Annotated in this window: 57 protein-coding genes (1 of these 57 running past the window's edge); 26 read left to right on the top strand and 31 right to left on the bottom strand. The window is 68.4% G+C overall.

All coding sequences use genetic code 11. The annotated features are described in order from the left end of the window. On the bottom strand, positions 1-3684 hold the 5' portion of the coding sequence (locus PSV00_RS02825; protein ID WP_300444603.1) for an NAD-glutamate dehydrogenase. It extends 1185 nt beyond the left edge of the window; only the first 3684 of its 4869 coding nucleotides appear in the window; it begins with the start codon at positions 3682-3684; the stop codon falls past the left edge of the window. 381 nt (positions 3685-4065) lie between these two features. Beyond that, positions 4066-5199, bottom strand: a complete 1134-nt coding sequence (locus PSV00_RS02820; protein WP_300444601.1) for an AI-2E family transporter — start codon at positions 5197-5199, stop codon at positions 4066-4068. Positions 5200-5296: 97 nt separating this feature from the next. On the opposite strand from PSV00_RS02820, the gene PSV00_RS02815 reads away from it, so the two are divergent. Then, positions 5297-6853 carry a helicase HerA-like domain-containing protein gene (locus PSV00_RS02815; RefSeq protein WP_300444599.1) on the top strand — a complete coding sequence of 519 codons (1557 nt, stop codon included), beginning with the start codon at positions 5297-5299 and terminating at the stop codon, positions 6851-6853. A 24-nt stretch (positions 6854-6877) separates the two neighbouring features. On the opposite strand, the gene PSV00_RS02810 is transcribed toward PSV00_RS02815, so the two are convergent. Beyond that, the gene (locus PSV00_RS02810) at positions 6878-8059 is read right to left on the bottom strand and encodes an MltA domain-containing protein (protein WP_300444596.1); all 1182 of its coding nucleotides are present in this window, start codon (positions 8057-8059) and stop codon (positions 6878-6880) included. 11 nt (positions 8060-8070) lie between these two features. Continuing rightward, complete coding sequence (timA, locus tag PSV00_RS02805; RefSeq protein WP_300444593.1) at positions 8071-8706, bottom strand: TIM44-related membrane protein TimA; 636 nt, start codon at positions 8704-8706, stop codon at positions 8071-8073. A gap of 246 nt (positions 8707-8952) precedes the next feature. Here timA and secB point away from each other — a divergent pair, with 246 nt between their 5' ends. Then, complete coding sequence (gene secB / locus PSV00_RS02800; RefSeq protein WP_300444588.1) at positions 8953-9477, top strand: protein-export chaperone SecB; 525 nt, start codon at positions 8953-8955, stop codon at positions 9475-9477. Between the two features lie 34 nt (positions 9478-9511). Here secB and dnaQ read toward each other — a convergent pair whose 3' ends face one another. From dnaQ to PSV00_RS02775, 5 genes are read right to left on the bottom strand one after another with little or no spacing between them, the layout of a single operon-like run. Continuing rightward, the gene (gene dnaQ / locus PSV00_RS02795) at positions 9512-10240 is read right to left on the bottom strand and encodes a DNA polymerase III subunit epsilon (protein WP_300444585.1); all 729 of its coding nucleotides are present in this window, start codon (positions 10238-10240) and stop codon (positions 9512-9514) included. Between the two features lie 5 nt (positions 10241-10245). Then, positions 10246-10887, bottom strand: a complete 642-nt coding sequence (coaE, locus tag PSV00_RS02790; protein ID WP_300444582.1) for a dephospho-CoA kinase — start codon at positions 10885-10887, stop codon at positions 10246-10248. Then, a complete protein-coding gene (locus PSV00_RS02785) occupies positions 10884-11696 on the bottom strand; it encodes a shikimate dehydrogenase (protein ID WP_300444579.1) in 813 nt (270 codons plus the stop codon). The genes coaE and PSV00_RS02785 overlap by 4 nt, the downstream gene beginning before the upstream one ends. A gap of 8 nt (positions 11697-11704) precedes the next feature. Next, the gene (locus PSV00_RS02780) at positions 11705-12310 is read right to left on the bottom strand and encodes a nucleoside triphosphate pyrophosphatase (protein WP_300444576.1); all 606 of its coding nucleotides are present in this window, start codon (positions 12308-12310) and stop codon (positions 11705-11707) included. Further along, entirely contained in the window at positions 12307-13164 is an 858-nt protein-coding gene (locus tag PSV00_RS02775) for a pyruvate, water dikinase regulatory protein (protein ID WP_300444573.1), read from the bottom strand. Before PSV00_RS02775 ends, PSV00_RS02780 begins: the two co-directional genes overlap by 4 nt. 504 nt (positions 13165-13668) lie before the next feature. On the opposite strand from PSV00_RS02775, the gene hemE reads away from it, so the two are divergent. The 11 genes from hemE to PSV00_RS02720 all read left to right on the top strand — a co-directional run bounded on the left by hemE (position 13669) and on the right by PSV00_RS02720 (position 24113). Beyond that, positions 13669-14703 carry a uroporphyrinogen decarboxylase gene (gene hemE / locus PSV00_RS02770; RefSeq protein WP_300444570.1) on the top strand — a complete coding sequence of 345 codons (1035 nt, stop codon included), beginning with the start codon at positions 13669-13671 and terminating at the stop codon, positions 14701-14703. Continuing rightward, entirely contained in the window at positions 14700-15758 is a 1059-nt protein-coding gene (gene hemH, locus PSV00_RS02765) for a ferrochelatase (protein WP_300444567.1), read from the top strand. The genes hemE and hemH overlap by 4 nt, the downstream gene beginning before the upstream one ends. Further along, positions 15755-16234: a CopD family protein gene (locus PSV00_RS02760; RefSeq protein ID WP_300444564.1), complete on the top strand. Its 480-nt coding sequence runs from the start codon at positions 15755-15757 to the stop codon at positions 16232-16234. Before hemH ends, PSV00_RS02760 begins: the two co-directional genes overlap by 4 nt. Positions 16235-16449: 215 nt before the next feature. After that, a complete protein-coding gene (rho, locus tag PSV00_RS02755; protein ID WP_300444561.1) occupies positions 16450-17883 on the top strand; it encodes a transcription termination factor Rho in 1434 nt (477 codons plus the stop codon). A gap of 48 nt (positions 17884-17931) precedes the next feature. Beyond that, entirely contained in the window at positions 17932-18168 is a 237-nt protein-coding gene (locus PSV00_RS02750; RefSeq protein ID WP_300444558.1) for a DUF6489 family protein, read from the top strand. A gap of 148 nt (positions 18169-18316) precedes the next feature. After that, positions 18317-19621 (top strand): tRNA uridine-5-carboxymethylaminomethyl(34) synthesis GTPase MnmE, encoded by a 1305-nt coding sequence (mnmE, locus tag PSV00_RS02745; protein WP_300445158.1) that lies wholly within the window; start codon positions 18317-18319, stop codon positions 19619-19621. 60 nt (positions 19622-19681) lie between these two features. After that, a complete protein-coding gene (gene mnmG, locus PSV00_RS02740) occupies positions 19682-21541 on the top strand; it encodes a tRNA uridine-5-carboxymethylaminomethyl(34) synthesis enzyme MnmG (RefSeq protein WP_300444555.1) in 1860 nt (619 codons plus the stop codon). Continuing rightward, entirely contained in the window at positions 21541-22173 is a 633-nt protein-coding gene (rsmG, locus tag PSV00_RS02735; RefSeq protein ID WP_300444553.1) for a 16S rRNA (guanine(527)-N(7))-methyltransferase RsmG, read from the top strand. Before mnmG ends, rsmG begins: the two co-directional genes overlap by 1 nt. Continuing rightward, a complete protein-coding gene (locus PSV00_RS02730; RefSeq protein ID WP_300444551.1) occupies positions 22163-22987 on the top strand; it encodes a ParA family protein in 825 nt (274 codons plus the stop codon). The genes rsmG and PSV00_RS02730 overlap by 11 nt, the downstream gene beginning before the upstream one ends. A gap of 28 nt (positions 22988-23015) precedes the next feature. Continuing rightward, positions 23016-23903: a ParB/RepB/Spo0J family partition protein gene (locus PSV00_RS02725; RefSeq protein WP_300444548.1), complete on the top strand. Its 888-nt coding sequence runs from the start codon at positions 23016-23018 to the stop codon at positions 23901-23903. A gap of 24 nt (positions 23904-23927) precedes the next feature. Continuing rightward, on the top strand, positions 23928-24113 hold the full coding sequence (locus tag PSV00_RS02720; protein ID WP_300444545.1) for a hypothetical protein: 186 nt from the start codon (positions 23928-23930) through the stop codon (positions 24111-24113). Between the two features lie 5 nt (positions 24114-24118). On the opposite strand, the gene holA is transcribed toward PSV00_RS02720, so the two are convergent. The 4 genes from holA to PSV00_RS02700 form a co-directional block, all read right to left on the bottom strand. Next, on the bottom strand, positions 24119-25171 hold the full coding sequence (gene holA, locus PSV00_RS02715; protein WP_300444542.1) for a DNA polymerase III subunit delta: 1053 nt from the start codon (positions 25169-25171) through the stop codon (positions 24119-24121). Then, positions 25168-25668: an LPS assembly lipoprotein LptE gene (lptE, locus tag PSV00_RS02710; protein ID WP_300444539.1), complete on the bottom strand. Its 501-nt coding sequence runs from the start codon at positions 25666-25668 to the stop codon at positions 25168-25170. Before lptE ends, holA begins: the two co-directional genes overlap by 4 nt. After that, entirely contained in the window at positions 25668-28232 is a 2565-nt protein-coding gene (gene leuS, locus PSV00_RS02705; RefSeq protein ID WP_300444536.1) for a leucine--tRNA ligase, read from the bottom strand. The genes lptE and leuS overlap by 1 nt, the downstream gene beginning before the upstream one ends. Before the next feature lie 63 nt (positions 28233-28295). Further along, positions 28296-28739: a DUF3576 domain-containing protein gene (locus PSV00_RS02700; RefSeq protein ID WP_300444533.1), complete on the bottom strand. Its 444-nt coding sequence runs from the start codon at positions 28737-28739 to the stop codon at positions 28296-28298. A 416-nt stretch (positions 28740-29155) separates the two neighbouring features. On the opposite strand from PSV00_RS02700, the gene PSV00_RS02695 reads away from it, so the two are divergent. Further along, on the top strand, positions 29156-29548 hold the full coding sequence (locus tag PSV00_RS02695; RefSeq protein ID WP_300444531.1) for an NtrZ family periplasmic regulatory protein: 393 nt from the start codon (positions 29156-29158) through the stop codon (positions 29546-29548). Here the strand turns inward: PSV00_RS02695 and PSV00_RS02690 are convergent. Continuing rightward, the gene (locus tag PSV00_RS02690; RefSeq protein WP_300444529.1) at positions 29538-30188 is read right to left on the bottom strand and encodes a thiamine phosphate synthase; all 651 of its coding nucleotides are present in this window, start codon (positions 30186-30188) and stop codon (positions 29538-29540) included. The genes PSV00_RS02695 and PSV00_RS02690 overlap by 11 nt on opposite strands. Between PSV00_RS02690 and PSV00_RS02685 the strand changes: the two genes are divergently transcribed. From PSV00_RS02685 to PSV00_RS02675, 3 genes are all read left to right on the top strand, one after another. Next, positions 30187-30882 carry a YggS family pyridoxal phosphate-dependent enzyme gene (locus PSV00_RS02685; protein ID WP_300444527.1) on the top strand — a complete coding sequence of 232 codons (696 nt, stop codon included), beginning with the start codon at positions 30187-30189 and terminating at the stop codon, positions 30880-30882. The two genes, PSV00_RS02690 and PSV00_RS02685, sit on opposite strands and share 2 nt — an antisense overlap. Before the next feature lie 80 nt (positions 30883-30962). Next, on the top strand, positions 30963-31649 hold the full coding sequence (locus tag PSV00_RS02680; protein WP_300444525.1) for a response regulator transcription factor: 687 nt from the start codon (positions 30963-30965) through the stop codon (positions 31647-31649). Beyond that, a complete protein-coding gene (locus PSV00_RS02675; protein ID WP_300444523.1) occupies positions 31646-32017 on the top strand; it encodes a hypothetical protein in 372 nt (123 codons plus the stop codon). Before PSV00_RS02680 ends, PSV00_RS02675 begins: the two co-directional genes overlap by 4 nt. On the opposite strand, the gene PSV00_RS02670 is transcribed toward PSV00_RS02675, so the two are convergent. Both PSV00_RS02670 and PSV00_RS02665 read right to left on the bottom strand, forming a co-directional pair. Next, a complete protein-coding gene (locus PSV00_RS02670; RefSeq protein ID WP_300444521.1) occupies positions 32014-32808 on the bottom strand; it encodes an exodeoxyribonuclease III in 795 nt (264 codons plus the stop codon). The two genes, PSV00_RS02675 and PSV00_RS02670, sit on opposite strands and share 4 nt — an antisense overlap. Positions 32809-33049: 241 nt before the next feature. After that, positions 33050-33700, bottom strand: coding sequence for an outer membrane lipoprotein carrier protein LolA (locus PSV00_RS02665; RefSeq protein ID WP_300444519.1), 651 nt, complete (start codon positions 33698-33700; stop codon positions 33050-33052). Between the two features lie 193 nt (positions 33701-33893). Between PSV00_RS02665 and PSV00_RS02660 the strand changes: the two genes are divergently transcribed. Then, positions 33894-35495: a M14 family zinc carboxypeptidase gene (locus PSV00_RS02660; protein WP_300444517.1), complete on the top strand. Its 1602-nt coding sequence runs from the start codon at positions 33894-33896 to the stop codon at positions 35493-35495. A 27-nt stretch (positions 35496-35522) separates the two neighbouring features. On the opposite strand, the gene PSV00_RS02655 is transcribed toward PSV00_RS02660, so the two are convergent. The 3 genes from PSV00_RS02655 to PSV00_RS02645 form a co-directional block, all read right to left on the bottom strand. Then, a complete protein-coding gene (locus tag PSV00_RS02655) occupies positions 35523-36494 on the bottom strand; it encodes a GNAT family N-acetyltransferase (protein WP_300444514.1) in 972 nt (323 codons plus the stop codon). A gap of 42 nt (positions 36495-36536) precedes the next feature. Continuing rightward, complete coding sequence (locus PSV00_RS02650; protein WP_300444512.1) at positions 36537-37505, bottom strand: polysaccharide deacetylase family protein; 969 nt, start codon at positions 37503-37505, stop codon at positions 36537-36539. A 122-nt stretch (positions 37506-37627) separates the two neighbouring features. After that, a complete protein-coding gene (locus PSV00_RS02645; RefSeq protein WP_300444509.1) occupies positions 37628-39973 on the bottom strand; it encodes a DNA translocase FtsK 4TM domain-containing protein in 2346 nt (781 codons plus the stop codon). Between the two features lie 170 nt (positions 39974-40143). On the opposite strand from PSV00_RS02645, the gene PSV00_RS02640 reads away from it, so the two are divergent. Together PSV00_RS02640 and PSV00_RS02635 are read left to right on the top strand one after the other, a co-directional pair. Further along, the gene (locus tag PSV00_RS02640) at positions 40144-41397 is read left to right on the top strand and encodes a UbiH/UbiF/VisC/COQ6 family ubiquinone biosynthesis hydroxylase (protein ID WP_300444506.1); all 1254 of its coding nucleotides are present in this window, start codon (positions 40144-40146) and stop codon (positions 41395-41397) included. Further along, on the top strand, positions 41397-41723 hold the full coding sequence (locus PSV00_RS02635) for a hypothetical protein (RefSeq protein ID WP_300444503.1): 327 nt from the start codon (positions 41397-41399) through the stop codon (positions 41721-41723). Before PSV00_RS02640 ends, PSV00_RS02635 begins: the two co-directional genes overlap by 1 nt. A gap of 109 nt (positions 41724-41832) precedes the next feature. On the opposite strand, the gene PSV00_RS02630 is transcribed toward PSV00_RS02635, so the two are convergent. The 4 genes from PSV00_RS02630 to PSV00_RS02615 all read right to left on the bottom strand — a co-directional run bounded on the left by PSV00_RS02630 (position 41833) and on the right by PSV00_RS02615 (position 44307). After that, the gene (locus PSV00_RS02630) at positions 41833-42027 is read right to left on the bottom strand and encodes a Trm112 family protein (protein ID WP_300444500.1); all 195 of its coding nucleotides are present in this window, start codon (positions 42025-42027) and stop codon (positions 41833-41835) included. A 131-nt stretch (positions 42028-42158) separates the two neighbouring features. Continuing rightward, the gene (locus PSV00_RS02625; protein WP_300444497.1) at positions 42159-42818 is read right to left on the bottom strand and encodes an LON peptidase substrate-binding domain-containing protein; all 660 of its coding nucleotides are present in this window, start codon (positions 42816-42818) and stop codon (positions 42159-42161) included. A 10-nt stretch (positions 42819-42828) separates the two neighbouring features. After that, a complete protein-coding gene (locus PSV00_RS02620) occupies positions 42829-43725 on the bottom strand; it encodes a co-chaperone YbbN (RefSeq protein WP_300444495.1) in 897 nt (298 codons plus the stop codon). A gap of 63 nt (positions 43726-43788) precedes the next feature. Continuing rightward, the gene (locus PSV00_RS02615) at positions 43789-44307 is read right to left on the bottom strand and encodes a prolyl-tRNA synthetase associated domain-containing protein (RefSeq protein ID WP_300444492.1); all 519 of its coding nucleotides are present in this window, start codon (positions 44305-44307) and stop codon (positions 43789-43791) included. 51 nt (positions 44308-44358) lie between these two features. Here PSV00_RS02615 and PSV00_RS02610 point away from each other — a divergent pair, with 51 nt between their 5' ends. Further along, a complete protein-coding gene (locus tag PSV00_RS02610) occupies positions 44359-45099 on the top strand; it encodes a DUF6065 family protein (protein ID WP_300444490.1) in 741 nt (246 codons plus the stop codon). 37 nt (positions 45100-45136) lie between these two features. Here PSV00_RS02610 and PSV00_RS02605 read toward each other — a convergent pair whose 3' ends face one another. From PSV00_RS02605 to PSV00_RS02585, 5 genes are all read right to left on the bottom strand, one after another. Next, a complete protein-coding gene (locus PSV00_RS02605) occupies positions 45137-45685 on the bottom strand; it encodes a hypothetical protein (RefSeq protein WP_300444487.1) in 549 nt (182 codons plus the stop codon). A gap of 80 nt (positions 45686-45765) precedes the next feature. Then, positions 45766-46395, bottom strand: coding sequence for a LysE family translocator (locus PSV00_RS02600; protein ID WP_300444484.1), 630 nt, complete (start codon positions 46393-46395; stop codon positions 45766-45768). A 44-nt stretch (positions 46396-46439) separates the two neighbouring features. Next, positions 46440-46991 carry a hypothetical protein gene (locus tag PSV00_RS02595; protein WP_300444481.1) on the bottom strand — a complete coding sequence of 184 codons (552 nt, stop codon included), beginning with the start codon at positions 46989-46991 and terminating at the stop codon, positions 46440-46442. 110 nt (positions 46992-47101) lie between these two features. Continuing rightward, positions 47102-47545 (bottom strand): hypothetical protein, encoded by a 444-nt coding sequence (locus PSV00_RS02590; RefSeq protein WP_300444478.1) that lies wholly within the window; start codon positions 47543-47545, stop codon positions 47102-47104. Between the two features lie 81 nt (positions 47546-47626). Next, positions 47627-48865: an argininosuccinate synthase gene (locus PSV00_RS02585; protein ID WP_300444475.1), complete on the bottom strand. Its 1239-nt coding sequence runs from the start codon at positions 48863-48865 to the stop codon at positions 47627-47629. A gap of 166 nt (positions 48866-49031) precedes the next feature. Here PSV00_RS02585 and PSV00_RS02580 point away from each other — a divergent pair, with 166 nt between their 5' ends. Together PSV00_RS02580 and PSV00_RS02575 are read left to right on the top strand one after the other, a co-directional pair. Further along, positions 49032-49271, top strand: a complete 240-nt coding sequence (locus tag PSV00_RS02580; protein WP_300444472.1) for a DUF1674 domain-containing protein — start codon at positions 49032-49034, stop codon at positions 49269-49271. A 138-nt stretch (positions 49272-49409) separates the two neighbouring features. After that, a complete protein-coding gene (locus tag PSV00_RS02575) occupies positions 49410-50213 on the top strand; it encodes a hypothetical protein (RefSeq protein WP_300444469.1) in 804 nt (267 codons plus the stop codon). Here PSV00_RS02575 and pyrF read toward each other — a convergent pair. Beyond that, positions 50210-50929, bottom strand: coding sequence for an orotidine-5'-phosphate decarboxylase (pyrF, locus tag PSV00_RS02570; protein WP_300445157.1), 720 nt, complete (start codon positions 50927-50929; stop codon positions 50210-50212). The two genes, PSV00_RS02575 and pyrF, sit on opposite strands and share 4 nt — an antisense overlap. A gap of 98 nt (positions 50930-51027) precedes the next feature. Between pyrF and PSV00_RS02565 the strand changes: the two genes are divergently transcribed. After that, complete coding sequence (locus PSV00_RS02565) at positions 51028-51726, top strand: MarC family protein (protein WP_300444467.1); 699 nt, start codon at positions 51028-51030, stop codon at positions 51724-51726. Between the two features lie 19 nt (positions 51727-51745). Here the strand turns inward: PSV00_RS02565 and PSV00_RS02560 are convergent, their stop codons facing one another. Both PSV00_RS02560 and PSV00_RS02555 read right to left on the bottom strand, forming a co-directional pair. Further along, positions 51746-52552: an SDR family NAD(P)-dependent oxidoreductase gene (locus PSV00_RS02560; protein WP_300444464.1), complete on the bottom strand. Its 807-nt coding sequence runs from the start codon at positions 52550-52552 to the stop codon at positions 51746-51748. Further along, a complete protein-coding gene (locus PSV00_RS02555) occupies positions 52549-53019 on the bottom strand; it encodes an Rrf2 family transcriptional regulator (protein WP_300444462.1) in 471 nt (156 codons plus the stop codon). The genes PSV00_RS02560 and PSV00_RS02555 overlap by 4 nt, the downstream gene beginning before the upstream one ends. 147 nt (positions 53020-53166) lie before the next feature. Between PSV00_RS02555 and PSV00_RS02550 the strand changes: the two genes are divergently transcribed. Together PSV00_RS02550 and PSV00_RS02545 are read left to right on the top strand one after the other, a co-directional pair. After that, complete coding sequence (locus tag PSV00_RS02550; protein ID WP_300444460.1) at positions 53167-55152, top strand: potassium transporter Kup; 1986 nt, start codon at positions 53167-53169, stop codon at positions 55150-55152. Continuing rightward, positions 55149-55886, top strand: a 738-nt coding sequence (locus PSV00_RS02545; RefSeq protein WP_300444457.1) for a transcription antitermination factor NusB, incomplete at its 3' end; no start/stop codon positions are given. The genes PSV00_RS02550 and PSV00_RS02545, both read left to right, overlap by 4 nt.

The raw sequence follows: 55886 nt of genomic DNA, 5'->3' as shown, positions 1-55886 counted from the left end.
CTGCAGGGTGATGGCCAGGGTCTGGTCGTAGTTGTGCGCCAGCACCTTGAGGCCGACCTCATCGGTCATCGAGGCCAGCAGGGCATTGCGATCCCCGGCCTTCAGGGTTCCCGAGGCGATCGCCGCCCCGGTCAGAATCTTGATATTGACCTCATGGTCGGAGGAGTCGACGCCGGCGGAGTTGTCGATCGCGTCGGTATTGATCCGCCCACCGTCGCGAGCGAAGGCGATCCGCCCCGCCTGGGTCAGGCCGAGATTGGCACCCTCGCCGACCACCTTGACCCGAAGGTCGCCGGCGTCGACGCGGATGGCGTCATTGGCCTTGTCGCCGACCTGGACGTCGGTCTCGTTCGGGGCCTTCACATAGGTGCCGATGCCGCCGAGATAGAGCAGTTCGGCCGGGGCCCGGAGGATGGCCTTCATCAGCGAGGCCGGATCCATCACCGTCTCCTCGATATCGAGGGCGGCCCGGATTTCCGGTGACAGTTCGATCGATTTGGCCGCGCGCGAGAAGACGCCGCCGCCGGCCGAAATCTTCGTCCGGTCGTAGTCCTGCCAGGACGAACGCGGCAGTTTGAACATCCGCTTGCGTTCGACCCAGGAGCTGGCCGGGTCGGGATTGGGGTCGATGAAGATGTCGCGATGGTCGAAGGCCGCCAGAATCCGGGTGGCCTTCGACAGCAGCATGCCGTTGCCGAACACGTCGCCGGACATGTCGCCGACCCCGACCACGGTGAAGGGTTCGGTCTGGATGTCCTTGCCCATCTCGCGGAAGTGACGCTTGACCGCCTCCCAGGCCCCCCGGGCCGTAATGCCCATGACCTTGTGGTCGTAGCCGACCGAGCCGCCACTGGCGAAGGCGTCGTCCAGCCAGAAGCCGTAGGATGCGGAAATGCCGTTGGCGATGTCGGAGAAGGTCGCCGTGCCCTTGTCGGCGGCGACGACCAGATAGGGATCGTCCCCCTCCCAGGCGACGGTATCGGCCGGATGGATCACCGAACCGTCGGCCGCGATATTGTCGGTGATGTCCAGAAGGCCCGACAGGAAGGTCGTATAGGCCCGGATGGCCTCGGCCTGGACGGCGTCACGGTCGCCGCCCTTGGGCAGGAATTTGGGATAGAAGCCGCCCTTGGATCCGACCGGAACGATGACCGCGTTCTTGACCTGCTGGGCCTTGACCAGGCCGAGGACCTCGGTGCGGAAATCGTCGCGGCGGTCTGACCAGCGCAGGCCGCCACGGGCCACGGGGCCAAAGCGAAGGTGCACGCCCTCGACGTTCGGGGCCCAGACGAAAATCTCGCGGAAGGGCTTGGGCTTGGGCAGGTTCTCAAGTTCGCGCGAGGCGATCTTGATCGAGATATGGGCTGCCGGTTTTCCGTCGGGACCGGTCTGGAAATAGTTGGTCCGCTTGATGGCCTCGACCAGCAGGGCGATCCGGCGAAGGGCCCGGTCATCGTCGAGGCTGCGGACCTCCTGAAGCAGGTGTCCGATCTTGGTGACCAAAGCGGTCACGGCGGGCTCGCGGCTGGCGACATCGCCATAGGCGGGATCGAATTTCGCCTTGAACAGGGACAGGATGGCGCGGGCCACTTCCGGATATTCGCGCAGCGCCTCTTCCTGGACCGCCTGGCTGGGATCAAGGCCGGTCTGCTGACGATAGCGGGCCAGGGTGCGCATCAGGGCGGCCTCGCGCCAGTCGACCCCCAGTTCCAGCACCAGACGGTTGAAACCGTCACTCTCGGTACGCCCGGACCAGACCGCCGAAAACGCCTGTTCAAACGGCACCCGAACGTCATCGAAGGTCAGGCTGTCGCCACGCGGGTCCTCGAGCAGGAATTCGTGGATATGGATCGGATCATCGCCGGCCGGACGGATGGCGTTGCCCCATTCCTCAAGCGCCTTCAGCCCCATGTCGGCGAGGATGGGCAGAACGTCGGACAGGGGCACGGCCGAACCGCGCCGGTAGAGTTTGAACCGGAAATGCAGGGAGCTGTCAGTCGGGGTTCGGAAGGCGCGGACGGCCACCGGTTCACCGCCGTCGACCAGGCCGGAGCCATTCAGGCAATCAAAGGCCTGCAGGTCCTCGACCGCCTCGGCGGCATTGTAGCGATCGCGATAGCCGGCCCCGAAGGCATCGGCCCATTTGGCACTGACGGGTCCGACCGAGACCTCCTCGAAGCCGGCGATGCGCACGGCCCGCTCGAACTGGTCGATCCAGCTCCGACCGGCCTCGGCGACGGCGATTTCCAGCGCCTCAAGGTCCGGACTCGGGTGGTTACCCGCCGTGACGCCGATGATGTAGTGGATCCGCACCAGCGGCTGGTCCGACAGTTGCGGATACCAGGCGGACAGACGGCCACCCCAGGCGTCGGCGAGGATCCGGCCGATCCGCTCGCGGACCCCGGCATCGAAACGCTCACGCGGAATGAAGGCCAGGACCGAGACAAAACGGTCGAACGGGTCGTTGCGGGTGAAGATCTTGATCCGCGGGCGGTCGTAGAGGTGGAGAATGCCGTTGGCGATCTGCAGCAGTTCGTCCTCACGGATCTGGAACAGCTCATCCCGGGGATAGTTTTCGAGGATGTTGCGCAGGCGCTTCTCATTATGGCTGCCCGGGGCCTTGCCGGCGCGGGCAAGGGCATTGGTCACCTTGCGGCGCACGAGGGGAACCCGCGAGGCGGTGCGATCATAGGCCTCGGCCGTGAACAGGCCGACGAACCGGGTCTCGCCGGACGGCCGACCGTCCGCGCCGTACCGTTTGACCCCGACGTAATCCATATAGGCCCGGCGGTGGACCCGGGAGCGGATGTTGGCCTTGGCCACCGTGACCGGCTCGGACAGGTCCAGTTGACGCTTCATCTGTTTGGTCAGGACGGCCGGTTCATTGGCGCGTCGCAGCACGGTGCGCTCGGGATCGCTGAGCACGCCCAGCCCCGCGACGGACTGGCCCAGGGGAGCCTCGGCCTCATAACCACCGCTGGCGGTGCGCGGATAGTCGTAGTCCCGCGCGCCCAGGAAGACGAAATGGTCGTCGTTCAGCCAGCTCAGAAAGGCGAGATTCTCCTCGACCACAGCCGGGTCCACCCCCGGGGGGCAGGCTTCCAGATGGGCGATCGAGCGCGCCATCAGGGCATTCATTGCGCCGTGATCGACGACCGCGGCCCGCACATCAGCGAGCGACTGGGCCAGGCCGTCACCCAGGGCGTCGCGACGCTCCTGCGGCAGCGGATCGATCACGACGATGATCATCGATTCGCGGGCCGGCCTGTCGCCCTCACGGGCCATCTCGACCACGGGATGGAACAGGCCCCGGACGGTCACCCCGACCTCGGCGAGCTCACCCATCACACTGTCGACCAGGAAGGGCCGGTCGTCCTGAATGATCTGGACCACATCACAGCCGGTGGCCCGTCCGTCGGCACCGGCGAACAGACCGATGGTGATCTGGGCCGGGTCTCCGGCCTTGCGGTTCAAGGCCGATTGCCAGGCCGAGGCGAGCAGGACCGCGAGGTCATCCCCGGCGATTTCCGGTGTTTCGTCAGCGGCATAGTCGTCGAATGCCTGCTGCAGATAGGACTGTTCGACCGTGTCCAGGGTCCGCCGGCCGAGGGCCTTTGCGAAGCTCTTTGCCAACGCCTCCAGCGTGATCGCTTGGGAAGACGCGGTAGGGGCTTCGCCGGACATGGGCAGGGTCTCTTTCAGCGCAGCGCAGGGGCCGCTCTTGGAACGTTCAGGGCGACACTAGAGTGGTTTCGGGCCCGGAGGAAACTCCTCCGTGCGCGCCACGCCAGCACTGCTGCTGACTAGGCGAATGGCGGCGCGCGCGAAAGACCAAAAGCACTATCGGCGCGACCGTGGCGGAACCGCAACGCTCCCTGTCACGGCCCGACCGGGACGAGAGGGGGGGTCCATGAACAAGGCCGCCGGACTTGCGTCCGGCGGCCTGCTCTGGATCGACGCCAGGAGGGGAAGAGCGCCGACCACCGGGCACCGCGGCTTGGGGGGAGGGGGAGGCCGCGGCGTCCATTCAGAAATGGGATGGCCTTGCGCGGCTGCAAGGGTGATTCAGTCCGGTTCGGCGGTCGGGGGCCGCGGCGTCTTGACGCGGGTCGACCGGGCCTGCGCGGTCCCGGGCTTGTCGACATAGGGCTCACCATCCCCCGACAGCAGGATGGCCATCCAGCGGGAGCCCTTGAACTCGGCGAGGACGGCCATGGCCATCACCGCCAGCGGAGTCGACAGGAACATGCCGACCACGCCCCACAGCTGGCCCCACAGGGCCAGGGACAGCAACACCACGACCGGGTCGATGTTCTGGTTGTCCCCCTGCATGCGCGGCTGGATCATGTTGCCGACCACGAACAGGATCATCTGCAGCCCCACCAGCAGGATCAGGGCCGGCCAGTAGGTCGGAAACTGCACCAGGGCGAAGATCGGCGGGGCCAGGCCGGCTATGGCCCCGCCCAGGACCGGAATAAAGCCGACGATGAAGATGACGAAGGTCCAGAACTCGGCATTGTCCAGCCCCACCACCCGCATCAGCAGCCAGGCTACCGCACAGATCATTACGCCGGTCACCGTCTGGACCCACAGATAGCCCTCGACCCCGGACCGGACCCGCTGGAAGACGGCGACGGCCTCGGACCGGGCCTCGCGGCCGGGAAACATCGTGACCAGCTTGGTCCGGAAGCCGGCCTGGGACGCCAGCAGGAAGCCCAGATAGACGAGGACGAAGAAGGCCCCGGACGCCGCCCCCTGCACCTGGAGCGCCAGCCGGGTCAGATAGGGGCCGATATCGAAACCGGCGATCAGGTCATGGGCGGTCGGGGCGGTGGAGACGCCAAACAGGTGGGAAACATCGGCCAGGATCTGGTCGAGGCGCGGGCCGATGCCCGAGGACACCCCCGTTGCGTCGGTGAAGAAGCTCGCCGCCCCGTTCACGATGATGGCGATGGAGGCGAAAAAGCCCAGAATGACCACGACCAAAGCCGCGACTCCGGCCCAGCGGGTATCGAGGGGCGTGCGTTCCTCGATGGCGCGCTTCACCCCGTCGATCATGATCATCAGGAAGATGGCCAGGGCCAGCGGGGTCAATATATCCCGCAGCCAGTAGAGGGCGGCACCGGCGGCGACCGCCGCCAGCAGGACGAGGGCGTTGCGCGAGACCGCGGAAGCAGGAACGGCGTGGGCGGTTTTCATGGTCTTCCTTGTCGAAGCGTCGGCTGCCCACGTCAATCGGGATTGTCCGGATCAAACGGATCACTAAGCTGGTCCGATCCCAGATACGGAGACTCCCATGGCCGAACCCGGCACTGCTGGCCTGTTCCTCGGCCAATCGACCGAACGCGAGGAACTGCTGTTCAACCGCGTCAATCGTCACGGCGTGGTGGCCGGGGCCACGGGCACGGGCAAGACCGTAACCCTGCAGATCATGGCCCAGGGCTTTTCCGACGCCGGCATCCCCGTATTCTGCGCTGATGTGAAAGGCGACCTGTCTGGTATCTGCCAGCCCGGCACGCCGAACGAGAAGCTGCTGGCGCGGGCAGCGGGCATGGACCTGACCCTGAAGCCGGCGGCGGCCCCGACGGTGTTCTGGGACCTGTACGGCGAGAAGGGCCATCCGGTCCGGGCCACGGTCAGTGAGATCGGCCCCCTGCTTCTGGCCCGGATGCTGGACCTGAACGACGTCCAGGAAGGGGTTCTGGCCGTGGTCTTCCACGTCGCCGACAAGGAGGGGCTGCTGCTGCTGGACCTCGATGATCTGCGCAGCCTGCTGACCTATGTCGCGGAAAACGCCCAGACCATCGGCCGCGAAGTCGGCAATGTGGCCCCGGCCTCGATCGCCGCGATCCAGCGCAGCCTGCTGCAGCTGGAGCAACAGGGTGGCAAGGCCTTCTTCGGCGAGCCGGCCCTGCGGCTGGAGGACATGATCCGCACCGGACTGGACGGGCGCGGCCAGGTCAATGTGCTGGCCGCCGACCGGCTGATGTCCAGCCCCCGCCTGTATGCCGCCTTCCTGCTGTGGCTGATGTCCGAGCTGTTCGAACAGCTGCCGGAGATCGGCGACCCCGAAAAACCCCGCCTCGTCTTCTTCTTCGACGAGGCTCATCTGCTGTTCAACGACGCGCCCCGGGCCCTGCAGGAGAAGGTCGAACAGGTCGTGCGCCTGATCCGCTCCAAGGGGGTCGGGGTCTATTTCGTCACCCAGAACCCGGCTGACATCCCCGACAGTGTGCTGGGCCAGTTGGGCAACCGCATCCAGCATGCATTGCGGGCCTATACGCCGGCCGATCAGCGCGGGCTGAAGGCCGCCTCCCAGAGTTTCCGGCCCAATCCGGCCTTCGACACGGCCGAGGCCATCCAGAGCCTGGGCGTCGGCGAGGCCCTGGTCTCGACCCTGAACGAAAAAGGGGCCCCCAGGGTGGTGGCGCGCACCCTGATCCGGCCGCCGGATTCGCGTCTGGGCCCGGCGACGGAGACCGAACGGGCCGCCGTCATGGCCCAGAGTCCGGTGCGCGGCGTCTATGAGCAGGTGATCGACCGCGAATCGGCCGAGGAAATCCTGGTCGCGCGCCACGCGGCCAGTGACAGGGTCGCGGCCGAGGCGGCCGCCGCGGAGGCCGAGGCCCGGGCTGAGGATGCCGCCGAAAAGGCCGCTGACAAGGCCGGGGCCGCCGCAGAAAAGGCGGAACGGGCCCGGGCGCGCTCTGCGCCGCACGCCGCCCCCAAGGCCCGGCGCTCGACCCGGCAGACGCCGATGGAGGCCCTGACCAAATCAGTGCTGCGCACGGCCGGATCGACCCTGACCCGGGAACTGCTGCGCGGGGTTCTGGGTGGCCTCAGGCGGCGCTAGGCCCGGGGGGCGGGAGACCCGGGGTTAGCGACCGCCGGGTCCCACATCATCGCCAGAGACCCGGGGGACCAGCCGCCACATCAACAGCGGGTGTCTGACGGCCCCGGCCTCGGCCCCGGCGGGCTCGCCGCGGCCCATATAGAGGTCGGCGCGGACCGGACCGCGGATGGCCGAGCCGGTGTCGAGGGCCATCACCGCCCCCTGGTAGCTGCCGCGGGCCCCGCGCAGATTGCCACCGTCGGCACTGAGCCAGACCAGATCACCGTAGCGCCAGTGGGCGGGGTCGACGGCGATGGCCCGACGGGCGGGCAGGGGGATGCCGGCGGCTCCGGCCGGATCGCCGCCGTCGTCCGCGTCGATCCGGAAGAAGATGTAGCGGGGGTTCAGGGCCATGACCGCGCGGGCCTCGGACCCGCGGTGCGCGGCCAGCCAGCCGCGGATGGCGTCGCCCGAGGTGCCGTTGGGCGGCAGCAGACCGTCACGGGCCATCGGCCGGGCGATGCCGACGAACGGGGCCCCGTTATCCGCGGCATAGGCCAGCCGGGCCCGGCCGCCGTCGGCGAAAGTCAGATAGCCCGATCCCTGGATCTGCAGAAAGAACAGGTCCTCGGCCCGCATCCAGGCCAGGGGTGCAGCGGGCATCGCCGCTTCGATCACCGCCCGGGTGGGATAGGGACCGGTCGAGCCGTCGGCCCGACGCTGCAGGGCCTGGCCGTCGCGGCGCACCAGATCGGCGGGTACGGCCAGGACGGGGGCGTCGAATTCGGCATCAGCCTCGCGCCGGGCGACATATTCCGGAGCGAAATAGGCGGTCATCAGACCCGGCCCGCCATCCTCGGTCCGGGCCGGAATGGCGACGAAGCCGGCCTCCAGGAAGGTGCGGGCGTCCGACGGGGAGACGGGGGCCATGGACCGGGCTCGGGCGCACAGGGCAGCGGCGGCCGCTTCGCGGGCGACACCACAGCCGGTACGCCAGGCGTTGAAGGCGGCCAGATGATCCTCATGATCCCAGCCCGGCAGGCTGGTCAGGGACTGGCCGGTGACGGCGACCGGAGTCTCAGGGCGAGGGGGCGGCACCACCGGCACCACCGGCGACGGCACCGTCCCGGTCGGGACCGGCGCGTCGACGGGCGTGGTCGCACAGGCGGACAGGGTCAGAACGGCGGCCAGGATCGCGACCGTCGCCGTGGACCCCCGCGCGATCATGCCGCCGCCGATCACGCGCTGGCGGGTTCGACCCGGGCCAGGACCCAGTTCGGATCCTCGGCCCCGAGCGCACGCTCGAAGGTCCAGTGTTCGGCGGTGCGCCGTTCCTCGACCTGTTCCTCGCCACCGTCGGGTGTGACGCGATTGCGCAATTCGGCGAGGAAACGGACCTTGGCCACGGCCCGGTCACCCTCGACCGTGGCCAGTTCCAGATCGGCACGCGGCGGATGGATGAATTCGGCCTGTTCGACCTCACCGCGCGCCTCACGGGCGGCGATTCCACTCTCGAACGACTGCATCACAGCCTCGGTCAGCAACGGCTTCAGGGTTTCCCGATCACCGGCGGCATAGGCGCGCACGATCGATTCATGCGCCTGACGGGCCCCTTCAAGGAACCGCGACGGATCGAAACCGGGTTCGCGGGCCTTCAGGCCCGAAATGGCGACCAGGGCGGCGGCGTCGAGGGCCGGCGACCGCGATCCGGCGTCGGCGGTACCCGCCGGGGCCGGAGCAGCCCCGACCTTGGGCAGGGCACGGACATTGTCCTCAGGCTGACGGCCGATCTTCTTGCCCAGCACATTATAGAGCTGGAACAGGACGAACAGGGCCACCACGGCGGAGACGATAAGCAGAATTGGGACCGGCAAGGGGTATCCTTGGTCTGGCCCTCCGGAAAACCCCCGGCGGGCGCGGAAACTGACGATTAGGGGCTGATATGGGGTGTTGCAAGGCGGGCCGCACCCCCCGGGGCCCCCGGTGAGGCCCGAAGGACCAATTCCTCCAGGGTGTCCGACGTTGCCGCCGGGGGTCGGGCCGTGCTAACCGGCGCGCCTTCACCCGCAGGCTGAACCGCCTGTTCCGGCTTTCCCGTTCGAGACCACGGCGACCTGTCCATGACCGATTCCACTCCCCCTTCCGACACCCCGGACGCCAAGGCCCCCAATGGCAACGGTGTCCAGACCACGGGCGCGCCGGGTCCCGGCTTCCGCATCCTGGCGCAATATGTCCGCGACCTGTCGTTCGAAAACCCCAAGGCTCCGGACAGCCTGCGCGTCGAGGGCAAGCCGGCCATTGACCTGGGCGTCGAGATGAATGCCCAGGGCCGGGCCGACGGCCTGTTCGAGGTCGATCTGAAACTGTCGATCAAGGCCACGACCGATTCCATGCCGGTCTTCCATGTCGAGCTGCTGTACGGCGGCCTGTTCGCCCTGCAGGGCGTTTCGGAAGCCGACATCGAGCCGCTGCTGCTGACCGAATGCCCGCGCTACCTGTTCCCGTTCGCCCGCGAGATCATCGCCCGGGCCACGGCGGACGGCGGCTTCTATCCGCCCTTCATGATGGACCCGATCGATTTCGCCGCCATCTATGCGGCCCGCAAGGAAGAAGTGGCGCGCGGAGCCCCGGTGGGTCAGGCCTGATCACCGCACGACAAGATACCGGAAGGGGCGTTCGTCAGTCGACGGACGCCTTTTTCATGTCCAGACCATAGCCGGCCCACAGCGACTGGTCCTTCAGCATGGTGGCGAGAAAGTCCCGGTGGGCCGCCCGCTCGTCCGGATGCGAGCGCGGGGCCAGCGGCCGGGGCCGGGGCGTATGACCCCCCGAGGCCATGAAGGCCGCGGTGGTCGCGGCCGCCCCGCCGCGCGTGCTGAGATCCAGCACCCGCTCCTTGCCGCCCTTCAGCTCCAGATAGACCTCGGCCAGCAGCCGGGCATCGATCAGGGCCCCGTGCAGCGAGCGTTCCGCCAGCGAGATCTTGAAGCGGCGGCACAGGGCGTCGAGCGAATTGCCCATGCCCGGAAAGCGCGTCTGGGCCAGTTGCAGGGTGTCGATCCAGCGATCCTCAGGCAGGACCGGCTGACCGCACAGGGTCATCTCATGATTGATGAAGCCGCGGTCGAAGGCGGCATTGTGGGCGATGACCGGGGCATCGCCGAGAAATTCCATCAGATCGGCGGTGATCTCGCGGAATTTCGGCGCGTCCTTCACCTGGGCATCGGTGATGCCATGGACCCGGATGGCGTCCGGGTCGATCAACCGCTCGGGATGGACCAGCCGGTGAAAGGTGCGGCCGGTCGGCAGCAGATCCTCGATCTCGATACAGCCGACCTCAATCAGCCGGTGGCCCTGACGCGGGTCCAGTCCGGTGGTTTCGGTGTCGAGAACGATTTCGCGGGCCATTCCCCTTAATGGGACGGTTCGTCGCTGTCCGGAAGGCCCCGTCGGGGCGGCATCCAGCCCGGCGCGAGGACTGTCCCCACGATTTCGGCCACCCGGGCCCGGGCCGGACCCAGTCCGTGGCCGGTATCGACGACGAAATCGGCGCGCCGACGTTTTTCGGCGTCCGGAATCTGGCGGGCGAGGATGGCGTCCAGCCGTTCCACCGTCATGCCGGGACGGGCCAGGACCCGGTGGCGCTGGATATCGGCATCGGCGGTGACCACAACGACGGCGTCGACGGCGGCATCGCCGCCGGTCTCGTACAACAGAGGGATGTCGAGCACGGCCAGTTTCACCCCGCGCGCCTCCGCCGCCGCCAGGGCCTCAAGCCGACCGGCCAGGACCAGCGGATGGACGAGGGTCTCCAGCCGGCGAAAGGCGTCCGGATCCTGTCCGAGTGCCCCGGCCAGCCGGGCCCGGTCCACGGCCCCGTCGACGACCACGCCGGGAAAGGCCTCACCGACCGGCCCCACCGCCGCACCACCGGGCGCATACAGGGCATGGACCGCCTCGTCGGCATTCCAGACCAGGGCCCCGGCGTCGGCGAACATGGCCGCGGTGGTCGACTTGCCCATGCCGATCGATCCGGTCAGGCCCAGCACGATCATTGTCCCGCCTCGCCGAGCGCCGTCAGGGCCAGTCGACGAACGTCCGTATCCGGAGCATCGACGCCGAACAGGGCCGAAAAGGACGGCCGGGCCTGACCGATCAACATGGCCAGGCCGTCGACGGTCGTCAGGCCGCGGGCCCGGGCAGCGGCGAGCAGGGGGGTGATCAACGGCCGATAGGTCATGTCCATGATCACGGCGTCGTCCGGCAGGCCGGACAGGTCGATCTCGGGCGATACACTGAGGGCATTGACCACCAGGACCGCCGTTTCAAGCACCGCCGGACCGGCGACCCTGGCCCCGAGATCGGCGGCCAGGGCCTCGGCCCGGGCCCGGGTCCGGTTCAGCACCGCCACATCAGCCCCCGCCACGATCAGGGCCGCAACCGCCGCCCGGGCGGCCCCGCCGGCCCCGAGGACGACCACCGGTCGCCCGTTTACCTCGAGCGCCGGGGCCTGTTCCGCCAGGGCGGCCATCAGACCAATGCCGTCGGTGCTGTCGGCGCTGACCCCGCCGGGATCGAACAGCAGCAGATTGGCCGAGCCACAGGCCAGGGCCGCCGGACTGACGACATCAGCCAGGGCCAGGGCCTGTTCCTTGAAGGGGGCCGTAACATTCAGGCCGCGCAGGTGTCCGGTCCGGCCGCGCGCGACCAGGGCCTCGAATTCCCCCGCATCCGCCGGGCCATGGGCGCGATACACAGCGTCCAGTCCGGCAGCCGCGATCCAGGCGTTATGAATCAATGGACTGAGTGAATGGGCGATCGGCTGGCCGGCGACCCCGGCGGTCCGCGTCAGGGGTCGGGTCACGGGCCGGGTCACGGGGCCAGCACGCCGACGCGGCGCAGCTCGGCCAGCACCGGCCACAGGGGCAGGCCCAGGACGGTGAAATAGTCGCCGTCGACGGAGTCAAACAGCTGAGACCCCATCCCCTCGAGCCGGTAGGCACCGACACAGGCCAGCAGGGCCTCGCCCTCGGCGGCCAGATAGGCGTCGAGGAAGGCGTCGGAAAAATCGCGCATGGTCAGGGTGGCCGTATCGACCCCGGACCAGACCAGTCGGCCGTCGCGGGCCAGGGCAGCGCCGGAATGCAGCTGGTGAGCGCGTCCGCGCATGGTGGCCAGCCGGGTCCGGGCCGCGGCAAGGGACGGGGCCTTGCTGACCATCCCCCCATCAAAGGCCAGGGTCTGGTCAGCGCCCAGCACCCAGGCCTCGGGATCGTGGCGCGACACGTCCAGGGCCTTGGCCCGGGCCAGTTCCAGCGCCAGTTCAGCCGGATCGACATGAGTCAGTCCTGATTTCAGCGCGGTTTCGTCGACATCGGCGGGGCGGACGGTGAAGGGCACATTGGCCCCGGCCAGCATGTCACGGCGAGCCGTGCTGCCCGAGGCCAGGATCAGGCGTTCACCGGGCGCGCCGGTCACCAGGTGGCTCCGACACGACGGGTGCGTCGTTCACTGACCAGATTGATGATGGCGGCGGCCGTTTCCTCGATCGAACGGCGCGTTACATCGATGACCGGCCAGCCCCGGCGCTCGAAGGCGCGACGGGCCTTGACCGTCTCGTCACGCACCGCGTCATGATCGACATAGGCCGAGGCCCGGTGGGCGTTGAGACCGTCGAGCCGGTTCTTGCGGATCTGAACCAGCCGATCCGGCGACACGGTCAGGCCGATGACCAGCGGGCTCTTCAGGGCCACGAGCCGTTCGCCGTCCTCCTGGCCCGGGACCAGCGGCACATTGGCGGCGCGGATACCGCGATGGGCCAGATAGATACAGGTCGGGGTCTTGGACGTGCGGCTGACGCCACACAGGACGACATCGGCACTTTCCAGCTGTTCGGTCGTGCCCTGGCCGTCGTCGTGGGCCATGGCGAAGTCGAGGGCTGAAATGCGGTTGAAATAGTCATTGTCCAGCGTGTGCTGGGCCCCGACCCGGGTCGACAGGGCCGCGCCCAGATAGCGGGACAGCGCCCCGACCAGCGGATCCAGCGCCCCGATCTGCGGCATGTCGAGCCGACGACAGCCGTCTTCCAGCTGTTCGCGCAACTCCCGGTCGACAATGGTGTGCAACACCACGCCGGGCGCGGAAGCCATTTCCTCCAGCACCCGTTCCATCTGCCGCGGCGACCGGACAAGGGCGTAGATATGCTCGATCGGAATGACGCCGTCGAACCGGGCCGTCACGGCCTTGGCCATCGCATTCAGGGTCTCGCCGGTGGAGTCGGAGACCAGATGAACGTGGAAATAGGTGGCCAGGCGGGCCCGACCGGGGGTCATCGGCGGGGGCTCATCGAATTAGGCTCATAAGACCAGAGACTCCTGGGGACGAAGACGGGCGCCGACGGGGACCGACGGCCGCCGGCTGGGCACGGTTCTCTATAGCCGCACCCGACCGGAGCGGCGAGCGGGGATGAGCCGGGACGATCCGTCGCGCCTCGCCGGACTCCGTCCCCTGGCACGGGGCCCGGCGTCGACCGGCTGGGGACAGGCTTAACAAAACCTTAACGGCCCCCGACGTCCTCCCGCGCTCCGGCCTGGCCGAAAGGCCCGCGTGTTAAGGTTTCATTAAGGATTATCCCCGGTTTCAACAGCCCCGGCCGTCGACCGCGATCCGGGCACGAGGCCCCGTGGACAAGGGCGAATCCGGACGGGACAAGGCCGGTTTTGTCCCCGTCATCCCGGGGCCCAACTACCTGCCTCCATTCTTTTTCAAATCTTTTATAAGAAGGGTTGGAAGGGCGAGGCTTGAGCGAAACCGGCCCGGCCCGTAAAGCCCAATGCATGACGAACCCCATGCTGCTCAGAGTGCTCCAGGGCGAGACCACGGCCCGGCCGCCGGTCTGGTTCATGCGTCAGGCCGGACGCTATCTGCCGGAGTATCGCGCCTTGCGGGCGACGACGCCGGATTTCATCAGTTTCTGCCTGACACCCGAGAAGGCGGCCGAGGCAACCCTGCAACCGATGCGGCGGTTCGGCTTCGACGCGGCCATCGTTTTTGCCGACATCCTGCTGATCCCCCGGGCCCTGGGCCAGAAGGTGTGGTTCGAGACCGGGGAAGGGCCCCGGCTCGGAGCCATGCCGTCGGTTGAGTCCATGCGGGACCTGGCCGAAGGGGCCGGTGAGGCGCTGAAGGAAGTGGGTCAGACCCTGTCCCTGGTGCGGGCCGCCCTCGATCCGGACAAGGCGCTGATCGGCTTTGCCGGGGCTCCGTGGACCGTGGCCACCTATATGCTGGACGGCGAGGCCCGCAGTATCGGCAAGGGCGAGCGGGCCACGGCCCGGACCTATGCCTATGCCGATCCCGAGGGGGTCGACGCCCTGCTGGCGGTTCTGGTCGAGGCCACGGCCCATTATCTGAAGATGCAGGCCGACGCCGGAGCCCAGGTGCTGAAGATCTTCGAGAGCTGGGCCGAGGGCCTGCCGGAAGATCTGTTCGAACGGCTGGTGCTGGGACCGCACAAGGCCCTGGTGCGGCGGGTGCGCCAACTGGGGGTGACGGTGCCGATGATCGGCTTCCCGCGCGGCTCGGCGGCCCTGGCGGAACACTATGCCCGGGAGACGGATTTTCAGGCGGTGGCTCTGGATACGGCCTGTCCGCTGGAGATCGGTCGTCGGGTTCAGGCCATCCGGCCGATCCAGGGGGCTCTGGATCCCCTGTTGCTGCGCATCGGCGGCGACGGGCTGGACCGGCGGGTGGATCAGCTGCTGGAGGCCTGGGGATCCGGGCCGTGGATTTTCAACCTCGGCCACGGCATCCTGCCCGATGTGCCGATCGCCCATGTCGAACAGGTTCTGAAGCGGATCGGTGCCCAATGACCGGATCCGGCGGACGACGCATCGCGGTCGTGGTGTTCAACCTGGGCGGGCCGGACAGTGCCATGACGGTGCGGCCCTTCCTGTTCAACCTGTTCAACGACAAGGCCATCATTGGCCTGCCCAATCCGTTCCGGGCCCTGCTGGCCTGGCTGATCTCGTCGCGGCGGGAAAAGCCGGCCCGGGCCAACTATGCGCTGATGGGCACCGAGTGGAACGGGGGGTCGCCCCTGCTGCCCCAGACCCAGGCCCAGACTGCGGCGCTGGAAGCGATGCTGGCCGAACGGCTGCCCGGCGATACGGTGCGGATCTTTACAGCCATGCGTTACTGGCATCCGATGACAGCCGAGACCGCAACCCGGGTCACGGCCTGGAAGCCGGATGAATTGGTGCTGTTGCCGCTGTATCCGCAGTTCTCGACCACGACGACCGAGTCATCGCTGAAGGCCTGGAACGACACCTACAAGGGGTCCGGGGTGGCCCGGACCGTCTGCTGTTATCCGCAGGCTCCGGGCTGGATCGAGACCCAGGCCGCCGCCGTGCGGGCCCGGCTGGACGAGGCCGGTGACCGGCCGATGCGGGTGCTGTTTTCGGCCCACGGCATTCCCGAGAGTCTGGTGACCAGGAAGGGCGACCCCTACCAGGAACAGATCGAGGCCGGTTGTGCCGCCGTGGCCGCCCGGGCCGGGCTGACCGACTGGGCTGTCTGTTACCAGAGCCGCGTCGGGCCGATGACCTGGCTGGGGCCGTCAACGCCGGACGCCATCTGCAAGGCAGCCGTGGACGGGGTCGGGGTGGTGATCGCCCCGATCGCCTTCGTCTCCGAACATATCGAGACCCTGGTCGAGCTGGACATCGAATACGCCGAACTGGCCGAACAGGTCGGGACCCATCCCTATCTGCGCGTGCCGACGCCCGGGGTTGCGGTTCCGTTCATCGACACCCTGGCCACGGCCACGCTGGAGGCCCTCGGCCGGACCGGTACCGCCCCGTTCGGCCCGGGCTGCCAGGGGAGCTGGAAGGCCTGTCCCTGTCAGGCCGGGCAGCCGGCCGGATGAGTTTCGACGCCTTCAACATCGTGCGCGGTCTGCATATCCTGGCGGTGATCGCCTGGATGGCGGGGATGCTGTTCCTGCCGCGCCTGTATGCCTATGACGCTGAACAGGCGGACAAGGCCGAGCCGCTGCGTTCGGAGATGCAGGCCCTGCTGCGGGAATGGCAACGCCGGCTGCTGAAGATCATCGTCAATCCGGCGATGGTCGCCGCCTGGGTGTTCGGGATCTGGATGATCGCCATCCATGTCTATGGGTTCGGCGAGGGCTGGGCCTTTCTGGCCCGACCGTGGATGGCGACCAAGCTGCTGGCCGTCGTTGCCCTGAGTGGCTGGCACGGCTTTCTGGCCGGGGAGTTCCGCCGTATCGGGGCCGGGACCTCGGTGCGGACCGGTCGCTTCTGGCGCATGTCCAACGAGATCCCCTTCCTGATCGCCGTGGTCGCCGTGCTGTCAGTGACGACGGAGTGGACCTTCGGCTGAGTCGTCCCGCTTGACCTGACCGGGCCGGCGTGGTTTCGCTGGCGGCGAGCCGTTCCATATCTGTCCGGGTCGGCCCCTCTCTTCTGCGACGCCCGTGGCCCCGTGCCCGGGACGACCCGTCGCCTCTCCTTCCGGCCGCAAGGCCAGACATCGCCAAGCCCGCCCCGACCCCGCCTCTCGCGGGACCTCGCGGTCGCGCGCAGACCTGTAAGACCATGACCGACCAGACCGACACGCCCGAGACCGAAATCGCCGTCGAGACCCCGGAGGCGGAAGCCCCCGATGTCGATAACCATGGCAAGCGCGAGGTCGCGGCCACGGACCTGCCGATGGTCGACCAGGAGTCGGACGACGAGGACGATGATGGCGAGTCGATCGTGCCCAACGGCCGCATTACCCTGCAGGAGCTGAACGACAAGACGCCGGCCGATCTGGTCGCCTTCGCCGAACAGCTGGAGATCGAAAACGCCTCCAACCTGCGCAAACAGGACCTGCTGTTCGCCATCCTCAAGACCCTGGCCGACGAGGAGGTGGAGATCATCGCCTCGGGCGTGCTGGAAATCCTGCCCGACGGCTTCGGCTTCCTGCGCAGTCCCGGTGCCAACTATCTTCCGGGTCCGGATGATATCTATGTGTCGCCGTCGCAGATCCGCCGCTTCGGCCTGCGCTCGGGCGACACCGTCCACGGGGCCGTGCGTGGCCCGCGCGAGGGCGAGCGCTATTTCGCCCTGCTCAAGGTCGACACCATCAATTTCGAGGATCCGGAAACGGTCCGTACCAAGGTTCTGTTCGACAACCTGACGCCGCTCTATCCCGACGAGCGTTTCACGATGGAGATCCAGGACCCGACGCTGAAGGATCGTTCGGGCCGGGTCATCGACATCGTCGCCCCGCTCGGCAAGGGCCAGCGCTGCCTGATCGTCGCCCCGCCGCGGGTCGGCAAGACGGTGATGCTGCAGAACATCGCCAAATCAATCGAGAAGAACCATCCGGAAGTCTTCCTGATCGTGCTGCTGATCGACGAGCGGCCCGAGGAAGTCACCGACATGCAGCGCACGGTGAAGGGCGAGGTCATCGCCTCGACCTTCGACGAACCGGCGACCCGCCACGTGGCCGTGGCCGAGATGGTCATCGAAAAGGCCAAACGCCTGGTCGAGCACAAGCGCGACGTCGTCATCCTGCTGGATTCGATCACCCGTCTGGGCCGCGCCTATAATGCGACCGTGCCGTCGTCTGGCAAGGTCCTGACCGGCGGTGTCGACGCCAACGCCCTGCAGCGGCCGAAGCGGTTCTTCGGTGCGGCGCGCAACGTCGAACAGGGCGGCAGCCTGACCATCATCGCCACGGCCCTGATCGATACCGGCAGTCGGATGGATGAGGTCATCTTTGAAGAGTTCAAGGGCACCGGCAACTCGGAGATCGTGCTGGACCGCAAGGTCGCCGACAAGCGCATCTTCCCGGCCATCGACGTGCTGAAGTCCGGCACCCGCAAGGAAGAGTTGATCACGCCGAAGGATCAGCTGGCCAAGACCTATGTGCTGCGCCGGATCCTGAACCCGATGGGGCCGCAGGACGCGATCGAATTCCTGCTCGACAAGATGCGCCAGTCCAAGAACAACAGCGACTTCTTCCAGTCGATGAACACCTGATCCGTCCCCGGACGGCTCTGTGTTTCACGTGAAACGGAGACAGCGGCGATGAAGGTCAATATCGAGATCGAATGCGAGCCGGCCGAGGCGCGGGCCTTTCTGGGCCTGCCCAATGTCGAGCCGCTGAATGATCATCTGGTCAGCGAGATGAAGCGGCGCATGGACGAGAATATGTCGGCCATGAAGCCCGAAGAGCTGATGAAGAACTGGACCAGTTTCGGCATGCAGGCCCAGGACCAGTTCCGTAAATTGATGGAAACCGCCGCCGCCAACGCGAAGACATGATTGTCCCCTCCCTGTCGCCAGGCGACGGGGAGGTGGCGCGGCGCGTCAGCGGCGTGACGGAGGGGCCGACTGGCGGAGACGGGTCCAACCCCTCCAACGCTTCGCGGTCCCCTTCCCGTCACTCCGCGACAGGGAGGAGACGTTCTTGATCAGCGACACCATCTTCGCCCTGGCCACACCGCCGGGGCGTGGGGCTATCGCCATCCTGCGCCTGTCCGGTCCGGGGGTGGACGCCGCCCTGACCGCCCTGGGCGCTGGAGGGCTGAAGGCGCGGATGGCCAGCCTGCGCGCCCTCACGCATGACAATCAGACCCTGGACCAGGCCCTGGTGCTGCGCTTTCCGGGCCCGGCCAGCTATACGGGTGAAGACTGCGCCGAACTGCATCTGCATGGGGGCCGGGCTGTGGTCGAGGCCGTGGCCGGGGCCCTGACGGTGCTGGGCCTTCGACCGGCCGAACCGGGTGAATTCACCCGCCGGGCCTTTGAACATGGGCGGATGGATCTCGCCCAGGCCGAGGCGGTGGCCGATCTGATCGACGCCGAGACGGCCAGCCAGCGGGCCCAGGCCCTGGGCCAGCTGGAGGGGGCGCTGTCGCGGACCTATGCCCGGTTCCGCGCCGACCTGCTCAAGGCCCTGGCCCTGGTCGAGGCCGAGATCGATTTTCCCGATGAGGATGTCCCGGACCATCTGGCGCGGCTGGCCGGTCCGGTTCTGGACGGTCTGATTGCCGATCTGCGCCAGGCCCTGGCCGATGCGGCGCGCGGTGAGCGCGTGCGATCCGGCTATCGCATCGTGCTGGTCGGCGAGACCAATGCCGGCAAGAGCTCGCTGTTCAACGCCCTGGTGGCGCGCGAGGCGGCCATCGTCACCCCGGTGGCCGGGACCACGCGCGATGTTCTGGACGCGGAGCTGATCATCGGCGGCTATGCGGTAACCCTGTCGGATACGGCGGGCCTGCGGCTGAGCGAGGATGTGGTCGAGGTCGAGGGGGTGCGCCGGGCCCGGGCCCGGGCCGGGGCGGCCGAGTTACGCCTGTGGGTCCGCGCGCCAGGTGATGGCCCCGGCGAGGCCGCGACCCTGATCCAGCCCGGCGATCTGACCGTCCTGACCAAGGCCGACCTCGGTCCGGTCGCGGAGGAGGGGGCGGATACGGTGGTGGTCAGCACCGTCACCGGCGCGGGTCTGGCCGATCTGCACGCGCGGATCGCGTCGCGACTGATGGCGGATCTGGCCGGCACCGACTTTCCTGCGGTGACCCGCGAACGCCACCGCCGGCGGCTGGTCGAGGCCCTGGCGGCGGTCGAGGCCGGACGGGCGGCGCTGGATCACGGCCCGGAAATGGCCGGCGACGACCTGCGTCGGGCGGCGACCGCCCTCGGCCGGGTGACCGGCGCTATCGGCGTTGAAGATATCCTCGGCGAGGTCTTCTCGACCTTTTGCATCGGCAAATAGGTTTCACGTGAAACAGCGTCCCGGTGGCCTTCGGCCGCCTTTTCCCCTATGTCCCGCCCCATGAAGCTGAAGTTCGACGTCATTGTCATCGGCGGCGGTCACGCCGGCTGCGAGGCCGCGGCGGTCTCCGCACGCGCCGGGGCCGACACATTGCTGCTGACCCAGAAGCTGGAGACGATCGGCGAGATGTCGTGCAACCCGGCCATCGGCGGTCTGGGCAAGGGCCATCTGGTCCGGGAGATCGACGCCATGGACGGGATCATGGGGCGTCTCGGTGACGTCTCCGGTATCCAGTTCCGCCTGCTGAACCGGTCGCGCGGAGCTGCGGTCCAGGGGCCGCGCAGCCAGATCGATCGTCGCCTGTACCGCGAGGCCATGCAGGCTGAACTGGCCCAGACGCCGAACCTGAGCCTGCGCGCCGGGACCGCCGAGCGGCTGATCCTCGACGGGCAGCGCGTCATCGGCGTGGTCACCGGCGACGGCGACGAGATCCGCGCCGCCGCCGTGGTCCTGACCACGGGCACCTTCCTGAACGGCGTCATCCATCGCGGCGACGAACGGATCCCGGCCGGACGCGACGGCGAGGCCCCGTCGACCGGGCTGGCCGCCGACCTCTACGGGGCCGGGCTGCAGATGGGGCGGTTGAAGACCGGGACCCCGGCGCGGCTGGATGGGCGCACCATCGCCTGGGACCGGCTGGAGATGCAGGCCGCCGACGAGACCCCGGTGCCCTTCTCCTTCCTGACTGACCGGATCACCGTGCCCCAGATCGCCTGCGGCATCACCCACACCACGGAAGAGACCCACCGGATCATCGCCGACAACCTGGGCGAAAGCGCCGTCTATGGCGGCCATCTGACGGGCCGTGGCCCGCGCTACTGTCCGTCGATCGAGGACAAGGTGGTGCGGTTCGCCGACAAGACCAGCCACCAGGTCTTCCTCGAGCCCGAGGGTCTCGACGATCCGACCGTCTATCCGAACGGCATCTCGACCTCGGTGTCGCCGGTGACCCAGTCGGCCTTCCTGCGCACCATGCCGGGCCTGGAAGACGTGGCCGTGTTCCGCTTCGGCTATGCGATCGAGTATGACTATGTCGACCCGCGCGAGCTGACTCCCGCCCTTGAGGTCAAGCGCCGTCCCGGCCTGTATCTGGCCGGCCAGATCAATGGCACCACGGGCTATGAGGAGGCGGGCGCTCAAGGATTGATTGCCGGGCTCAACGCCGCCCGGGCCGCGGCCGGGTCTGACCCGATCGTGCTGGGGCGGGACCAGGCCTATATCGGGGTGATGATCGACGACCTGGTCACGCGCGGTGTGACCGAGCCCTACCGGATGTTTACCAGCCGGGCCGAGTATCGATTGACTCTACGCGCCGACAATGCCGATCAACGATTGAGTCCGGTCGGAATCGCCGCCGGAATCGTCGGCCCGGCGCGCGCGCGGCAGTTCACCGCCAAGGCAGCCCAACTGGCCGAGGCCGCGAGTCTGGTGCGCGAGACCCGCTTCACCCCGCAGCAGGCCCAGGCCCTCGGCCTGAGCGTCAATGCCGATGGCCAGCGCCGCAGTATGCGCGATTTGCTGGCCTATCCCGGGGTCGACCTGACGGCGTTCGAGTCCGCCTACCCGGTCATCACCGGCTGGAGCCCGGCGGTGCGCGAACAGGTCGAGATCGATGCGGGCTATGCCAGCTATCTGGACCGGCAGGCGGCCGACGCCGTGGCCCTGCGCCGCGAGGAGGACCTGCAGGTCCCGTCCGATCTGGACTATGCCGCCATCGGCGGGCTGTCGCATGAGATCCGTGAGAAACTGACCCTGGTCCGTCCGCTGACGCTCGGCCAGGCCGGCCGGATCGAGGGCATGACGCCCGGGGCCCTGACCGCGCTGTTGTCGTATGTGAAGAAGGCCCGGGTCGCCGCCTGATGGACAGTCAACTCGCCGAGGCCGCGGCCGCCTTTCAGGCCCGCACCGGGGCCACGCCGGATCAGATGGCCGATCTCGAGGCTTTCCGCGAGGAGCTGGTCGCGGCCAATGCGGTGATGAATCTGGTCGGGCCCGACAGCCTGCCGGACTTCTGGAACCGCCATGTCTATGACTCGGCCCAGTTGCTTGATCACGAACCCGAGGCCCTGACCTGGGCCGATCTCGGGGCCGGGGCCGGGTTTCCGGGCCTCGTCCTGGCCATACTTCTGAAGGGCCGTCCCGGGGCCCATGTCTGGCTGATCGACAGTCTGGGCAAACGCTGCCGCTTTCTGGAGATCGTCGTGGCCAATCTCGACCTGCCGGCCACGGTGATCAACGGCCGCGCCGAGACCCAGAGCCTGTCGGTCGATGTCGTCACGGCCCGGGCCCTGGCCCCGCTGGAAACCCTGCTGGGTTATGCACAACCCTACATCAAGCGGGGGGCGAAAGGCCTGTTCCTCAAGGGCGAGAAGGCGGAAGTTGAACTGGCCGCCGCCCGCCAGACTTGGCGGGTTGATGCCGCCCTGTCCGTGTCGCGCAGTGATCCGCGTGGCCGCCTCGTTGAAGTCCGGAGTCTTCGCCGTGTCCCCTGACCGTTCCAGCCCGCGCCAGACCCGGGTGCTCGCGGTGTCCAACCAGAAGGGCGGCGTCGGCAAGACCACGACCGCCATCAACCTCGGCACGGCCCTGGCGGCGATCGGTGAAAAGGTCCTGATCGTTGACATGGACCCCCAGGGCAATGCCTCGACCGGACTGGGTGTTCCACGTGAAACACGACGGATCACCATCTATGACGTGATCGTTGACGGCCGGTCGGTCGATGACTCGGCGGTCGAGACCTCGGTGCCCGGCCTGCATATCATCCCGGCCGACAGCGACATGTCGGGCGTCGAGATCGAACTGTCCCAGGCGGACCGTCGTTCGTACCGGCTGCGGGACGCCCTGCAGGGTCAGGGTCGCGACGGACATACCCGGTATGACTATGTACTGATCGACTGCCCGCCGTCGCTGAACCTGCTGACGCTGAACGCGATGGCCGCCGCCGATGCGGTGCTGGTGCCGCTGCAGTGTGAGTTCTTCGCCCTCGAGGGCCTGACCCAGTTGATGAAGACCATCGAAATGGTGCGGCAGAGCCTGAACCCGTCGCTGGAGATCCAGGGACTGGTCCTGACCATGTACGATCGCCGCAGCACCCTGTCGGGACAGGTCGCCGCCGATGTGCGCTCGCATTTCGGCGACAAGGTTTATGACGCGGTGATCCCGCGCAACGTCCGCGTGGCCGAGGCCCCGTCGTTCGGCAAGCCGGCCCTGATCTACGATCTGAAATGCGCCGGCAGCCAGGCCTATCTGAAACTGGCCCGTGAAGTCGTGGCGCGCGAGCGCCAGCGCCGGCTTCAGCCCGCCTGAACCCATGCAAGAGAACGGAATCGATAGAGTGTCAGAACGTCAACGAGGCCTGGGGCGGGGACTGTCGGCCCTGCTGGGCGAACAGATCGGCGAGAGCGTCTCCGTCAGCGGCGGCCCGACGCCGGGCGGGGTGCTGATGGCCCCGGTCGAGAGTCTGAAGCCCAATCCGGACCAGCCGCGCAAACAGTTCGACGCGGCCGAGCTGGACGAGCTGGCCGCCTCGATCCGCGACAAGGGCGTATTGCTGCCCATTCTCGTGCGGGCCCAGCCCGGCGAGGACGGGATGTGGCAGATCATCGCCGGTGAGCGGCGCTGGCGTGCGGCCCAGCTGGCGCGGTTGACCGAGGTGCCGATCATCGACCGGCCGATGGACGATCTCGAGGTGCTGGAAGTCGCCATCATCGAGAATGTGCAGCGTTCCGACCTGAATCCGCTGGAAGAGGCCAATGCCTATGCCCTGCTGATGGAGCGGTTCGGCCGCACCCAGGACGCGGTGGCGGGCATCGTCGGCAAGAGCCGCAGTCACGTGGCCAATACGCTGCGCCTGCTGCAACTCCCCGAGGGGGTTCTTGAGCATGTGTCCGCGGGTCGGCTGTCGGCCGGTCATGCCCGGGCCCTGATCACCGCCCCGGATGCGGCGGCCCTGGCCGAACAGGTTCTGGCCCAGGGCCTGAACGTCCGCCAGGCCGAGGCCCTGGCCCGTCAGGCGGCGGCGGGCCCCAAACCGGCCCGGGTCGGTGGCGAGCGCGACACCAGCGGCGGCAATGCCGATGTGGCGTCGCTGGAGCAGGATCTGGCCGACGCCCTCGGCCTGAAGGTCCAGCTGGTCGACCGGCGCGGCAAGGGCGAGCTGACCATCCGCTATGCCAGCCTGGAACAGCTCGACGATCTGTGCCGACGGCTGATGCGGTCCTGAGCCGGGACGTGCTATAATGGCGTCATGACTGACAAGATCCCGACCCCCGAATCCGCCGCTGATGCCCTGAAGCGCGTCCTCGCCGCCAAGCGCGGAGCCGCGCCGGCCCATGCCGGTCTCGACGGCGGCAAGACCGGCGAGCGGGCGGTGGCGGCCAAGAGCGCCGCCCTCGCCAAGCCGGCCTTCCGCAAGGCCTCCAAGCGGGGCTAGATTCGTTAAAGGCCCAGCCGCCGCGCCCGGGCTGCGATTTCCAGCAGCAGACGTTCGGCCAGCAGGGCGTCGGGTGAGCCCGTGGTCTTGGTGGCGACGTCCGCCGTATTGATGCTGTCCAGCACCCGGTCGAGGTCCTCCAGACGCCAGTTGCGCGCCTGACGCAGCATTTCGCCCTCCTGTTTCCAGAAGACGCCGGCGGCCTTGGCCGCCTCCTTGGCATTGGCCCCGTTGGCCTGCAGCACATTGATGCGGCGCAGCTTGCCCAGATGGATCGAGGCCTGACGTACCGCCATGACCGGGCTTTCGCCCTCGGCCAGGGCCCGGCGCAGGCCGGACTGGGCCGGGGCGGGGCGGCCGCCGAAGGCCTGGAGGGCGGCGTCCTGGAGCGAGGCGTCCGGCTCGACCCCGAGATGGGCCTCCAGTTCCTCGACATCGATGGTCCGGCCCGAGCCGGGACCGATATAGAGGGCCAGACGCTCGATCTCCTGGCGCATCAGCCCACGTTCGCGCGGCAGGCGGCCGACGAACCGGTCCAGGGCATCGGAGGTCAGGCCGACCTTGTCCGCGGCGAGGGCCTCGCGCGTCATTCGGGCCACATCACCGGTCTCGTCCTCGTAGCAGACGATGGCAGCGGCCCCCTTGGCCGCTTCGGCGGCCTTGCGCAGGGCCGAGTCCCGGCCCAGCACGCCGGCCTCGATGACCAGGACGGCATCGGGGTTATAGCCGCCGTCGGCATGAACCTTGACCGCGGCGGCCAGCATCTTGTCGATCGCCGCCTTTTCTGCGGACAGCCGTACCCTGACCAGTCGGCGGCCACCGGTCATCGACAGGGCGGTCAGGGCCTCGTCCAGCCGGGCTTCGTCGCCGTCGATATCGCTGTCGGTCAGCAGGGTGACGTTGAAAGGGTCGTTCAGGTCCGGCGTGATGGCGCGGCACAGGACAGCGGCGCGTTCGCCGACCCCGGAGCGGTCCTTGCCGTGGATCAGGATCGCCCGGATCGCCGGATCGGGTCGGGCCAGAAAGCGATCGATCTCGGGGCGTTTGGACAGGATCACGGTTGCGGCGGCGTCCCCGACAGCGCGCGCAGCAGGTTGAGGCGGATGCGACGGGCGAGGACGGCCGCGGCCCGGTCCTCGCCGTCCTGCTGGGCCGCAATGGCGGCATAGGGCTGGTCCGCAGCGGCATAGGTGGTGGTGACCACCTCGACCCCGCCGACCGGGGTGCCGCCGGTTACCGGTGTCAGGGTCCAGGCCCCGCGGACGGTCAGTTCATAGCGGGTGGCCGTATCGTCGATGCGGCGACCGAGCGGCTGACGCGACTGTTCGACCACGGTCTCGAGCCGCCACAGGGGCGGGCGGGCGGTATCGTGGCCGAGGGCGTCGTCCAGTTGTTCGCGCAGCCGGTAGCCCAGTCGGGTGTCCGGGGTCGAGACGGCGATGCGCGACAGGCCGGACCCGACCCCCGCATCCCCGTACAGCGGGGTGAAGCCGCAGCCGGACAGGCCCAGCGCCAGCAGCGAGCCCAGGGCCAGCAGGGCAGACGGGGTCCGCATCAGCCGACGACCAGATTGACGATGCGATCCTTGACCACGATCACCTTCCGAACCGAGACAGTGTTGCTCGACAGATAGGCCTGAATGGCCGGATTGGCGAGGGCGGCGGCCTCGACGTCAGCGTCGGCGGCCCCGCGCGGCATGGTGATCTCGCTGCGGCGTTTGCCGCTGATCTGGATCGGCAGGACCACTTCGTCATCGGCGGCCAGGGCCGGGTCCCACAGGGGCCAGGGCGCGTCGAGCACCAGGCCGGCCTCGCCCAGCCGGGCCCAGCATTCCTCGGCCAGGTGGGGGGTGAAGGGGGCGACCAGCCGGGCCAGGGCCGACAGGGCCTCGCGCCGGGCCGCACCACCGGCCTTGTCGTGGGTCCGCACCGTGGCGACGAAGGCATAGAGTTTGGCGATGGCCGAGTTGAAGCGGAAGCCCTCGACCCCTTCGGTGACGGCGCGGATGGCCTTGTGGGTCTCGCGGCGCAGGGCGGTATCGGCCGCGGCGTCGCCGGGACGGTCGGGATTGAAGCCGTCAAACTCGGCCCAGACCCGCTGGACGAAGCGGGATGCACCCTCGACCCCGCCCGTGGTCCATTGCACATCGCGCTCGGGCGGGCTGTCGGACAGGACGAACAATCGCCCGGCGTCGACGCCGTACGACTCGACGATCTGCTGCGGGGCGACGACGTTCTTTTTCGATTTCGACATCTTCTCGATGTCGCCGATGGTCAGGACCTCACCGGTCGAGATCTGACGGGCCGAGCGGTTGCCGCCGTCATTGACCAGGTCGACGTCGGTGGGCTCGACCCACTGGCCGTCGGCGCGCCGGTAGGTCTCGTGGACCACCATCCCCTGGGTGAACAGGCCGGCGAAGGGTTCGCGGACGTTCATCAGGCCGGCGTCGCTGAGGGCGCGGCTGATGAAACGGGCATACAGCAGGTGCAGGACCGCGTGCTCGACCCCGCCGATATATTGATCGACCGGCAGCCAATGGTCGGCGGCGGCGCGGCTGATCGGCTCGGCCGCGGCCGGATCGGTGAAGCGGGCGAAATACCAGCTGGAGTCGACGAAGGTATCGAGGGTGTCGGTCTCGCGCGTCGCCGCCACGCCGCAGGCCGGGCAGGCCACATGTTTCCACGTCGGATGCCGGGCCAGCGGATTGCCGGGCACGTCGAAGGTCACGTCATGCGGCAGGACCACCGGCAACTGGTCGGCCGGGACCGGCACCACGCCGCAGGCCGGGCAGTGGATGATCGGGATCGGGCAGCCCCAGTAGCGCTGGCGCGAGACGCCCCAGTCGCGCAGGCGGTAGATGGTCGCGCCCTCGCCCTGGCCGGCGATCTCGATCCGGCCGATCGCCTCGACCTTGCCCGCCTCGATCGACAGGCCGTCCAGAAATTTCGAGTTGAACAGGGTGCCGGGACCGACATAGGCCTCATTGGCGACGGCGAAGTCGTCACCGGCTCCCTCGGGCCGGACCACCGGCAGGACCGGCAGGTCGTATTTGCGCGCGAAATCCAGATCGCGCTGGTCATGGGCCGGGCAGCCGAAGATGGCCCCGGTGCCGTATTCCGACAGGATGAAATTGGCGATCCAGACGCTGATCTCGCGCCCGTCGAACGGATGGACCACCTTCAGGCCGGTGTTCCACCCGATCTTTTCCGCCTGTTCGATGTCCGCGGTGGACGTGCCGCCCGCGCGGCATTCCGCGACGAAGGCGGCGACCTGCGGATCCGCTTCGGCCATGGCCCTGGCGATCGGATGGTCGGGGGCGATCCCCATGAAGGACGCCCCGAACAGGGTGTCGGGCCGGGTGGTGTAGATTTCCAGCCCGTCCGGGGCCGCGGCCGGGGCCGCGCCGGCCCAGGCGAAGGTCATCTGCAGACCCTTGGAGCGGCCGATCCAGTTCTCCTGCATCAGCCGGACCTTGTCGGGCCAGCGGCCTTCCAGCGTGCCCAGGCCGTCGATCAGGTCGTCCGCATACTGAGTAATGCGCAGGAACCACTGGTTCAGCTTGCGCTTTTCGACCACGGCCCCGGACCGCCAGCCTTTGCCGTCGATGACCTGTTCATTGGCGAGGACGGTGTTGTCGACCGGATCCCAGTTGACCACCCCGTCCTTGCGATAGACGAGGCCGCGTTTGTACAGTTCGAGGAACCAGGCCTGCTGCTGGCCGTAATAGGCCGGATCGCAGGTGGCGAATTCGCGCGACCAGTCCAGCGACAGGCCCAGCAGTTTCAGCTGCTCGCGCATCGTCGCGATATTGGCCCAGGTCCAGTCACCCGGATGGACGCCCCGTTCCATGGCCGCATTCTCGGCCGGCATACCGAAGGCGTCCCAGCCCATCGGATGCAGGACGTCGAAGCCCTGGGCCCGCTTGGACCGGGCCACGACATCGCCCATCACATAGTTGCGCGCATGACCCATGTGGATGTTGCCCGACGGATAGGGAAACATCTCCAGCACATAGTATTTGGGCCGGCCGGTGCCGGCTGTCGGCATGGAAAAGGCGTCAGCCGCCTGCCAGCGCGCCTGCTGGCGGGGTTCGGTGATCTTGGGCTCGTAGCGGGCCACGGATTATCCTGAAGAGGGCTCCCCAGGGAGGTGGCCTGAGAGAGGCTTTGGAAAAAGCGGGCCTCAGCCCGCGTTGGACAGGTTCAGCTGGCGCGCCTTGGTGAGGATGGCGTTCTCCAGATCGGTCTCGGTCTGGGGGGCCACCGGGGCAGCGGTCCACTGGCCGGCCTCGTTGCGGACTTCCTTGGTCACGGTGACGTTCAGGGCGTCGGCACGCAGGCGGGTGTCGAGGATGAAGACCGTGGCCTTGAAGCGCTCGTTCGGCGACTGGGGATCGGTGTACCAGTCATAATTGACCACACCGCCCCAGGGATCGGCCGTCAGCAGCGGCATGAAGCTGAGGGTGTCGAGGGTGGCGCGCCACAGATAGGCGTTGACGCCGATTCCGCTCTGGGCGTCGGCCGAGACCGTTTTGGGGCCCATGCCGGGCAGGTGCACGCCGCCACAGCCCGAGAGCATCAGGCCGGAAGCGATCAGGGCGACCGCAGCGCCGCGAACCAGGACCATAGGGAATCTCCGTTCAGAAGTGGACGTCAACGCATCACCGAAAGGTTCAGGATGCGCGCCGACGGCTCCGCGCTTGAGGTCAGGCGCCGCAGCGTCGTTGTATAACACGGTGAAAAGGGGCGATGACAAGGCGAAGTCGACGGCGAGGGCGCGGGAAAATCCCGACGGGGCCCCCGTCCGGGCCCCGTCGGGCCCGCCCGGATAGCCACATCGCCCGCCACGCGAGTCGTTCCGGGCCAATTCCCGTGACGCTTGAGCCACAGGAGTCGACAAGAGTCTGGCATCCGGGCGATTGAGTCCCCACCTTCCGTTGACCCCAAAGACCACGGGTGTCTTATTCAACGGGTGTTCCGGTCTTGTGGCCGGGACCGCAAAACGACCGCACCGGGTCAACGGCGCGGAAACAGGGTCGGATTATGCAACGGAACGTGGTCATTGCTGCAGTCATCGGAGGCCTGGCGGTTCTCGCCGTGGCTGACGACGCCTCAGCCCAGACCGCCCGGAGCCGCGCGCCCGTCGTGACCCTGTCCGAGGCCGGGGCCGCGCGCACCGCCACCACCCCGCCGCGCCGGGGCCTGCAGTTCAACGAAAGCGGCCGCTGGGGTCTGAATTTCAACCTCAGCCAGCCCGTCGGCCGTGACGCCGACTGGGGCGACGTCGAGGCCGGTGCCTATTACCGCATCAATCCGCGCCTGCGTGTCGGTGCCGCCGCAGGCCTTGCCGCGCCGGACGCCGATCCGGCCCGCGCCCCCGAGACCGACCGTCGCGCCGCACCGCGCTTCCGGCTGGAATCCATCTTCAAATTCTGATCCCGCGGCCAAAGGCCGTCTGGATCGACGCGACTCCGGCCAGGCCACAGGCCCCGGAGCCCGCCAGTGTGTCCGCATTGGCGGCGCTGATCCCGCCCAGGGCATAGACGGGCACCGGGGCGGCCCGCACGGCGGCGGCGAAGGCCGCGACCCCCAGGGCCGAACGGTGGGCCGAGGCCCCGCCCGCGGCGAACACCGGTGACAGGACGGCGGCGGACAGGGACCGGGCTGTGGCCAGGGTGGCGACCGAATGGACCGCGCCGGTGACCTGCCAGCGGGGATGGCGGCGGCGCAACTCGCCGGCCTGATCCAGCGCCCGCTCCGGCAAATGCACGCCGTCCGCCCCGACCGCCTCGGCCAGGTCAGCATCCAGGCCGATCAGCAGCCGCACGCCCCGCTCCGCTGTCAGGCCACGCAGCCGCTCGGCCACGGACCGGGCGTCGGGGGAGCCAAAGCTGCGATAGACCACCGCCGCGCCGGGCGGCAGGCCCGCCGCCGTCAGCCACGGCTCGGGGGTCCGCGCCGGATCGGTGAAGAACAACAGGGCCGGCCGGCCCGGGTCGCGGCTGACTTCGGCGACGGCGCGGGCTAGACCGGTGGCGGCCCCCCACAGGGTTTCAGCGTCCGCGGACAGGATCATGACCCCTTCTTTGCCTGCTTCTTCCGCCCCGTCCATCACCGCACGCCTCGAGGGGGTACGGAGCCGGATCGCCGACGCCTGCCGCGTGGCCGGCCGGGACCCGGCCTCGGTGACCCTGACGGCGGTGTCCAAGACCCAGCCGCCGGCCGCCATCGACGCCATCCTGGCGGCGGGCCAGCAGGTGTTCGGCGAAAACCGGGTGCAGGAGGCCCAGGGACGCTGGACCGCGCGGCGGCCCGGCCTGCCCGGGCTGGAGTTGCGGCTGATCGGACCGTTGCAGACCAACAAGGCGGCCGAGGCCCTGGCCCTGTTCGATGTGATCGAGACCCTCGACCGGGAAAAGCTGGCCCGGGCCCTGGCGACGGCAGCCGAAGCCAGCGGAATGACGCCGCGGGTGCTGGTCCAGGTCAATACCGGGGCCGAGCCGCAGAAGGCCGGGGTTCCGGTCGACGGGGTCGAGGGCCTGATCGCCCGGGCGCGCGATCTGGGCCTGATCGTCGAGGGGTTGATGTGTATCCCGCCGGTCGAGGCCGACCCCGGCCCGCATTTCGACCTGCTGGCCGAACTGGCCCGGCGCAACGGTCTGGCGGTGCTGTCGATGGGGATGAGCGGCGATTTCGAGGCGGCCGTCGCCCGCGGCGCGACCCATGTGCGGGTCGGATCGGCGCTGTTCGGGGAACGAATTGGCCTCTGAGGGGGCTCTAATGACAATCAATGCCCGAAATCGCGCGTTCAAGCCTTGGCGCGGGGGGCAAGCCTCGCCATTCTTGTGACATGCCCACGCCCAGAACCCTGCTGATCATCGACGATGACGACGACCTCCGCGAAGCCCTGGCCGAACAGCTGGCGCTGCATGAGGAGTTCCGTACCGTCCAGGCCGCCAACGCCACGGACGGGATCCGGCTGGGCCGCGAGGTGCGCGCCGACCTGATCCTGCTGGACGTCGACCTGCCCGATATGGACGGTCGCGACGCCTGCCGCGAACTGCGCACGGCCGGGGTCACGACCCCGATCATCCTGCTGACCGGCCAGGCGTCCGATGCCGACACGGTCAAGGGGCTGGAGGCCGGGGCCAATGACTATGTCACCAAGCCGTTCCGTTTCGCCGTGCTGCTGGCGCGGATCCGGGCCCATCTGCGCAGCCATGAACAGTCCGAGGACGCGGTCTTCCGTATCGGTCCCTATGAGTTCCGCCCGGCCGGCAAGGTGATGATCGACGAAAAGGGTCGCAAGATCCGTCTGACCGAGAAGGAAACCAGCATCCTCAAATACCTGTATCGCGCCGGAGCCAAGGCGGTGATGCGCGAGGAGCTGCTGGCCGAGGTCTGGGGCTATAACGCCGGGGTCACCACCCACACGCTGGAAACCCACATCTATCGCCTGCGCCAGAAGATCGAGCCCGAGCCCGGCCAGGCCCGGCTGCTGCTGACCGACACGGGCGGCTACCGGCTGCAGCCGTGACGACGGGGCCCTGGTCCGAAAAGACATTCCGGATCAGGATCGTTCGCCGGCCCGAAGGAGAGGCACCCGACTGGGTTCGGGATGCGTGGATCGGGGTCGAAATTCCGCTGCTGGCACCGGACGCCGTATCAACCCTCGGGTTTGGTGTTCTGAGTGGGCCGAAGAATATCGTTCTAGATTACCTTCTCGGCCTGATCGGCCGGGCGAAGCCGATCGCGGGCTACGTTGTCGCGGCGGATACGGCCGTTGAGTGTCTGATGGAACATGCGCCGGCCGCTGCAGAATGGTGGCGGGAGCAAGCCCCCTATCTGGTGCGGAAGGGTGCGCGATTCATCTTCGACACCCCCGCCTGCGAGCGGGTTCCCTAGACGTCGAGGTCCATCGTGATCGGGCAGTGGTCGCTGGGCTGGGTCCATTCGCGCACCGTGTCGTGGATCCGGGCGCTGCCGGGCACGACCGCCGGCGTCAGGCCGGGTGAGGTCCACAGGTGGTCGAGGCGCAGGCCGCGGTTGGACTTGCGGAAATCGGCGGCGCGATAGCTCCACCAGCTGGCCAGTTTGGCCGGTTCGGGGTTCTGGTCGCGGATGATGTCGGCGAAGCCGCCGGCGGCCTGCAACCGGCGCAGGGTCTCGATCTCCAGCGGGGTGTGGCTGACGATCTTCGACATATAGCGGTGGTTCCAGACGTCGTTCTCGCCGGGCGCGATGTTGAAATCCCCGGCCAGCACCAGGGGTCGCTGCGGGTCGCGGCCGGCCATTTCGGCGGTCAGACGTTCATAAAAATCAAGCTTGTGGTCGAATTTCGGATTCTCGACCCGGTCCGGCACGTCGCCGCCGGCGGGAATGTAGAAATTCTGCACCTCGACGTCATCGACCATGACGCCGACGCAGCGGGCATGGCCCTCGCGGCAGACGTCGAGGACCGGGGCCGCAGTGATCGGCTTGCGGCTGGCGATGGCCACGCCGTGCCAGCCCTTCTGGCCACCGATCTTCAGGTGCGGCAGGCCCATGGCCTCGAAGGCGGCGCGGGGGAATTGATCCTCCAGGCATTTGATCTCCTGCAGGCACAGGACGTCGGTTTCGGACTCGGTCACGAAACGCGCGACCTGGTCGATGCGCAGGCGGACGGAGTTGATGTTCCAGGTGGCGATACGAAGCATGGGGCATCCTTAGGGGGGCCGCGATCAAAAGGCTCCGCCTTTTCGCGCTGTCGCCGTCCTCCGGTTGGACGACGGCCCGACAAAAAAGCGCCCGGCGGGGGGCCGGGCGCTCTGAAGTCTGTGTCTGTCGCGCCGCCCGGGACGGGGATGAGATCCGGAGCGGTGCGGGCGTTGGACGTCGCCCTGTGTCCAAAGTGTCACGGGCGACGAAAAAAGTCAAAACCCCCGGGTAACAGCCGGTTCAGTCACGGCCGGGGCGCCGGGTCGGATCGCGCAGGCGGAACAGGCTGGCGGCCAGGTTGGCCTCATTGACCAGGCTGGTCAGCTGGGTACGGGTCCGGCCGCCCTGGGCGTCGGTGATGGTCCATTCCTGAAGCCGCAGCGGACTGCCGGCGAAGGCCAGGATGACCGAACCCTCGTTCGGCTTGCCGGAGTCGCGGGCGGTGATGGCGAAGGCCCCCGAGGCCATGCGGGTGACGCGGTCGATGCGCACTCCCTGGTCGAGGCGCACGTTGCGCGCCAGGAAGGTCGACAGGGGGGTGGCCCCCAACGGCACCTGGCGGAAGACGTTCAGGCGCGGATCGTAGCGTTTGACGTTGTTGCCGTCGGACACGACCAGCAGGCCGGCGGGGTCGGTATATTCGAACCGCATCCGGCCGGGGCGCTGCAGCCAGAAGCGGCCGGTGCGACGCTGGCCGCCGGGTCCGGTCTCGACGAAATCGCCGCGGGCCGAGGTCAGGTTCTGCAGATAGGTCTGGGCCTGGGCCAGGGTGGCGCGATCTGCGGCCGAAAGTCCGGCCTGGGCGGCGGCGGGCAGGGCCGCCAGCGAGGCCAGGGCGGCGGTTCCCAGGGCAACGGATCCAAGGGTAAAGGCGCGGCGTGAAACAGTCATCAGGGTCTCCCGTTCGGGACGGTTGGTTGGAACAGCCTATATGGGGGATCGGCTTGTCGAAGCCATGTCCCGAGCCTGACCATATTCCGGCGGCCGGATGAAGCGTCGTTCATCGCCGAATGTTCCGGCGGCGTCGTCTGGTGCGGTTTCGAGCAGTGCCTTAGGATCGAACAACGCAGGGGAATTTCGCAAGATGAACATGTCGACGCTTCGTACCTGGGCCCTTGTCGGCCTGCTGACGGCGGCCCTGCCGGCGACGGCCCTGGCCCAGACCGAGGCGCGAACCCCCTATCGCCAGACCCCGGCGGTCCTGGCCCGTCTGGTCGATGTGCCGATTGCCATGGATGCGCCCGGCCTCGCAGCCGACCGAACCGAATTTACCAGCCAGGTGGAGATGGAGGCCCATCTGCGCGGTCTGAAGGCGCGCGCGCCCGGCCTGTATCTCGGCGCGCTGGGCCAGACGGCCGAGGGCCGCGACCTGCCCTGGCTGGTATTTACCGCCGAGGGCCTGCAGGACCTGTCCGCCGTGCGGCGCCTGAACCGGCCGATCATCTGGCTGGTGGGTCAGCAACACGGCAATGAACCGTCCGGGGGCGAGGCGATGCTGGCCCTGGCCTCGGCCCTGGCCGACGGGGAGCTGACGCCCCTGCTGGACCGGATCACCGTCGTGGTGGTGCCACGCATGAATCCGGACGGTGCCGCCGCCTTTACCCGTCGCACCAGCCTCGATTTCGATCTGAATCGCGATCATCTTCTGGCGACCCTGCCGGAGAGCCGCGGCGTCCAGGCGGCCATGGTCCTGCTGCCGCCGGATCTGGTGGTCGACGCCCACGAATACGGGGCCGCCGGTCCCCTGCAACGGTTCGGCCGGTTGAATGAAGCCGACCAGACCATCCTCGACGCGACCCATCCCGGCGTGCCCGCCGGCGTCACCCGGCTGGCGCGGACGACCTATCTGCCGGCCATGGAGGCGCAGCTCCGCGATGCCGGACTGAGTTCGTCGGTCTATCTCAGCGGTATGCCGGCCACCGGCCCGCTGGTCACCGGCGGCACCTCGCCGGGTATCTCGCGCAACTACTACGGCCTGACCGGGGCGGTCTCCTTCCTGCTGGAGTCGCGCAACGGCGGCGGGCGCGAGGCCTTTCAGCGTCGCGTCGCCAGCCACTATCTGGCCGCCCGGGGCCTGCTGCAGGCCGCCGCCGCTGACGGGCCGCGTCTGCGGCGCACCGTCGCGGCAGCCCGCCGGTCCATGGCCGGATCGCGGGCCCCGCTGGCGGTCGCCTATGAGCCGCCGGTTCAGCCCTTCGTCCTGCCCCTGATGGATGCCGAAACCGGCGCGCCGAGTACCGCGGCCACCGAACTGCGGGATTCCCGCCAACTGCGCGTCACCGAGACGCGCCGGCGGCCACGCGGCTATCTGCTGGCCCCGGAGGCCAGATCGGCGATCGAGGCCCTGGAGATCAAGGGAATCCACCTGTGCGCCGCCGTCCCGCAGACCCTGGCCACCGAAGCCTTTCATGTCACCCGGACCGAGCCGATCACCCGCCAGACGCGCGAGGCCAGCACCCTGACCGAGGCCCTGCAGGTCCGGCTGGAGGCCCGCGACCTCGCGGTCGGGGAAGGCTGGATCTGGGTGCCGATGAACCAGGCGGGATCGTCGGTGATCGCCGCCTCGCTGGAACCGGACTCGGTCGGCAGCCACATCCACGTCGGCCTTGTGCCCGTGGCCGAGGACGGCACCGCGCCCGTCTATCGGGTGGTGCGCACGACGCCACGCACGACCGGACCCTGCTGAGGCGTCACGCCATCGACTGCAGGGGCGTCAGTAGCTGTCGTGATCGATAGGGCTGATATCCCATGCGCGCGCCGCACCGGTCTGGCCACCGGGGATTCCGGCCGGACCATAGGTGATGAACGGAATCCGCGCCGTTGCCGGGCCCCGTTTGAACGGGTTGGAGAGATAGCCATGGCACCGGAGCGAACGGGCAAAGGTGCCGCTGGTCTGGGCAAAGGTCAGGACACCCTTGCTACCGGGCTTTGACGCGGCCCTGTCCACATGACGCAGGACCCCCGTGCCGCTTCCGTTGGTCGCTTCCCAGAAGTCGAACAGGAAGATGTGGCCGTCGGCCTGGTAATAGATGGCATAGGCCTCGCCGGGATCGACCACATAGGTGTAGGCGCGGCGCGGCTGGGCCAGTCGCCACAGCAGGAAGGCGTCATCGAACACCTTTGACTGTTCACGCCGCGCTTCGTTGGCCTTCATCAGTTCCAGCAGCGGGGCGTCGGGCGTGGTTGCGATCCTCAGGGTCTCTCGCTCGCCGAGGAAACCGGACACCTGTGTCAGCAGCCGGGGCCGGAAGAGAAAGCGCAGGTCGATTTCAATGTCCCAGCCCATCTTCAGAAAGCCGGGCGTGGAGGTCGGTCCACCAAAGCCATAGGCGAAGAAGGCCGGATCCAGGGCCTCTGCCTTGGCGAAGGTGGCCTTGGCCAATCGCTGAAACAGGCCGCGCCGCCGATGATCGGAATGGGTCATCGTATCGCACGACTGGTAGATGACCGCTTCATGATCACCCCAGCGATAGCGTTCGGGGATCATGCCGTAGAAGGCCGCGATATCGCCGCTGGCTGTGTCGATGGCGACGTGGCCGATCGCCGGTCCCGCCGGGTTGTCGAGGTATTTCCAGTCGAAATAGCGCGTGTCGACGTTATGGCCGAATGCGTCTCTCATCAGCGGTACCAGGGCGCTGAACGACGTCGGATCTATGGGCTCCAGCCTGTACGGATCGGTCGACATGCGAAATCTTTCCAAGCGTCTGATGATGCGATGGCCGGCCCGTCAGACCGGGTAACGATTCCGGAACCCGCCTGACGCCTTGAATCGCGCCTCGCCGACGGTGCCCGCATGAAAGCTGAAGCGGCGGTGTATCGATGTGTTGTGGCCGGAAAAGTCTTCTTCCAGCAAGAGCGGAATGGAAAAGCCCTGCTCGGCCACAAGGTCAATCTGACGCTGGGAGTGGGACCCGTTGGGGAAGGCATAGATGTCGGTGGGCAGGCCGAGAACCCGGTCGAAATAGTCCCGGCACAGCCTGGCGTCCTCGGCAACATAGGCGTCGCTCTCGAAGCCCATGGTCGCGTGTTCAAACGAATGGGCACCGATTTCGTGGTCGCTCGCCAGGCTGATGACCTCGGCACGCGTCATCAGCGGCGTGGAGCGGAAGTCATCGTCCCGTTCGAACTGGAGCCGCAGGGCCGCCGACAACAGGGCCTGCTCAGCCATTGGCCGGGTCTTGATGAAATGCGAAATCCGGTGCCCCATTACCATCCGGTCCGTGCCGGCCGTCGACATGTCGAAGCCGGGAATAGACATGTCAGCCAGAAGGGATTCGGGAGCGCGCCCGATGAAGTCCTGCATCACCACATTGAAGGGCGGCTCGCCGCTTTCGATACATTTGGGGATGACGTTCTGGTTCGCCGTGAGGCCGAATTCGCTCATGATCGGCACGGCGTATTCGATGAAATCCTTGTAGCCGTCGTCGAAAGACAGGACCATGACCGGCTTGTCCCCTCCCGCCCTCTTCGGCAGATCGCGCAGACCGCAGATTTCGTAATTGGCGGAGCAGAAGCGCAGAAGCTCGCGAAAGATTTGCGGATCCAGCGGGGGGTAGGCGCTGCCGTCGGCCGGGGCCACCCGGTGCAGGTTCAGGATGGTGACCCGGCCCGTCCCGCCCAGTGACCTTGCCCGTCTCGCTGCGAACGGCTGGCTACCGAGAAGCCCGAAGACTGCGCTCTTGATGATGGCCTTCATGCCGACCTCCCGGTGATTTGCCCGTTGCGGCACAGACCGTGACCGTCATCTGGAACGCCTGAGACATGGAAGCGGAAAGGATAGTCGGCTCAAGACCGGCAAGGCAAGCCGCCCGCTCACGGTCACGCCATCGGGGGCGGGCCGGCCAGCACGTCGCGCTTGCCGGCGTGGTTGGCGGGGCTGACGACGCCTTCCTGTTCCATCCGTTCGATCAGGGTGGCGGCGCGGTTGTAGCCGATCTGCAGCCGGCGCTGGACATAGCTGGTCGAGGCCTTGCGGTCGCGGGTGACCACGGCCACGGCCCGGTCATAGAGGTCGTCGCCGGTCGAGACGCCCTCGTCGCCGAAGGCATTGTCGCCGTCGCCGTCCGGGTCGTCGGTAACCAGGTCCAGATAGTCGGGCTCGGCCTGGGCGCGCAGATGGGCGCAGACCTCCTCGACCTCCTTGTCGTCGACGAACGGCCCGTGCAGGCGGGTGATGCGGCCGCCGCCGGCCATGTAGAGCATGTCGCCCTGGCCCAACAGCTGTTCGCCGCCCTGTTCGCCGAGGATGGTGCGGCTGTCGATCTTGGAAGTGACCTGGAAGCTGATCCGGGTCGGGAAGTTTGCCTTGATCGTGCCGGTGATGACATCGACCGACGGGCGCTGGGTGGCCATGATCAGATGGATACCGGCGGCACGGGCCATCTGGGCGAGACGCTGCACCGCGCCCTCGACGTCCTTGCCGGCGACCAGCATCAGATCGGCCATCTCGTCCATGACCACGACCAGATAGGGCAGGGGCTCGGGGCGGATCTTCTCGGACTCATAGACCGGGCGGCCCTGGTCGTCGAAACCGGTCTGGACCGTGCGTTCGAAATGCTCGCCGCTGGCCTGGGCCGCGCGGGCCCGGTCGTTGTAGGAGGCGATGTTGCGCACGCCCAGCTTGGACATCCGCCGGTAGCGGTCCTCCATCTCGCGCACCGTCCATTTCAGCGCGACCACGGCCTTCTTGGGATCGGTGACCACCGGGGCCAGCAGATGCGGGATGCCGTCATAGACCGACAGCTCCAGCATCTTGGGGTCGATCATGATGAAACGGCATTCGGCGGGCGAAAGCCGGTACAGGATCGACAGGATCATCGCATTGACCCCGACCGACTTGCCCGAGCCGGTGGTGCCGGCGATCAGCAGGTGGGGCATGCGCGCCAGGTCGGCGACATAGGGCTCGCCGCCGATGGTCTCGCCCAGGGCGAGCGGCAGCAGATGCGACGGCTTGTCGTATTCGGCACTGGCCAGAAGGTCGCGCAGATAGACCGTCTCGCGTTTGGCATTGGGCAGTTCGATGCCGATGGCATTGCGGTTGGGCACGACCGAAATCCGGCAGGCGCGGGCCGACATGCTGCGGGCGATGTCGTCGCTCAGCGCCACCACGCGGCCGTGTTTGACGCCCGGTGCCGGGACCAGTTCGTACAGGGTGACGACCGGGCCGGGCCGGATCTGGTCGATCGCGCCGCGCACGCCGAACTCGGCCAGCACGCCTTCCAGCATCTTGGCGTTCTGTTTCAGCGCCTCCTCGTCGACCGAGGCGACGCGTTTGGGCGGCTTGGTCAGCATCGACAGGGGCGGCAGGTCGAAATCGCCCTTGGGCCGGACGAAGTCGAAGGCGGCCTGACCGTCCTCGGTCGCGCGTTTCGAGGGTTTGGCGGCCTTGGTGGTGGCGACCTTCGGCTCGGGGGCCGAGCGGGCCGGGACCGGGGCCGGCGCGGACCACGGCGGGGTCGGATCCTCCTCGGCCGCGAGTTCCGGTTCGGGCCGGGGCCGCGGGCGGCGCGCGGCGCGCGGGGCCGGGGCGGCGACGGGCGCGGGACGGCGCAGACCCCGGGCCCAGGCCACACCCTCGCCCAGATCGGCCAGGCGCAGGCCGACGGCATAGCCGACACTCCACAGGCCCAGTGGCAGGAACAGCAGGGCGGCATAGATGGCCCCGCCGGGGATGCGCAGCGCCGTCAGGGTCGAAACCACCAGGCCGCTGATCCCGTCGCCCCACAGCCCGCCGAGACCGGTGGCCAGCGGCCAGGCGGCGGGGGCGGCCAGGGCCGACAGACCGGCCGACAGGGCCAGGACCCCGCCGGTGGCGGCCAGGGCCTTGATCGGGGTCGGCTTCAGCCGTTGCTGGATCGCGTCGCCGATGGCCCCGGCCAGGCCGAAGGCGATCAGCAGCAGGGCCCCGGGCCAGGCGGCCAGGCCCAGTGACTGCATGGCCAGGTCGGCGAACAGGGCCCCGTTGGCTCCCAGCCAGTTGGATGGCACCTGGCTCGAGGCGGCGTTGAGACTGGGGTCGGCCGGATTCCACGACAGCAGGGCCACCGCCAGCAGGGTCGCCAGCAGGGCCTGCAGCACGCCGCGGAATCGCACCACGAAGGGCGCGTCCCACAGGATGCGGGCGCTGTCGAAGGCGCGCTGGCCGAGGACGAGGGCGGCGGACATGGCGAGGCGATCCGGGAAACGAAACTGACCCTCCTTGTCACCCGGTCAGGGTTAAGAGGCTGTTTACCAGCCCCGGATTGACCGGGATTTTCACGGACGGGACGGCCCCCGGCGGCCATGCGACCTCCACACCACTGGACGGCGCGGCACGGCGGGGCGACAACCCCCCCATGAGCACGCCGGATTCCTATGACGTCATCATCGCCGGCGCCGGCATGGCCGGGGCCAGTTTCGCCCTGGCCGCGGCCCAGGCCGGGCTGAAGGTGGTTCTGGTCGATCCGCAGCCGTTTCCGGCCCAGTTGGCCCCGACTTTTGACGGGCGGTCGACGGCCATCGCCTTTTCGACCTTCCGCATGCTGGATGCCATCGGCCTGGGGCCGACGCTGCGGCCGCAGGCCTGCCGGATGGACCGGATCCTGGTCACCGACGGGCGGCGGCCCGGTGCGGCGTCGAAGGCCGCCTCCCCCGCCTATCTGCGTTTTGACGCCGACGAGATCGGGGACCGCAACGGCGGTGAGCCGCTGGGCTATATGGTCGAGAACCGTCACATCCGCACGGCCCTGGCCGGGGCGGTGACGGCGGCCGGGATCGAGGTCCGGGCCCCGGCCTCGGTGGCCGCGGTCGCGGTCGGTCCGGCCCGGGCCCGGGTGACCCTGGCCGACGGCACGGTGCTGGAGGCCCCGCTGGTGGTCGGGGCCGAGGGCCGCAACTCGCCGGTGCGCACGGCCGCCGGAATCGGCACGGTCGGCTGGGGCTATGGCCAGAGCGGCGTGGTGGCCACGGTGCGACTGGGCCGCGACCACGGCAATGTGGCCCATGAATATTTCCTGCCCGGCGGACCCTTCGCCATCCTGCCCCTGACCGACCGGCGCGCCAGCCTGGTGTGGACCGAGACCACGCGCCGGGCCGAAGCCCTGCGGACGGCGTCGGACGCGGCCTTCTCGGCCCATCTGATGCGCCGCTTCGGCGAGTTCCTGGACGGGGCTACGGTCGAGGGACCGCGCTTCGTCTATCCGCTGTCGCTGTCTCTGGCCGAACAGCTGACCGCGCCGCGCATCGCCCTGATCGGTGACGCGGCCCACGGGGTCCATCCGGTCGCCGGCCAGGGGCTGAACATGGGGCTGAAGGACGCCGCCGCCCTGGCCGAGGTGCTGGCCGAGGCGCTGCGACTGGGCGAGGACATCGGCTCGGAGACGGTGCTGGACCGCTATGCGCGCTGGCGGCGGTTCGACAATGTGGCCCTGGCGGCCGGGTTCGACGCCTTTGTGCGGCTGTTCTCCAACGACCTGCCGCCGGTGCGGCTGGCCCGCGATCTGGGCATCGCCCTGGTCAACCGGGTCGGTCCGCTGCGCCGGGCCTTCATGCAGGAGGCGGGCGGGGCGACGGGCGACCTGCCGCGTCTTTTGAGGGGGGAGCCGGTTTGATGCGCGGTCTGGCTGTAGCTGCGGCCCTTGGGCTGGCGGGCTGTGCCTCCGTCGCGCCGGGACAGCCCGCGGGGCCGGGGGCAGCGGATCTGGCGCGGTTACTGGCGGTGGATCGCGCCGAGGCCCCGCCGTTGCGCGCGGTGCGCTGCGACTTTATCGCCGAGGAGGGCTCGGAATGGGTCTGTCGCTACGAGGAGCGGTCGCGCGAGGGACTCTGGGTCGGCCTGTCGACCATGGTCGCCCGGGCGGGCGCGGGCTGGGAATTGATCGACCGGCCGTGCAGCGCCGACGAAGCCCTGGCCGATCGCGGTCGTTGTCCTCGCTAGAGCGAAACCGGTTGGTCTGGACGCCGTCCAATCCGGCTCAGATTTCGCTCCGGCTTGATGCGGGAGCATTTTTTGGATTCGGGTCGATTCGACCCGAAACAAAAATGGTCTAGTCCAGCTTGCGGGCTTCCTCGGGTAGCATGATCGGCACGCCGTCGCGGATCGGATAGGCCAGTTTGGCCCCTTTCGAGACCAGTTCCTGGCGGGTGCGGTCATAGGTCAGCCGGCCCCGGGTGACCGGACAGATCAGGGTCTCGAGCAGGCGCGGATCGACCGAGACGGGGGTGTGGAAATTATCGCTCATGGGGCTGTCATACGCTCTGATCGTCCGTCGCGGTAGCGTGGATCACGGCCCCGCGCTCAAGCAGGCCAACGGCCGGTAGCGCGCATCCGGGGTGCCCCGCGCTCAAGCAGGCCAGCGGCCGGTAGCGCCAACTACTGGATGGACGGCGGGCCTTCGCCGTCGCCGGTGTCGGCGGCGTCGATCCGCATCAGGGCGGTCAGCACCTCGGCGCGGTCCATCAGGGTCATGGCCTCGATCAGGGCCTGTTTCTCGGCCGGCTCGAACGGCAGGGCCATCGACAGGCTGTTGATCAGGGCCTCGGGCGGGGCCGATTCGGCCGTGTCCCAGTCGATCTCCAGCCCGCGGTTCTCCAGATAGGCGCGCAGGGCGTCGAGAAACGGCTCGCGGTCCATTTCCAGATCGGTCGGGGGTGAGACCAGGTCGGCCGCATAGGCTGAGTAGTCGGCCCGGACCTGTCGGTAGGGGCCCTGGGTCGGCAGTTCGGCGGTGACGCGGAAACGGGCGCAGCCGGTCAGGGTCACCAGATAGCGGCCGTCTGAGGTCTCGGCGAAACTGGTGATACGGCCGACGCAGCCGACCGGTGACAGGATCGGCAGATCGGCGGGCCCGCCCGACGGCTGGATCATGGCCAGGATGCGGTCTCCGGCCATGGCATCGTCGATCATGTTCAGATAGCGCGGCTCGAAGATGTTCAGCGGCAACTGGCCGCGCGGCAGCAGGATGGTCCCGGGCAACGGAAAGACCGGCACCACCTGGGGCAGGTCGGCGGCCTTGATATAGCCCTGGGCCATCATCGATCCCCTAGGCGAACAGGATGGAGGACAGGCGTTTGCGCCCGTCTCGGGCGACCTCGGACGAGGCCCCGGCGGCCTCGAACACGGTCAGAAGCTGTTTGCGCGCGACCTGGTCGTTCCAGTCGCGGTCGGCGCGGACGATGGTCAGCAGGTGGTCGACGGCCCCCTTGAAGTCACCGGCGGCGGCACAGGCCCCGGCCAGGTCGAAGCGGGCCTGGTGGTCGGCCGGGTCGGCGGCGACGCGGGCCTCGAGGGCAGAGGGCTCATGGTCGGGCGCGGCCGAGGCCAGGGCCAGCTGGGCGCGCACGCTCTGGACCGCCGGCTCGGTCGACTCCTGCGGGGCCATGGCGATGGTCTGGCGTGCCTGGTCGGCGTCGCCGCCGATCAGATAGACGCGTGCCATGCCGGCGATGGCCTTCTGGTTGTCGGGTTCGAGGTTGAGGACATCGGCAAAGGCCTGGGCCGCGCCGCCCATGTCGTCGACGGCGAGCGATTCCTGACCCAGGGACAGCAGGTGTTCGATGTCGGCATTGGCGCTCTCGCCGCCGGTCAATTTGTCGATGAAGGCGCGGATCTGGCTTTCGGGAACCCCGCCCTGGAAGCCGTCGACCGGCTGGCCGTTGACGAAGGCATAGACGGTCGGGATTGACTGGACCTTGAGCTGGCCCGCATAGGCCGGGTTCTTGTCGACGTCGATCTTGACCAGGGCCACGGCCCCGCCGGCGGCACGCACAGCCTTTTCCAGCGCCGGGGTCAGCTGGCGGCAGGGGCCGCACCAGGGGGCCCAGAAATCGACGATGACCGGGCGCGTCTTCGACGCCTCGACGACATCGGCCATGAAGCCGGCATCGGAGCCGTCCTTGATCAGGGCATCGTCTTTAAGGGTCGGGTCGATCAGGGTCATGGGCACTCCACAGGCGCGCGGGAACGGGGGTCAGGCTTCAGATGGTTGCGATCGGGCCGGGCATCAAGCGAGAGCGTCGAAATCAATCACCAGCGGGGTTCGCCCCAGCCGGTCGAGAAAGCCGCGAAACGCCGCCTGATCGAGGGCTGTGGTGGCCGTATTGGTCAGGGGGTGAAAATTGACGATGTCCGCCTCCCACAGCCGCTGATCCAGCACGAAGGTGACCTGACGGTCGACGTCATTGATAAGGCCCAGGGCGGTGACCGCGCCGGGCCGCACGCCGAGGGTCGTCCACATCATGGCCTCGGGTCCGAACGACAGCCGGTCCGAGCCGATGGCGGCGGGGGTGCGTTTCAGGTCGATGGCCGTGTCCTGATGGGCCGAGATCAGCCACAGCCGGCCCTTTTTGTCCTTCAGGAACAGGTTCTTGGTGTGGGCCCCGGGCAGGGCCGCCTTGATCTCGACCCCCTCCTCAACGCGGAAGACCGGCGGATGGTCGAGCGTGGTCCGGGCCAGGCCGGCGGCGGCCAGCCAGTCCAGCAGGCGATCGCGATCGAACAGGGGTGGCTTGTCTTCGGTCATCGGCGCTGTCTAGGAAAAGGCATCACCTTCGATACCTGCCGGAGCCTGACTGTGGAACTGGAATGCTATCCGATGACGGCGCGCCCGCCGGACCTGGTGCCCGGACGCCAGTCGCGCAACTGGATGGACGCCTTCGCCAGCCGCCATCCGTATCGCTGCCTGCCGCTGACCATGGCCAATACGACCGGCTGGGAAATACTGTGCCCGTTCGGCTTTACCGCCGAATGGACCGGCGGGCCCAGCCAGGCCGATATCACCATCACCCCCGAACGGCCGACGGCTCAGCTGGAGCATTTCGTCACCTCGCATTTCTCGCGCGGGGTGCTGACCATGCATCCGCAGTATCTGTTCCGGACCCCGCCGGGCTGGGGCATGCTCTGCTCGGGCTCACCCAACCATGTGAAGGACGGGATCCAGCCGCTGGTCGGCCTGATCGAGACCGACTGGCTGCCCTTCCCCTTCACGATGAACTGGATCTTCACCCGGCCGGGGCGGATCAAATTCGAGCGCGGCGAGCCCTTCTGCTTCATCAACCTGATCGAGCATCGCAAGGTCGAACAGTTCCAGCCGGTCATCCGGTCGCTGGAGTCGAATCCGGTCATGTCCGGCCAGTTCGAGGCCTGGAACCGGGCCCGGACCGATTTCAACCAGCGACTGGCCTCGGGTGATCCGGACGCGGCCAGGGAGGCGTGGCAGCGCTTCTATTTCAAGGGCGAGATTCCCGAAGCCCTCGGCGCTGCCCCCGAAAGCCACGTCAACAAACGCCGGCTGAAGACGCCCCGCGTCGGATGACGGTCCGCCCCCGGCCGCCGGCCGGGGGCGCTGGCGTCTAGTTCGGGCGCGACAGGCGCGGGCCGATGTTCTGGATCACCTCGCGGGCGTCGAAGGCATTGGGATCGTCGGCCGGCTTGGCCCCGCGTCCCATGACGATCTCGGCCGACGCCTCGTAGCGGTCGATCTCGCGCACGTCGAAATCACGACCGAAGGGATCGCCCCACGGGCTCCAGAGCCCGCGATGATAGACCTGCCAGTACGGGCTCCAGTAGCGGTACCGCTCATAATAGAAGGGATCGGGCGTGGCATTGTAGCGCACGTCGCGGTCGGTGGCGCGATTGACGGTCGAGAACCAGTCATAGCCGTCCTGGACCGTCAGTTCGGCGGAACGCAGCAGCAGGCTCATCTCGACCTGTTCGCGCGTGGTCACCGAATTGCCGGCAAAGGACACGCGGTAGCGGTTGGACTCCAGCCGCTGCTCGGCATAGCCGCCGCGCTGGCCCTGGAAGCCGGCGGGCTGGTAGGGCGTGGCGGTGGCGCAGGCGGACAGGGCAAGCGCCGCCGCAACCGCCAGCACCGCCGGTCTGGTGAGCAGATGTCTCATGCAAGGTCTCCTCGAGGGCCCGTAAGGGTCGCTGGGAAGAAAACGGAGGCTGGGCCGTCCGGTTCCGCCGCCAGCGCCCGCTAGAGGCGCGACACAATCAACAGGGCGGCGAGGAGCAGGAGGATCCCGGTGAGGAGCCCGAATCCGCGCCGGAAACGGGGCTCGGCCATCCGTCGGGCCAGCGCCGCTCCACCCAGACCGTAGGCGGACATGGTGATCACGTCCATGCCGATGGTGGCCAGGGCGAACAGGGCCAGCTGCGGCGCGGCCGGGCGGTTCACATCGAGGAAGGGCGGCAGGACGGCCGTGAAGAACAGCACCGCCTTGGGATTGGCGATCTGGACCATGAAGCCGTCGAGGACGGCGCTGCGGCCGAGGCGGATGGTCGCGGATTCCGGGTCGGCGGCGGTGGTGAAGACGCCGCGCAGGGCGCGCACACCCAGCCAGGCGACATAGAGGGCCCCGCCGATCGAGACGATGCGGAAGACGGCGGGAAAGGCGGTGACCAGGGCCCCGAGGCCGAGGGCCGCGGCCCCGAACCAGACCAGGGTGGCGGCATTCATGCCCAGCACCCCGGCGAGCGCGCCGGCCGGGCCGCGCTTCACACCGTTGGCGACGGAGAACAGATTGGCCGGGCCCGGGGTGGCGGCCATCACGGCCATCACCCCCAGGAAGGCGGCATACAGGTGCGGATCGACGGGCAGGACCATGCCGCCGTGTCGGGCGGGACGGCGGTCAGGTCAAGGGGAAGGGATCAGTCGGCGGGCGCGGCCGGGGTCGCGTCGGCGTCGTCCGCGGCGTCCATGGTGTCGATGTCCACCTCCATCTCGTCCACGGCATCGATCGCCTGGCCCAGCACATAGTCGGCCATCAGGCCGTAGGTGACCATTTGCTCGGGATCGTTCGAGGTCCAGGCTCCGTTGCGGGCGACGCCGCCGGCCATGGCCAGGGCCCCCTGCATGTCGACGCCGGCGAGGGCCTCGCCGGCGAGGGATTCGAGGTCGATGTCCGCGAGGGCCTCGGCGGCCAGGGCGGTGGCATGCATGGCCGCCGTCGCGGCGAAGGCGCTGAGGTCCGGCTGATACTCGGCCCAGAGGGCGGCCATGCGGGTCTCACGCTCGGCGTCGGCCAGGGTCTGGTCCAGTGACAGGGCCGCGGCCCGCTCGCCGAAATTCTCCATCCGCGCCTCCAGGGCCGCGGCGGCCTGTTCGATCGCCGCTTCGGACGGGCTGGTCGCCTCCTGGGCCAGGGCGGTGGACAGGGGCAGCAGGGCGAGGGTGGCGGCGAGTGACAGGGCCTTGATCATGGCGGGATTCCTTCCGGTGAGGTCGGTGGCATGGACCGGACCCGGGTCCGGTTCAGCGAAGCGACGGCCGGACGATAAGATCCCGCCGTCCATCAGTTCGAAACGGGGGGTTAGGCGGCCGGGGTCTGGGCGGCGATCGCCGTCCGGGCCCCGGTCCGCATCTGACCGGGCAGGCCTTCGAGGGACTGCCGCACTGCGGCCTTGGCCCCGATCAGGGCCTGATGGGCCGTCTCGTCCGGATTGGTGGCGATCTGGGTGTCGATGAACTGGTCGAAATCATTGAGGAAGCTGGTGATGTCAGGCTGGTAGCGGGCCAGAACCGCGTCGACGGCGGCCATGCCCCGGGCCTCATCGCCATGGGCTTCGCCGATCGCCGCGCCGAATTCGGACTGCATCTGCTCCATCCGCGCCTTGAAGGCGTCGGCGCGCGCCTCGAAGGCGATCTCCTCGGGCGATTTGGCTTCGGCGGCGGCCGGGGCCGCCTGCGGGGCCGCAACAGCGAGGGCCGGGGCGGCGAGGGCGAGGGCGGCGGCGAGTGACAGGGCCTTGATCATGGCGCGGTTCCTTGAGTTCGGGCCGGAGGATCGATCCCCGACCGGCCCGACTCAAGTGAAATCGCGGTAAGGCGCCGTCGGCTAGCCGCGGCTGCGGGCGTCGCGACGGCCGAGTACGCGCAGGCGCAGGGCGTTCAGCTTGATGAAACCGGCCGCGTCGCGATGGTCATAGGCCTGGACGCCCTCCTCGAAGGTGACCAGGTCCTGATCGTACAGGCTGTCGCGGCTCTCGCGACCGATGACGGTGACATTGCCCTTGTACAGCTTGACCCGGACCGTGCCGTTGACGCGCGTCTGGCTGTGGTCGATCGCCGCCTGCAGCATCTCCCGCTCCGGCGCGAACCAGAAGCCGTTGTAAACGAGGTGAGCGTATTTGACGGCGAGTTCGTCCTTCAGATGCATGGCTCCGCCGTCGAGGGTGATCGACTCGATGCCGCGGTGGGCCGCCAGCAGGATGGTGCCGCCCGGGGTCTCGTAGATGCCGCGTGACTTCATGCCGACGAAGCGGTTCTCGACCAGGTCGAGGCGGCCGATGCCGTTGTCGTGGCCGTACTCATTGAGTTTGGTCAGCAGGGCGGCGGGCGACAGGGCCACGCCGTCGATGGCGACCGGGTCGCCCTTTTCGAAGGCGATGGTGATGACGGTGGCGCGATCCGGCGCATCCTCGGGGCTGATGGTGCGCTGGTGAACGAATTCCGGGGCCTCGACCGCCGGGTCTTCCAGCACCTTGCCCTCGGAGGAGGAGTGCAGAAGGTTGGCGTCGACGCTGAACGGGGCCTCGCCGCGCTTGTCCTTCGAGATCGGGATCTGGTGGGCCTCGGCGAAGGCCAGCAGGGCCTCGCGCGACTTGAACTCCCACTCTCGCCACGGGGCGATGACGTGGATATCGGGCTCCAGCGCATAGTAGCCGAGCTCGAACCGGACCTGGTCGTTGCCCTTGCCGGTGGCCCCGTGACAGACGGTGTCGGCCCCGACCATGCGGGCGATCTCGATCTGGCGTTTGGCGATCAACGGCCGGGCGATCGAGGTGCCGAGCAGATACTGGCCCTCATAGACGGCATTGGCGCGGAACATCGGGAAGACGAAATCGCGCACGAATTCCTCGCGCAGGTCGTCCACGAAGATGTTCTCGGGCTTGATGCCCATCTTCAGCGCCTTCTCGCGTGCCGGCGCCAGCTCCTCGCCCTGGCCCAGGTCGGCGGTGAAGGTGATGACCTCGGCGTTGTACTCGGTCTGCAGCCATTTCAGGATGATCGAGGTGTCGAGACCGCCGGAATAGGCGAGGACGACCTTTTTGACGGGCTTTTCGTTCGAAGACATGGCGCGGGTCCTTGGGCGAACGCGGGGAGGCGTGTTTGGCGCGCTTAAAGGGCCAGACGGCCGGGGATGCAAGGGCCGGATTGTGACCGATCGGTCCCGGGACGCTGGCGTCGCGGCCCGGTTGGCCTATGTGTCGGGTCCCGACCCCTTCGGAGAGTGCCGCCCCGTGACCGAGCCCGTGACCGATCCGACCGACCTGCCGGCACCCGCCTTCAATGCCGATGTGCCCGGGGCCACGCCCGAACGGCCGCTGACTCCGGCGGCACGCCGGGCCCTGCTGGAGGCGGCCGAGCGTCGCGACCGGGCGGTTGTCGCCGAGGCCGCGGTTGAGCATGGCGGGCCGACCGGTCCCGAGCCGACCCGCTACGGTGACTGGGAGAAGAAGGGTCTGGCCGTCGATTTCTGACGGCCGGTCGCCCCGGCCCTGACGGTTTCAACCCTGTGTGGGGAAATCGGCGGCCCGGCTTTCCCCCGCGCGGTGCATGGGCGACCGGTCCGCACGTCGGGAGCCTAGAAGGGACGATCGTTATTGAGGATCGGCCTGATGCGTAGCCTTTTGACGGCGGCGGCTGCCGCCCTTCTGATCGTGGGACCGGCCCAGGCCGGCGAGCGCCCCGGCGGCCATGGCGGCGGTCGCGGTGGCGGCCACCATCCGTCGACGCCCTGCTGTGCGGCTCCGGCTCCGCCGCCGGGACCCTGCTGTGGTCATGCGGGCGGCGGCAATACCAACGTCAACGTCCATGTCAGCGCCCGGGCTTCGGCTTCGGCCTATGGAACGGCCCGCACCTGGAGCGGGGGTGCCGTGCGCGGTGGCGCGGGCGGTGGCGTCATCTACAGCGGCGGTGGCGGCTACTGGGGCGGCGATGCCTATGCGGTCGGCCTGCCGGTCTATGGTGGCATCGGCTTTGGTCTCGATGTCAGCGGACGTCCCGAGCCCAGCCGCCCCTTCGGCTATGTGGTGCGGGGCTTCGGTCGTGACTATCGCACGGTATCGACAGGGTCTGTGTCCGGTGGTCGAGCGGTCGAGGAAAGCCGCTACGGAGCGCGCTATGCCGAGGAAACCTACCGGGATTCCTATTATGAGCAGTCGTCCTATGCGGACTCCTACCACGAGGAGTCGACCTATGAGACCGGCTACGGCGTGGACGTCTCCCGTGGCGGAGGCGACGATCGCCGGGACGCGCGGGCGTACGACTGTGACTGTGACCACGCCGGGCCGCCGCCGCATGCCTATGAGCCGATGCCCGGTCCCGGCTATTACGGTGATCTGCCGCCGCCCGACTCTGTGCCGCCGGTGGCTCCGCCGCCGCTCCACAACTATCGCCAGGAGCCCGGCGAGCGCGGCTAGGCCAAAAGGGCCTCGACCCCGTCCATCTCGCCGGCGATGCGCGCCGCCGCCATCTGCGGGTTGGGGTCGGCGATGACCGGACGGGCCACGACCAGATGGCTGGCCCCGGACGTCAGGGCTGCGGCCGGGGTGGCGACACGCTGCTGGTCGCCGAGGTCGGCCCCGGCGGGACGCACCCCCGGGGTGACCACCAGAAAGTCGGGCCGGCCTGCGGCGCGGGCCAGGGCCCGGGCTGCGGCGGCTTCCAGAGGGCTGGAGACGACGCCGTCGACACCGCACTCCAGAGCCTGGCGCACGCGCCGTTCGACCAGGGCGGCCGGGCTGAAGCCATAGCCGATCTCGGTCAGGTCGGCCTGGGACAGGCTGGTCAGGACGGTGACGGCGAGGATCTTCGTCGGATGGTCGCCGCGTCCGCGCACGGCCCCCTGCATCACCTGGGGCTCGGCATGGACGGTCAGCAGGTCACAGCCGCCTTCGGCCACGGCCCGGGCCGCCCCTTCGACCTGGGCCCCGATGTCGTGCAGCTTCCAGTCCTGGAACACGGACTTGCCCATGGCCCGCAGTTCATGGGCGAAGGCGACACCGCCCGGGCGGGCCAGCAGACTGAGCCCGACCTTGTAGCAGGTGACGACGTCACCGATGGTCGCAACCATGGCCCGGGCCGCCTCGATCGAGGGCAGGTCGAGGCCGACGATCAGGCGCGGATCGCTGAGCAGCGGAGAGGTCATCGACGGGCTCCGGATGACCGGCTAAGGGTGGACGTGAAACACGTCGCGCCCGACCGGGGTGACACCAAGGGTGGGAGAAGCAGGCAATGGACGCGGTCGATCTGGGGGTCAACCTGTTCGTGGCGCTGTTCGCGCTTGTCGATCCGATCGGCAATATTCCCATTTTCGCCGCCGCCACCGCCGGGGCCAGCGCGCGTCAGCGGATGCAGGTCACCTTCCTGCTGTGCCTGTTCATCGTCGGCTTCCTCGTCGTCTTCTTCTTCAGCGGACTGGTGTTACTGCAGTTCTTCGGCATCTCGCTGGCGGCCTTCCGCATCGCCGGCGGCATCCTTTTGCTGCTGCTGGGTCTCGACATGACCCGCGGCGACTTCCTCAAGATGTTTGCCGATGCCGATGCGGTGGCCGACGCCGCCGACGTGCGCGGCTATGCCAAGCGCCGCTTCCAGCGGCTGGTCGTGCCGTTCGCGATGCCGCTGCTGATCGGCCCGGGCGCGATCTCGACCATCATCATCCAGGCGGGCGAGGCCCAGAAGCTGGGCGCGGCCGGGACTATCGCCGGCCTTGTGGCGATCGGCGCGGCCGGCCTGGCGACCTTCGTCTGTTTCGCCATGACGGGGCCGATCAGCCGCGTCCTGGGCGATGTCGGCATGACCATCGTCGTGCGGGTGCTGGGCCTGATCCTGTGCGCCCTGGCCATCCAGTTCATGCTGGCCGGCCTCGGCGAGGCCCTGCCCGGCATGTTCAGCGGTGATGTGACCGCTCCCTATCCGGCCGGCGGGCACTGAAACCCTTTCGCGGCAGGGCCTAGATCCGCTTCAGCCGTTTCGCGTGTCCGCCGACCATGCGCAGGGCCACGGCGTCCGGCAGATATTTGGCGAGGGCGGCCAGCAGATTGTTCATCAGCCCCGGCGCGACCTTCGGGCGGTTGGCCTCGCAGGCCCGGTAGCCGACCTGGGCCACATGGTCGGCGCTTTGCCACATCCAGGCAGGATAGGCGGCCGAGACCTGGTCCCGGGTGCCGTTGACGTCATGGAATTCGGTCAGGGTGTAGCCGGGGCAAAGGGCGGTGACGTGAACCCCGGTGCCGCGCAGTTCCAGATGCAGGCCGGCCGTGGCCTTGGTCAGGAAACTCTTGATCGGGCCGTACAGGGTGTCGCCGCCGGTGGCCGGCATCTGGCCGGCGAGCGAGGAGACATTGAGGATGCGACCGAAGCCGCGCTCGACCATGCCGGGGGCCAGCCGTCGGCACAGGGCGACCGGGGCGGTCAGCATGACGCGAATCATCGCCGCATGCTGGGCGGGATCGGTGTTGAGAAAGCCCGCAGTGCGGCTGAATCCGGCATTGTTGACCAGGCCGTCGACGGTCAGGCCGCGCGCTGACAGATCGGCGACGAGCCGGTCGGGGGCGTCGGGGTCGGCAAGGTCGGCGGTCAGGACGGTGACGGTGCAATCGTGGGCGGCCGTCAGCTCGGCGGCCAGGGCCTCGAGCGGCGCGCGACGGCGGGCGGTCAGGACCAGGTCCCAGCCCGCGGCGGCATAGACCCGGGCGACGGCGGCCCCGATGCCGGCCGAGGCCCCGGTGACGAGCACGGTGCGCGCGGGTGGGCTCACGCCGGGATCGCGGCCCGGTCCGGCAGCACGATGCCGGCCAGGGCCGGCGGATCCGTGGCCAGGAGGTCGGCGATGGTAATCCGTGACAGGGCGTCACCGGCGGCGGTATTGGCCGCGATCAGGGCCTTGCCGACCTGACGGGGGATGTGCTCGCCGACCGGACAGCCCTTGGCTCCTGGCGGTGGTGAGCCGAGATGGGCGCAGCCGTGGACCGCGTGCAGTACGGTATCGAGGGCGATGTCTTCCGGCCGGTGCAGCAGCCAGGCCCCGCCGCAGGCACCCGGACGGGTGGCGATCAGACCGGCGCGCGCCAGCAGGGCGGTGACGCGGCGGACAACGACGGGATTGGTCGGCACGGAACTGGCCAGGACGGCGCTGGCGATCGCCTGACCGGGCGCAAAGGCGTCCTTGTGGGCCAGATAGGCCAGCACATGGGCGGCGACGGGAAAGCGTTGACTGTCTGACATGGTGTGATTGTGAAGGTAGGGCGTCGGCGCGGGTTACACAATCAGCGTCCCTGCGGTGCTGCGGCCACGATTGAACCCGAAACGGAAAGGGACTAAAGGCTCGCCGCTCTTGATGGGACCGCCTTCTGCGGCACCCGGAGGATGTTCATGGTCGGGGCCCCTCCCCACGGCGAAGGCGAACAGCCCGGCGCCCCTTCTGATACGCCCGCATCCGACGCGACGGTCGCCCCCCGCCACCTGCACCCTGCAGCTGCGGGCGAGGGCGGGCACGTCAAGGCGGGCAAATGGGGCCTGATCATCGGCGCCATCGGCGTCGTGTTCGGCGACATCGGCACCAGCCCGCTGTATGCGCTGCGCGAGGCCCTGCACCATTCCAAGAGTGGCGGCACCGCCGACCTCGCCGTCCTCGGTGTGGTCTCCCTGGTCTTCTGGGCCCTGATCCTGGTGGTGACGTTGAAATACGTCGTCTTCCTGATGAAGGCCGACAACAAGGGTGAGGGTGGAACCCTGGCGCTGATGGCCCTGGCGCAGCACGCCGTCGGTCGCCGGTCCGGCCTGATCTTCATCCTCGGTGTCTGTGGCGCGGCCCTGTTCTATGGCGACGGGGTCATCACCCCGGCCGTGTCGGTGCTGTCGGCCATCGAGGGCCTGCGCGACGCGCCGGGTGTCTCGGGCCAGCTGGACAGTTTCGTCCTGCCCATCGCCGCAGGCATATTGATCGCCCTGTTCATGATCCAGTCGCGTGGCACCGCCAGTATGGCGCGCTATTTCGGCCCGCTGACCCTGGTCTGGTTCCTGATCCTCGCCGGGCTGGGCATCTGGCACATCTTTGACGACCCCTCGATCTTCCGGGCCCTGTCGCCGCACTACGGCGTGCTGTTCCTGGTCGACAACGGTTTTCTCGGCTTCGTCATCCTCGGCAGCGTCTTCCTGGCCGTGACCGGGGCCGAGGCCCTGTATGCCGATATGGGGCATTTCGGAAAATCGCCGATCCGCAAGGGCTGGCTCTGGGTGGTCCTGCCCTGTCTGACCCTGAACTATCTGGGTCAGGGTGCCCTGGTGCTCGACAACCGGGCCGCGGCCGAGAATCCGTTCTGGATGATGGTCCCCCAGGTGGCCTACTGGCCGGTTCTGATCATGGCCACGATCGCCACCGTCATCGCCTCCCAGGCCGTTATCACCGGGGCCTTCTCGGTCACCCAGCAGGCCGTTCAGCTGGGCCTGCTGCCGCGTATCGACATCCGCAACACCTCCGAGAGTCAGGCCGGACAGATCTTCGTTCCGTCGGTCAATATGATGCTGATGGTCGGTGTTCTGGTGCTGCTGGTCACCTTCCAGACCTCGACCAACCTCGCCGCCGCCTACGGGATTGCCGTGACCGGCTCGATGTTCGTCGACAGCCTGCTGGCCTGGTTCATCGTCCGCAAATTGTGGAAATGGAGCCTGCCGCTCAGTCTGCTGACCATCAGTCCGCTGGTGGCGCTGGACCTGGTGTTCCTGACGTCGAACATGCTGAAGATTCCGGAGGGGGCCTGGTTCCCGCTGGTGCTCGGCGCGGCCCTGATCCTGTTGATGTGGACCTGGGTGCGCGGCACCCAGATCCTGACAGCCAAGACCCGCAAGGACAGTCTGCCCCTGGCCGACCTGATCGAGATGTTGCGGGCCCGTCCGCCGCACCGCGCCCCGGGCACGGCCATCTTCCTGACCTCGGACCCGGACATCGCCCCGGTGGCGCTGATGCACAATCTCAAGCACAACAAGGTGCTGCATGAGAAAAACATCGTCCTGACGGTGCGCACCACCGATACGCCCCGGGTCGACGCCGCTCACCGGATCTCGATCGAGCCGATCAGCGACGACTTCAAGAAACTGACGATCAGCTATGGCTTCATGGAAAGGCCGAATGTGCCCAAGGCTCTCGGACTCTGCCGCAAACAGGGGCTGAAATTCGATATTATGTCGACCAGCTTCTTCCTCGGCCGCCGCTCGGTGGTGGCTTCGGCCGGCCAGGGCATGCCGCTGTGGCAGGACCGGCTGTTCATCTTCCTGATGCGCAACGCCGCCAATCCGACCGACTTCTTCCACATTCCGCCCGGCCGTGTGGTCGAGCTGGGCACCCAGGTGTCGGTGTGAGTGGCGGAACCCCGAAAGGGCGCAGCAAGGGCGGGGACTCCGCCGCGCGCGGTCGCCGCATGGCCGACAAGGCTCGCGGTCCGCGTCCCGAACGGCCGCAGCCCGAGCGGCTGGAGCCGGATGAGTCTGCCGATATTGGCGTCGAGGCCCGCATCGCCGCCGGCCTGCTGCTGAACGGGGCCCTGATCCGCCGTGGTGGTCTGGACGAGGCCCTGGCCCTGCCGGCCGTCAGTGGCCTGCCGGGCCCCGACCGGGCCTTCGCCCGGGCCGTGGCCATGGCCGCCCTGCGTCGGCTGGGCGAGATCGACCAGATTCTGAACCGTCGCCTGCAGAAATCACCGCCCGAGGCCGTGCGCACCATCCTGCGTATCGCCCTGGCCCAGACCCTGGTGCTGGAAACCCCGGCCTTTGCCGCGGTGTCGACGGCGGTCAAACTGGCGGAACGGGACCCCAAGACCCGGCCGTACAAGAATCTGGTCAATGCCGTGCTGCGCGGCATTGGTCGCGAGGGTCCGGGCCTGACCACGGCTGAATCCAATCTGCCCGAGTGGCTCGTCGCCCGCTGGCGCCAGACCTATGGCGAGGCCGCCCTGGCCGGACTGGCCCTGGCGGCCCGCGAGGAGCCGCCGACCGATTTGACCCTGAAGCCGGGCGTCGATGCCGCAGGCCTGGCTGAACTGGTCGAGGGCGATGTGCTGCCGGGGGGCTCGGGGCGCACCCGCCGCCGCGGCGCC

The organism is Brevundimonas sp., assembly GCF_029945885.1.
GTDB lineage: Bacteria > Pseudomonadota > Alphaproteobacteria > Caulobacterales > Caulobacteraceae > Brevundimonas.
The sequence above is the reverse complement of the archived record's forward strand: the minus strand, read 5'-3'. Positions and strand labels throughout refer to the sequence as shown.

Bases quoted from the DNA above. Each gene is read 5' to 3' on its own strand.
- PSV00_RS02815 (WP_300444599.1), top strand. From the start codon at position 5,297: ATGGCCGAACCCGGCACTGCTGGCCTGTTCCTCGGCCAATCGACCGAA.
- PSV00_RS02585 (WP_300444475.1), bottom strand. From the start codon at position 48,865: ATGTCTTCGAACGAAAAGCCCGTCAAAAAGGTCGTCCTCGCCTATTCC.
- PSV00_RS02665 (WP_300444519.1), bottom strand. From the start codon at position 33,700: ATGACTGTTTCACGCCGCGCCTTTACCCTTGGATCCGTTGCCCTGGGA.
- PSV00_RS02695 (WP_300444531.1), top strand. From the start codon at position 29,156: ATGCAACGGAACGTGGTCATTGCTGCAGTCATCGGAGGCCTGGCGGTT.
- PSV00_RS02670 (WP_300444521.1), bottom strand. From the start codon at position 32,808: ATGCTTCGTATCGCCACCTGGAACATCAACTCCGTCCGCCTGCGCATC.
- lptE (WP_300444539.1), bottom strand. From the start codon at position 25,668: ATGCGGACCCCGTCTGCCCTGCTGGCCCTGGGCTCGCTGCTGGCGCTG.
- PSV00_RS02565 (WP_300444467.1), top strand. From the start codon at position 51,028: ATGGACGCGGTCGATCTGGGGGTCAACCTGTTCGTGGCGCTGTTCGCG.
- PSV00_RS02625 (WP_300444497.1), bottom strand. From the start codon at position 42,818: ATGGCCCAGGGCTATATCAAGGCCGCCGACCTGCCCCAGGTGGTGCCG.
- PSV00_RS02615 (WP_300444492.1), bottom strand. From the start codon at position 44,307: ATGACCGAAGACAAGCCACCCCTGTTCGATCGCGATCGCCTGCTGGAC.
- PSV00_RS02720 (WP_300444545.1), top strand. From the start codon at position 23,928: ATGACTGACAAGATCCCGACCCCCGAATCCGCCGCTGATGCCCTGAAG.
- PSV00_RS02680 (WP_300444525.1), top strand. From the start codon at position 30,963: ATGCCCACGCCCAGAACCCTGCTGATCATCGACGATGACGACGACCTC.
- PSV00_RS02650 (WP_300444512.1), bottom strand. From the start codon at position 37,505: ATGAAGGCCATCATCAAGAGCGCAGTCTTCGGGCTTCTCGGTAGCCAG.
- PSV00_RS02605 (WP_300444487.1), bottom strand. From the start codon at position 45,685: ATGAGACATCTGCTCACCAGACCGGCGGTGCTGGCGGTTGCGGCGGCG.
- PSV00_RS02700 (WP_300444533.1), bottom strand. From the start codon at position 28,739: ATGGTCCTGGTTCGCGGCGCTGCGGTCGCCCTGATCGCTTCCGGCCTG.
- PSV00_RS02575 (WP_300444469.1), top strand. From the start codon at position 49,410: ATGCGTAGCCTTTTGACGGCGGCGGCTGCCGCCCTTCTGATCGTGGGA.
- rsmG (WP_300444553.1), top strand. From the start codon at position 21,541: ATGGACAGTCAACTCGCCGAGGCCGCGGCCGCCTTTCAGGCCCGCACC.
- PSV00_RS02590 (WP_300444478.1), bottom strand. From the start codon at position 47,545: ATGATCAAGGCCCTGTCACTCGCCGCCGCCCTCGCCCTCGCCGCCCCG.
- PSV00_RS02640 (WP_300444506.1), top strand. From the start codon at position 40,144: ATGAGCACGCCGGATTCCTATGACGTCATCATCGCCGGCGCCGGCATG.
- PSV00_RS02690 (WP_300444529.1), bottom strand. From the start codon at position 30,188: ATGATCCTGTCCGCGGACGCTGAAACCCTGTGGGGGGCCGCCACCGGT.
- rho (WP_300444561.1), top strand. From the start codon at position 16,450: ATGACCGACCAGACCGACACGCCCGAGACCGAAATCGCCGTCGAGACC.
- PSV00_RS02760 (WP_300444564.1), top strand. From the start codon at position 15,755: ATGAGTTTCGACGCCTTCAACATCGTGCGCGGTCTGCATATCCTGGCG.
- PSV00_RS02775 (WP_300444573.1), bottom strand. From the start codon at position 13,164: ATGACCCCCGGTCGGGCCCGCCTGGCCACCTATTTCCACGTTCATCTG.
- PSV00_RS02750 (WP_300444558.1), top strand. From the start codon at position 17,932: ATGAAGGTCAATATCGAGATCGAATGCGAGCCGGCCGAGGCGCGGGCC.
- PSV00_RS02630 (WP_300444500.1), bottom strand. From the start codon at position 42,027: ATGAGCGATAATTTCCACACCCCCGTCTCGGTCGATCCGCGCCTGCTC.
- PSV00_RS02645 (WP_300444509.1), bottom strand. From the start codon at position 39,973: ATGTCCGCCGCCCTCGTCCTCGGCCAGCGCGCCTTCGACAGCGCCCGC.
- PSV00_RS02635 (WP_300444503.1), top strand. From the start codon at position 41,397: ATGCGCGGTCTGGCTGTAGCTGCGGCCCTTGGGCTGGCGGGCTGTGCC.
- mnmG (WP_300444555.1), top strand. From the start codon at position 19,682: ATGAAGCTGAAGTTCGACGTCATTGTCATCGGCGGCGGTCACGCCGGC.
- coaE (WP_300444582.1), bottom strand. From the start codon at position 10,887: ATGATCGTGCTGGGCCTGACCGGATCGATCGGCATGGGCAAGTCGACC.
- PSV00_RS02655 (WP_300444514.1), bottom strand. From the start codon at position 36,494: ATGTCGACCGATCCGTACAGGCTGGAGCCCATAGATCCGACGTCGTTC.
- dnaQ (WP_300444585.1), bottom strand. From the start codon at position 10,240: ATGGCCCGCGAAATCGTTCTCGACACCGAAACCACCGGACTGGACCCG.
- secB (WP_300444588.1), top strand. From the start codon at position 8,953: ATGACCGATTCCACTCCCCCTTCCGACACCCCGGACGCCAAGGCCCCC.
- PSV00_RS02600 (WP_300444484.1), bottom strand. From the start codon at position 46,395: ATGGTCCTGCCCGTCGATCCGCACCTGTATGCCGCCTTCCTGGGGGTG.
- PSV00_RS02820 (WP_300444601.1), bottom strand. From the start codon at position 5,199: ATGAAAACCGCCCACGCCGTTCCTGCTTCCGCGGTCTCGCGCAACGCC.
- PSV00_RS02660 (WP_300444517.1), top strand. From the start codon at position 33,894: ATGAACATGTCGACGCTTCGTACCTGGGCCCTTGTCGGCCTGCTGACG.
- hemE (WP_300444570.1), top strand. From the start codon at position 13,669: ATGACGAACCCCATGCTGCTCAGAGTGCTCCAGGGCGAGACCACGGCC.
- PSV00_RS02620 (WP_300444495.1), bottom strand. From the start codon at position 43,725: ATGACCCTGATCGACCCGACCCTTAAAGACGATGCCCTGATCAAGGAC.
- hemH (WP_300444567.1), top strand. From the start codon at position 14,700: ATGACCGGATCCGGCGGACGACGCATCGCGGTCGTGGTGTTCAACCTG.
- PSV00_RS02550 (WP_300444460.1), top strand. From the start codon at position 53,167: ATGGTCGGGGCCCCTCCCCACGGCGAAGGCGAACAGCCCGGCGCCCCT.
- PSV00_RS02595 (WP_300444481.1), bottom strand. From the start codon at position 46,991: ATGATCAAGGCCCTGTCACTCGCCGCCACCCTCGCCCTGCTGCCCCTG.
- PSV00_RS02810 (WP_300444596.1), bottom strand. From the start codon at position 8,059: ATGATCGCGCGGGGGTCCACGGCGACGGTCGCGATCCTGGCCGCCGTT.
- PSV00_RS02555 (WP_300444462.1), bottom strand. From the start codon at position 53,019: ATGTCAGACAGTCAACGCTTTCCCGTCGCCGCCCATGTGCTGGCCTAT.
- PSV00_RS02685 (WP_300444527.1), top strand. From the start codon at position 30,187: ATGACCCCTTCTTTGCCTGCTTCTTCCGCCCCGTCCATCACCGCACGC.